Genomic DNA, 57,671 nt, shown 5'->3' with positions numbered 1-57,671 from the left:
TGATCGACGACATCCGTCACCCGGAGGACGACGCGACGACCGGGCACCGTCTGCGCATCGTCCGGTTCCCTCTCACCGAGCCCTGGTGGCAGAGCGTCGATCCCGGGGACGTCGCGCTCGCGGCTGTGGTCGTCTCGTCTTCGGGACGTGATCGCAAGCCGGCCGACCGGGCGCTGTCCCAGCTCGCGACCATCGGGTCGACCCGTCATCTGATCGTGCAGCGCACGGGAAAGCAGCCTCCCGCGCAAGTTCTGTCCACCACCAGCGCCGATCCGGTCTCCGGCGACCGCACCGAGGTCGAGAGTGCCGGGGACACAGCCGCATCGAGAGCCGAGGCCACCACACCCATGACACCGCAACCGCCGTCTGACGATCCGCGCGGCACGACCCTCGATTCCCACCGGTTCCGCACCGCGCCGGGAGATGTGGGCAGCAATGCCCGGTGACCGCGTCGCCGTCGTCCACGAACGACTCACGGAGATCGCCGGGTCCGAGCACGTCGTCGAACAACTCGCCGCGACGTGGCCACGCGTTGAGGTGCACGCGCCGATCGCGCGGCCCGCGGGTGTCCCGGCCGGGTTGGCCGAGCCGCCGATCACCTCGCCGCTCAATCGCGCCTACCGCCTGCTCGGCGAACGCAGCTATGCCCCGTTGCTCCCGCTGATGCCGCTGGCGTTCCGGCGGATGCCGCTGCGGGATGCCGACGCGGTCGTCACCAGCCATCACGCCTTCGCCACCCAGGCGGTGCACGCGACCGACGCCCCTGTCATCGCCTACGTACACAGTCCGGCCCGCTGGGCATGGGATCCGTCGCTGCGCGCGGGCGAGGGCGGCGGGGCAGCCGGCGCCGCGATCCTGTCGGCGCTGTCGGTGGTCGCCCGGCGCTGCGAAGTCGGCGCCGCGCCCCGTCTGCACACCGTCGTCGCGAACTCCTCGGCCGTCGCCGAGCGCATCCGCGAGCACTGGGGACGTGAGTCGGTCGTCGTGCACCCGCCGGTGGACCTCGACGGCTTCACACCGGATCCCGCGGTGCCCCGTGAGGACTTCTACCTCCTCGCCGGACGACTCGTCCCGTACAAGCGACCCGACCTCGCGATCGCGGCGGCCGCCCGCGCCGACGTCCGGCTCGTGGTCGCGGGAGACGGACGGGCCATGCCGCAGTGTCGCGAGCTCGCCGGCCCGAAGACGACGTTCCTCGGCCGCGTCCCCCACGACACCCTGCTGAACCTGCATCGCAGCGCCCGCGCGGTCCTGATGTCCGGGATCGAGGACTTCGGCATCGTGCCCGTCGAGGCGATGGCCACCGGCACGCCCGTCATCGCGCTCGGTGAAGGCGGCGCCCTCGACACCGTCGTACCCGGGTCGACCGGTCTGCTGATCGAACCGGGGACCGACGACGAGATCGTCGAGCGGCTGGCCGCGTCGTTGCGCGACTTCACCGTCGACGACTACGACCGATCCGAGATCCGCGCCTGGGCCGAGCGCTTCCGGCGCGAACGGTTCCGCGACGAGATGCGCGAGGTCGTCGATGCCGCGCTCTGACAACGCCGCAACCGCCGGGGCGCAGCGTGCCTCCGTCCTCGACCGTGCACTGGCCACGTCTCGCACGATCTCGGTGACCGGCCCGATGACGGCCCCGGATCTCGACCTCATCCGGGCTCGCCTGACCCGGGCGTGGACACCGACGTCGAGACTGAGTCTCGTCCCCGATCCGGCGTCGGCGAGCTGGGCCCACGACGTGGCGACCCTGCCGCGGGTCGTCGAGCGGCCCGACCTCGCCGACCTGCCGATCGGCGACATCATGACGCGCCTGCGGAACCGTCCCGAGCCGCTGCCCCGACTCGAGGTGCTCGTGTGTGGTCAGTGGCTGGTCATCGACCACACCCACGGCATGGGCGACGGCCGCCTCGGCATCGAGCAGATCGCCGGTCTGGCCAGCCACCACGAGTTCCCGATGACCGAGCGGTTCGAACGCTCGCTGCCGCCGGACGCCGCCTGGCAGGCGTTGCGTCGTCACGTCCTGCGACACCCCAGACGTCTGCGCGACATCATGCGCCTGCGCGCTGCGAACGTCTCGCCGCCGACCCACGGACCCACGCGCGTCATCGAGGACTGGCATGCCACCCGCTGCGCCCTCACCGCCGCGATGCGCCCGGGGCAGACCGACGAACTCAAGCGTGCGATCGCCGACACCGGTGTCCGGATGTCCTCGGCGGCGGTGACCGTCGCGCTGTGGCGCGCCGCCCTGTCCGCGCAGGGCGTTCCCCTCGACGAGCGCACGCAGATCCTCTTCGACTGCCGCCGCTATCTCGACGCCGGGCACGCCGAGGACCATGGCAACTTCGCCGTGGGCATACCACTGCGCTTTCCACGCGACGCGACGCCGATGGAGATCGGGGACCGCATCCGTGCGGTCGCCGAATCCGGTTGGCCCGCGGCCGTTCTGGCCGCGGGAGAACTCCGGGCGCGCCTGCGTCGATCGTCACCCGAGGAGCCGCCCGTCCCGCGCCGGGTCGAGGTGCCCGACCGGTTACGACTGTCGGTCAGCGACCTCGGGCGGATCGGGATCTTCGGTGATCTGCCGTGGGATCTGGCGGCGGCCTCGCATCACCTGTTCGCCTATGTCGAGCCCGATGGCCCGGATGCGGCGAGCATGCTCGTCAGCGAGATCGACGGTTCGCGCAGTTTCACCGCGACATTCTGCAGCGATTTCGTCGGTCGCCCGGTCATCGAAGCGGCCCTCGACCACCTCTGCGAAGATCCGGTGTCCCTGCTGGATCGGCTGCTCGCGCGCTCATGAGGACGGTGTCGCGGCGCGTCGGGCGCCCGCCTGCGACCGTGCTCGTGGCCGTCCTGCTCGTCACAGCACTGCTGACCGCCGCATGTTCGGCCTCCGCCGGCCCGGCGTCTGACGATGCATCGCAGAGCTTTTCGGCACCGCCAGGGGCGGCGGCCGGCGATCTGGTGGGATCACCCATACCGACCGACGCCTACATCTCCCTGCGGCGCATCGTCGACCGCGCCGTACGGCTCCGCTACCTGTCCACCGACCCGGTCAGCGGTGAGCTGGTTCCCGTCTCGGCCGCGGTGTTCGTGCCGCGCGGCCGGGCTCCGGCGGGCGGATGGCAGATCCTGGCGGTCGGTCACCCGACGACCGGCATCGCGGGCAACTGTGCCCCGTCGCTGTACGGCAACCTGCTGGGCACCGTCGGGCTCATCGCGTCGCTGCTCGAGCAGGGGTTCGTCGTCGTACAGACCGACTATCGAGGACTCGGCACACCAGGACCCCACCGGTATCTCGACCCCGCGCCCGCCGCGAACGACATCATCGACTCGGTGCGTGCGACGCGGATGATCGTCGACGGCACCAGCGATCAGTGGTGGGGCTTCGGGGTGTCACAGGGCGGACACGCGGTGTTCCACGCCAACGAGATCGCGGCGACCTACGGTCGCGATCTGCGACTGCGCGGGACGGTGAGCATGAGTCCCGCGCTCGACGTCGCGCCGCTGGCTGATGCGATGGATGCCGGCACCCTCACCCCGGAGCAGATCGCGTTTCTCCCGCTGGTCCTGACGGGATTGAAGGCGATCCATCCCGAACTCGTCATCGACGACTACGTGCACGGACCGCTGCGCGAGGCGTTCGGCGTGCTCCTGGAGTGCAACGACGCCGCGATGGTCCAGAAGCAGGCCATCGTCGAGGAGGTGCGACCGGAGGACTATCGCCCGGTCGACGACGCGGCCACCGACCGCCTCCGGACGTGGCTGCGCGAGGTGAGTCTGCCTCAGGGGCGGGCTTCGGCCCCGATGCTCGTCGCCTACAGCGACGCCGACGACGTCATCCCGGCCCCGTGGACCGCGGGAGCCATCGATCGGGGATGCCGGCTGGGTGATGCGATCACCGCGATCGAGGTCCGCGGTCAGCCGCACGGCATACTCGACATCGGCTCCGCGGCGACCGACTGGGTCCGGGCCGTGCGGTCAGGACAGCGTCCGCCGAACACCTGCGCGTGAGCTGTGTGCCGACCGGGTCGACCCGGCAGCGAGAGGAGTGACGATGAGTTCGAACACCGAGGACGGTGCGAACACCGCGAACCCCGTCGACGACCCCACTCCGGATGGCGAGGCGACCACGGACCCCGCCCAGCTCGCCGCACTCTTCGACACGTCACCCGAGGCCGGCGTACACGCCGTCCTCGAAGCGGTGCGCGGGCGCAACCCCGACATGGCCCGGTCGCTCCGCGCGATCCTGTCCGATCCGGAGCGGATGCGCGCGCTGAAGGACAGCGGCCTGCTCGACGACCCGCCGACCCACAGCCTCGACGAGACGATCCGGCTCACGATCGACGCCGTGGGCGTCCCGCACGTCGCCGTCAACCTCATCACACCGGACGAGCAGGCGACCGCCGCGATCGCCTTCCGGTCCGGGAGTCCCGACGGTCCCAGCACCCGGTCGCTGGTCAACTCCCTCTGCGTCCTCCCGGTGGTCAGCGGTTCACCCCTCATCATCGACGACATCGCCGACCACGCGCTCCTCGCCGACCACCCGACCGCCGTCAGCGGGGAGGTGACCGCCTACCTCGGCCTCCCGCTCGCCGACGACGACGGACATGTCATCGGCACGTTCTGCGCCTGGGACTCGGAGGCGCATCACTGGTCCACCGCGGAGGTCCAGCTCATGTCCGATCTCTCGATCCTGGTCCAGGAGCTCATCTTCGGGCGTTGACACGGGCGCGTGCCCTCGTGACCTGGCGGTGAGCATTCGGTACCCAACACGTGGCCGGTAGGCGCACGCGGGACCGCCGCGTACACCTACAATCGTCGGGACGGGGGGCTGTTCTTTCGGATGGAGTGGACTTGTCGACCCGTGTATCGCAGGCCGAGTTCCCGCAGACCACGAGGCGCACCCCGGTGTACTCGTCGCCCAACGGTCGGCGCACCTTTCACGAGCTGATCCGCGACGATCCCCTGAGCACGATCGTGACCGTGTCGATCGACGTGTTGTCCGCGACGATCGCGGTGGCCATGGGGATCTGGTGGGTGAACAGCGGCAGTGGAGCCAACCCGCCGTTGTGGACGCTCGTCCTCTTCGTGCCGATCCTCGTGATCGTCTTCTCCTTGCGCGGGGTCTACCGTCGGGGGCTCAATCGCCGGTTCCTCGACGAGGTCGGCCGGGTCATGACCGGATGCACGATCACCGCGATGATCCTGCTGTGTTCTCTGCTCCTCCCCTACTCCGACGACAGACCCGGCGCCGCGGTCACCAAGGTGTGGGTGTCGGCGCTGTTCTGGGTTCCGTTCGGTCGTCTCATCCGCGACATCATCCAGCGGAGCCTGCGCAAGAACGGTCATCTGCTGTCCCCCACGCTGATCATCGGCGACGGGCCGATCACCGCACAGGTCGTCGGCCGCATGGTGGCCGCGCCGGAGCACGGCCTCCGGCCGGTCGGCATCCTGGCCGCCGGCGCGCCACCCCGCGCCGATCGGGACGAGGGACCCACCAACGAGATCGCGCAGCTCGGCGGGGTGGACGAACTCGACGAGGCGATCCGGGCGACGAAGGCCGAGGTCCTGGTCGTGGCCTTCGCGGTCACCAATGTCGAAAGGCTCACCGCCGCCGTCCGTATCGCCCACCGGCATGGGGTGAAGGTGTGGATCGTGCCGCGCATGTTCGACGTCGTCGGACGCCGCAGCCGGGTCGACCACATCGGCGGGCTGCCCCTGATGTCGGTCCCGCACACCAACCCGCGCGGTTGGCAGTTCCGGACCAAACACATCGGGGACCGGGTGGTCGGAGCCCTGATCCTGGCGGCGATCTCACCGCTGTTCTTCACGCTCATGCTGCTGATTCGGTTGAGTTCGCCCGGGCCGATCTTCTTCGCCCAGCCGCGAGTGGGTCGCGACGCGCGGGTGTTCAACTGCCTGAAGTTTCGCTCGATGCGGCCCGAGGACCCCGCCGCGGAGAAGTTCCGGCCGACCGAGGGCAGCGCACCCGGCGGCGTCGAGGGCGTCGACCGCCGCACCAGGATCGGCAAGATCATGCGCTCGACGTCGATGGACGAACTACCCCAGCTGCTCAACGTGATCCGCGGGGACATGAGTCTCGTGGGTCCACGCCCGGAGCGTCCCGAGTACGTCTCGCTGTTCGAGGTGCAGATCCGGCGATACGGCGAACGCCACCGGGTGAAGGCCGGGGTCACCGGCTGGGCGCAGGTGCACGGCCTGCGCGGTCAGACCTCCATCGCCGACCGCGCCGAGTGGGACAACTACTACATCGAGAACTGGTCACTCTGGCTCGACGTCAAGATCCTGCTCCTGACCGTGCTCGCGGTGCTCAAACGGGCGGAGTAGCCGCGGCCACCCACCCGCGTCGTCACATCGTCGGACGTCGGGTGTCGTACGCGGGGCGATACGGCACCCGTCCCCGCTCGTCGCGGATGGTGACGATCAACGTGCGGGCGACGACGACGAGCAGGATGATGCCGCAGACGATCGCGAGGAGCAGTGCGGTCATGACGACCTCCTGACGCCGGAACATGGTGTGCCGGCATTCAATCGCCGATCACGACCTGGTGGTAGATGCCAACCGCGCATCCGTGGACTCAATTGCCCGCCCATGGTGACGCGACTCCGCCGGGCGGCGCCACTGATTTTCTCCCGCGGGCCGGTGCCGGGGTCCGGCGACGGCATCGCCGACGGACAACATCATTCGGCACACCGCCGAGAAGTGCGGTGCGGCAACGACACGCAGTCCGCGACGGTCGGTATCTCTCACGCCGGGCGCGTCAACGCGTCCGGTGCCCCCGGGCGATCAAGTGATGCCCATACGTCCCGCAACACGTCGACGCCGGCGGCGAGGTCGTCGGCATCCTCGGTGAACGGAACGCGGATGTAGCGTTCGTGCGCCCCGTCGACGCCGAACTTCGGTCCGGCGCTGATCCGCACACCTCGGTTCAGGGCGGCGGCCGCGAGCGCGGAACTCAGCGGCGCCCCGAGCCCGACCCACATCGCCAACCCACCGTTGACGTCGGGAATCTCCCACTCCGGCAGATGATTTCGTAGAAGTCCGGTGAGCGTGTCCCGGCCGATACGAAGCTGCGCGGAACGAACCGCGAGCAGGTCGTCGTAACCGGCCAAGACCTCGGCGGCGATCTGCTGGTCGATGATCGGCGAACCGAGGTCACCGGCGGGTCGCCGTCGGACGATCCGGTCGACGATGTCCTCGTCGGCACGAATCCATCCCACCCGCAATCCACTCCACACCGTCTTGCCCAGCGATCCGATCGTCACCACCGGCACCGAGGACCTCACCGGCGCATGCGCGGCGAACGGGAAATGGTCCGTCCGACGATCGATGTCGAGCTCGGCAGTCGTCTCGTCGACGAGCAGCGCGGTCCCGGCCCGGCGCGCCGCGTCGGCGAGTCGCTCTCGGTGGGCGGACGGCATCGAGGCGCCCGTCGGGTTCTGGAAATCCGGTATGCAATAAGCCATCTCGGGTCGCATCCGGTTGAGGATCTCGAGGAAGTGGTCCATGTCCCAACCGGCCGCGGTGACCGGCGTCGACACGAGCCGTCCGCCGGCCTCGGCGATCGCCTCGTAGGCGTGCGGATAGGTCGGGGTCTCGACGACCACCCGGTCGGCTCGTCGGAGCAGGGTCCGCGCGACGAGTGCGATGGCGTGTTGCCCACCGAGGGTCACCACGATCTGCGCCGGGGTCGTGGGCAGTCCGCGGTCGGTGTATCGATCGGCGATTCGTCGGCGTAGCAGCGGATCGCCCACCAGGTCGAGTCCGGGCCGGCGCAGCAGGTCGGGCACATTGCCCGTGACCCGCTCGATGATCGCCTCGAGACCGGGCACCGGTTCGGGAACGGCGTGCGCGAAGTCGATCTCGGCAACCGCGCCCGGACCCCTCCGCGGGAGCATCGCGACGGAGCCGGATCCCCGGACGCTGACCAGATAGCCGGCCTCGCGCAGCGCTCCGTACGCCGACACCACCGTGGTCCGACTCCGCCCGAGCGCATCGGCGAGGATTCGCTCGGCGGGCAACCGCGTGTATGTCGCGATCCGGCCGTCGTCGATGAGGAGTCGGATGCGGGCGGCGAGGGCCGCGTAGGCCGCGTCGCCGCTCTCCCACTCACCGAGCAGCGTGACAAGTTGCTTCACCCCGAGGTTCGAGCGAGCCACCGGCCGGCCGATGGCTCGCGGTGCACCCACAGAATCCTCCTCACCGGTCGCCAGGGTCCAACGACGCCCTGCGGCCGTCGACGTCCAGTCAAACGCAGTGCCCGCGGGCACCACAAGGTCCAATCCGCGGTCGGTGGACTGCCGTCGAGCGGTGGTGGCGGTCCACAGATCACCCGTGACCACCGGGCGGCTGTCGGGTTCGGGCGATATCGTCGGCGTCGATGAACATCCGCCCGTCAGCTCTCGACGCGGCCGTGCGTCCCGGGCACGTGCTACGTGTCGATGACGTCGACGGCCTCGCCCTGGCCGACCTCGTCGACTCGGTCTCGGCTGACCTACCGGTGTTCCTGGACCATCGCGGGCCCGGCGATCGCAACGCCCGGGAGGTCGTCCGGGAGGTCCTCGACGCGCTCGAGGACATCGTCGTCGCCCTCTTCCCGGTCTGGCTCCCGGGCCATGAGCCGGGCCGGCCGGTCGACGCCGACGACGCCGAGGCCACGGCGCGCCTGCTGTGCCGGGACGCCGGCTTCCCCTCGCCCGCCGTCATCCATCTGGCCCGTGCGGCCGCCGGCGCGCGACGTCCCGGCCCCGGCCCCGCCGACGACGCCCGGGCGGCCGCGCTGACATTCCTCCTGCGACGGGGATACGGACGGGGTTCCGTGGTCCTGGCCGTGCGCGCGGACACCACATTGGCCGAGCGGGCCCAGCACGCGGCCGCCGCCGCGTACGAATGGCTGGCCGACCACGCCGACATCACCGTGTGGCTCACCGCCGACGCCCTGCCCGCGGTCACCAGGGTGCCGGCCATCCGGATCGGGGTACCCGCGGGGCGGCGATTCCCGCCGTCCGGTCCGGTGGAGGCGCTGCCCGATCCGTCATCGGCCTCGGCGAGACCCGTCCTCGTCGCCTCCCGTCCGTCGGGGAGACCGGCACCGCACAGCGATGCCGAGCAAACCCTCGAACGCGCCCTCGCGCGTGCACCGTGGGCTCGCGACCGACAGTGGAACCGGAGTCCGCGCGACCTCGATCCGCTCCACCCCGCGGTGATCGTCGACCTGCTGTGGCCGAGTGAACGCGTGGTCGTGGAGGTCGACGGCGCGGATCATCGCGGCCCGGTAAAGTACGCGCGAGATCGACGTCGCGACAACATGCTTCAGCGTGCCGGGTACCTCGTTCTGCGTTACACGAACGACCACGTTCTCGACGACACGTCCCTTGTCGTCGCAGAGCTGGCCGCCGTGATCGCCGAGCGCTCCCGACACCCGGCATAGTCCCGACCGACGCCCGCCCGACCCCCTTCGACCCGCGAGGAGCATCCGTGGACCACGCCCAGCTGACGCCGATCCAGAGTGCGGCGCTGTTCGTCCTGCTGGCCGAGTCCCGAGAGCTCTCCAACCCAGAGTTGAAGGAGTTCGGTGCCGCGCTGGACAAGCCTGCTCGCAACCATCTCAACGCCCTCGGCCTCGTCGACTCTCGACTCGGCGCGCGCCGCGCGTACTTCCACACCCTGACCGACCGCGGGTGGGCCTGGTGCGCGGCCGAACTGACATCCGAGCCACCGAAGAGGTCGACCGCACCGACGAAGGCCATGTACGCGGTCCTCGCCGGCCTCGCCCGGTACCTCGACGACGAGGACCTCCGTCTCCACGAGGTGTTCGGCCGTCCCCGACGCCCCACCCACGAGGAGCCCGGGACCCCGATCGCAACGGCTACGTCCGACCCGGCGTCGTCCACCGTCGATCCCCGGGACCAGATCGCGGCCGCCTACCGCGCCCGGGCCGCCACAGCGGGCGACTTCGTCCTCGTCACCGATCTGCGCGCAGACCTGCCCGGGATGAGCGACGAGGTCTTCGACGCCACGATGGTGGAGTTCCAGCGCGCGCCGGGGGTCAGCCTCATCCCGCAGGAAGACCAGGCGTTGCTGACTCCGGCCGACCGGGCGGCCGCGGTGACGGTGGGCACGCAACCGTGCCATCTGTTCGCGATCGAGGAGAGCTGATCCGATGGACGCCGACGCCCGTCACGCACTGGAATCGATCCGCCTCAACTGGGCCGACACCCCCGACGACGTGTCGGGCACCGCCGACCCCTTCCACGTCGGGGGCCTGCACGAGGACACCATCGTCGACATCATCCGTTCGTTCGACGACGCCCGTCGTTCGCCGTCGGGGAGTCCGATCGGGGTCACGGTGCGCGGTCCGGCCGGATCCGGCAAGACCCATCTCCTGGGCCGGGTCCGGCATCGTGTCCAAGAGGAGGGCGGGTACTTCTTTCTCGTCAAACTGCTCGACGCCACCGACTTCTGGCGTTCGGTGCTCGTGGCGATCATCGAGGATCTCGGCCGACCGACGCCCCGCCACCGCTCGCAGCTGAATCAGCTCCTCCACCGCCTCGCGATCGACGCCGGGGTCTCGGACGGGACACGTGACGCCGTGACCGGCGGCGCGTCGCTGACACCCGCCGCTCTCGATGACTTCGTCCACGGCGTCTACACCCGCCATTCGCGGCACCGACGCCGGTCGCAGCACATCCTGCGTGCGCTCGTACTGCTGGAGTCCGACGACTTCGCGGCCAAAGACCTCGGCGAGGCGTTTCTGCACCTGGACATCGACGACGCGGAGGAACTCGCCGCCTGGGGCATCCGCAATGCCCGCCTCGGTTATCAGGAGATCGTCGAGAACATCTCGCGGATCATCGCGTTCGACGATGCGGCGGTTCTCGCGATCGACCAGATCGACACCCTGATCGAGGCCGGCAAGACCGCCGAGCCGGGCGAGGAATCACAGGTGGAGAAACTGGCGCACGGCCTGATGTCGGTGCGCGACACCATGAGTCGGACCACATGTGTGGTCTCCTCGATCACCGCCGCGTGGGAGTACCTCGCCGGACACGTCATGCGATCAGCGGTTGATCGGTTCCGGTTGCCACCCACCCTGCAACGGCCCGCGAGTGCGGACTTCGGCCGGCTCCTACTCGCCCGGCGTTTCGCGCCGGGTTTCGCCGGCGTCGGATTCACGCCGCCCCATCCCACCTGGCCGGTCACCGACACCGCACTGACGGCGGCCACCGATTACACCCCGCGCGAGCTGATGGTGACCGTGGACCGCCAGATCGCCGCGATGCTCCGCAGCGACACGTTCACCGAGATCACCGACCTCTCCGGCGCCACGTCCAAGACCTCCGCCGGCCAGGGCACACTCCCCCTGATCAACCAGTCCCGCACCACGACAGACGTTCCTGACACGGGGGCGTCCGCTCGGGGGCGCTCGTCGTCTGCTGAATCGTCGTCTGCAGGGTCGTCGTCTGCGGGGTCGTCGTCAACCGACTCGTCGTCGACGAGCACCTCGGACAATCCCGCGTTCGCGAAGCTCGACCAGCGGTACGCGGAGTTGATCCGGCGTGCGGACCCGCTACCCGCATTGGTACCCGACACCGAGGACCGGATCGTCCCCTCGCTCCTCCATGCGGGATTGGCGACGTGGATCCAGGCACTGTCCCGCGACGCCGACCGCTGGCAGCTCGATGCCCGGCCGGGACCGAAGAGTCCGTTGCACGGGCGGATCCGACAACTCGTCGACCCGAACCGGGACATCGAGCAGTCCTGGAGCTTCCGTGCGATCGCGGCATCGAACGCGCGTGCCGTCCAGACGCGCCTGTCGAGCGCGACGACGACCTCCGGTTTCACCCTCGGCGACATCGAACGCACCCTGGTGATCCTGCGGCGAGATCCCTGGCCGACGGGGCCCAAGACCCGGCAGATGGTCGAGGAACTGCACGATCGGGGCGGGCGGGTCGTCGCCTGGACCGAACAGGACATCAAACGGCTGAGCGCGCTGGCACAACTGCGGGCCGAACGGCCCTCGCATCTCCGGGAGTGGATCTCCGACCGCAACCCGGCTGCCGAGATCGCCTTGCTCACCGACATCCTGGGCTCCGCGCTCGAGGCGCCGGCGCCAGGCTCGCAGTCACCGGACTCACCCGCAACACCCTTGGAGACGCCTGCCGGACGACACGAGCCCGGCACCGCGGACGAGCGCTCGACCACGACGCCACCCCGCGAGCCGACGACGGACGAGTTCCGGTCCACCGACCCTCGGTCGGGGTCGGCGGGGTCCGACACCGCCGAGTCGTCGTCGCGAACCACACCCGCCGACGAACAGTCGATCACCCTCGGGCGAAGTGTCGCCACCGGCGAGGCGCTGACCGTCTCGCTGCTCGCCCTGCGCAAGCACGTGGCGCTGTTCGCCGGATCCGGTTCGGGGAAGACGGTGTTGATTCGGCGCATCGTCGAAGAGGCTGCCTTGCAGGGAGTTTCGTCGATCATCCTCGACGTGAACAACGACCTCGCACGCCTGGGGACACCGTGGCCGGACGCCGACCCGCGTCCGTGGACGTCCGACGACCGCGAGCGCGCCAAGCGCTACCTGCACGACACCGAGGTCGCGGTCTTCACCCCGGGTCGGGCATCGGGGCGGCCATTGAGTTTCCAGCCGCTACCCGACTTCAGCACGGTGGTCGGCAACCCCGACGAGTTCCGTGCCGCGGTCGACTCCGCCGTCGGCGCCCTGATCCCGCATGCCCGGGCCATCGGGACCAGCGCGAAAGCCTATCGGCAGCAAGCAGTCCTGCAACAGTCCATGGAGGCCTTCGGACGACGCGGCGGCGGCGCCCTGCAGGCTTACGTCGGACTGCTGACCGAACTGCCCGACGACGCGAGCACCCTCGCCGACGCCCCGAAGCTCGCCGCCGAACTCGCGGAGAACCTCAAGGCCTCGATGGCGATCGATCCCGTCTTCGGGGGTGACGCCGCCCCGGCCGACCCCGGGTACCTGCTCACTCCCTCACCGGGTTTCCGGGCCCGGGTGTCGGTCGTCAACCTCGCCGGCCTCGGCACCGACGACCGGCGGGCCGGTTTCGTCAATCAGCTCCAGATGGCCCTGTTCGCCTGGATCAAGAAGAATCCGGCCGCCGACCGGCCACTCGGCGGACTGCTCGTCATGGACGAGGCGCAGAACTTCGCCCCGTCCGTCCGGATGACCGCGGCGTCGAAGAGCACGAGCGCATTGGCGTCGCAGGCTCGCAAGTACGGCCTCGGGCTCATCTTCGCGACCCAGTCGCCCACCGGCATCGACAACAAGATCTCGGCCAACTCCTCGACCCAGATCTTCGGCCTGCTCAATCATCCGACGCAGATCGAACGCGCCAAAGAACTCGCCGCCAACAAGGGCAGCAGGATTCCCGACATCGGCAAGCTCCCGGCGGGGACGTTCTACATCGCGAGCGAGGGCGGGCGGTTCGCCAAGGCCGAGACGCCGCTCTGCCTCACCTACCACCCGTCGAGTCCGCCGACCGAGGACGAGGTCGTCGAGCTGGCGCGCTCCACGACACCGCGCCCACGGTGACGGCCGGGCCCGACTTCGCCGACGGCCGAAGACGATGGTTGGCACAATGGACACCGTGCTCACGCTGACCGCCGGAGAGAACCGTCCGCTGCCGTCGACGGCCGTGACCGTCTCGGTGCGCTCGGCATCTCCGGTCAACACCTCGGCGATCCTGCTCACCGATGCCGGTCGCGTACGCTCCGACGCGGACCTCATCTTCTACAACCAGCCCAGCGGCCCCGGCGTCGGATACCGTTCTGCCGGCTCGGCCGACATCATCTCGGTCGACACCGCCGCCCTCCCTCGGGAGATCGCGACGGTCGTCGTCGCGGCGAGCCTCGACGGGACCGGGCCCACGAGTTTCGCGACCGCCGGCGCCCTCAGCGCGACGCTGACCGGCGGCGGTACGGAACTCGTCTTCAGCCCCTCCGGTCTCACCAGCGAAGCGGCCGTCGTGTGCCTCGAGATCTACCGGCGCAACGACGTCTGGAAGGTTCGTGCCGTCGGCCAGGGATACGACGCCGGTCTGGCAGGCCTGGCCACCGCCTTCGGCATCGAGGTCGACGACGAGCCCGCGACGCCGCCTCCTGGTCGGCCTCCGCGAGTCACCGATCCGCAGCCCTGGCCGCCGGCCGCGTCGACGCCAACCGCGCCGCCGCCGACACCCGAACCACCGGCCCCGCAATGGAATACACCGTCCGCACCGCCGCCTCCGCCCCGGCCCCCGGTCACCGCCCAACCACAGGGAGTTCCCATGCACAGCGATCTGTTCGCGCCGTCCCACGCCGAGGTCACCGGGCAGGGCATCCAGAAGCAGGGCAGCAAGATGTGCCGGGTCGGCCTCGCCGGTGAGGTCATGGCCCGCACCGGCTCGATGGTGGCCTACCAGGGCAACCTGAAGTTCGAGGCGCTCGGCTCCGGAGGTCTCGGACGGATGATGCGTCAGGCGATGACCGGCGAGGGCGTCCCGCTGATGAAGGTCACCGGACAGGGCGACCTGTTCCTCGCCGATGCGGCATCGGACGTGCACCTCATCGACCTCGACGGTTCCGACGGCCTCACCATCAACGGCGCCAACGTGCTCGCCTTCGACTCCTCGCTGTCCTACGACATCGCCCGTGTGCAGGGTGCCGGCGCGATGAGCAACGCCGGACTGTTCAACTGCGTCTTCACCGGGCGCGGCCGGATCGCCATCACCACCGACGGCACCCCGGTCGTCCTCAACGTCGACGCCGCGACCTATGCCGACCCGCAGGCCGCGGTCGCGTGGTCGTCGAGCCTGCGCACCTCGGTGAAGTCCAACGACTCGTTCAACCTCGGCACCCTGATGGGACGCAGCACCGGCGAGCGGTTCACCCTCGAGTTCTCCGGCCGCGGGTTCGTCGTCGTGCAGCCGTCCGAACTCCCGCCCGGCGGGTTCGTCGGCGGGACCGGTGGCGGCGGGTCGGCCGGGTCAGGGGCCGGCGGCGTGTTGGGTGGCATCCTCGGTCGCTGACGAGGCGGAACTCGGACGTCTCCCGAGTTTGTCGGTGCCGACTGCTCTACTACGCTCCACCTTCGAACACCAGGAGCGAGCATGGCCCACCACTTCTCCGATCTGCGGGGTCTGCCTCGCTGGCACCCCGACCCGCTGGTACGCGAGACGCTCGACCGCATCCGGCGCTACGGTTGGGCGGTGACGGCCGTCAGTGACGAGTGCACGTGTCACTCTCCCGAATGCGAAGCACCTGACTGCTCTTTCGCGTACACCACCGGCCTGCGCTTGCACGACCTCCCCGAGTTGGCGGTGTACGGACTGGATGCACGAACGAGTGCATCGGTTCTCAACGAGCTGGGCAGCGTGTTTCACACCTACGACTGGCACTCGATCGTGTCGAATTCGGTTCTCATACAACTGGATTCGCTTGAGGTTCCGGTCACCGTCATCGAACTGGTGGACAAATCCGATCTCATCGTCACCAACGTCCTCTACCCCGACGCTCCGGTCTTGCAGGCGGTGTGGCCTGACGATCTGGGCAGCTATCCGTGGGAAGAGGGTTACACCCTTGCACCGGAACACCAATTCGTGATGGGCGTGCACGACCCGCGAGCGACCGGTGGCGACAGTCCGCGCGTCATCTACCCGCACCCCGGAATGAACCGGGCCCAGCGGCGCAAGGCGGCCCGACGCCGACGCCGACGCTGAGCAGGCGAGCGGCCAGGTGATCAGCCTGAGTTGCGGGGGCCATCGACCGTTCTCTCCTTGTCGGTGCCCCCGGATACAGTGAGTTCCTAGAGGCCACAGATGAAAGACGCACATCGGCGAGCGGTTACGCCGGTGTCGAACCAACGATGACGAGCAGCCCTACCTCCAGTTCTGTCCTGTGATGTGGAAGGTCCGTCATGACAACACTCTCCAGCATGCCGAGCCCAGAAACCGGACGTGTCGAACACCTCGACGGTGACGGTTATCTTGCTGTGCTCACCGCGATTCGCGAGTCGCTGTGGGATCTCGCACCTGGTGGCGCAGAGCCAACCGCTCGTCAAGCGCACACCGCGATGACCCTGCTGATCGAACTCCGCGCCATCGTGGACCACCATGCCGCCGTCGGCGCCGCCACTCTCGACCGCCTCGGAGTCGCCCGAGAATCGACCGGCAAGACATCCATCCTCTTGATCGCCATGGGCGCGGCCCCCACAATCGCACACCGCTGGTTACGGATTGGCAATTGCCACCCCCGGCTTACGCAGCTACCCGGCTACACCGCCGACGGCGCCATCCCCGGCGAACATGCCGACGCCATCGTCACCGGTATCGCGCACGTCGAGCGTCGAGCACCCGAGGGTGTCTGCATCGAGGAACGAGCAGAAGTCGAGCAGGCATTGATCGCCCAGGCGATGTCCGGAGCCACCCCTGCGCAGATCGCGAAGAGAGCCCGCGAACTGGGCAACGAGTATGCGGCCATCACCGGCGGGCTACCGCCTGGCGAAGACCGCACCATCAACGAGTTCACATTCACACCGACCGGCGACGGCAGGCTCCGCGTACGTGGCGACCTCGACACGGTCATCGCCGAAAAGCTGACCGCTGCAATCGAATCCCTGAACAGTCCGCGACCGGAGCCCGACGGATCCGACGATTCTCGGACGCCCGGCGCCCGAAACTCGGACGCCCTGGAACTCATCCTCGATGCCGCGGCCGTGGCCGACACCAGCCTCGCCACACCACCGAAGACCCACGTCAGCGTGCTGCTGCCGGCGACCGCTCCGGACAAGGCGAGCCTGTTGTGGATGGGCTCTATCAGTCTCACCACCGCGAGGTTGCTGGCGTGCGACTCCACGATCACCGATGTCGTGATCGACGGCGACAACGTCCCCTTGCAGATGGGCACCAGCAAGCGACTGTTTCCGGCGCACCTGCGGCGAGCGATCATCATCCGCGATCAAGGCTGCATCAAATGCGGGGCGCCGGCCGGGCGTACCCAGGTCCACCACATCGAGTTCTGGAGCAGGGGCGGACCCACAGACCTCGACAACGGGTGCCTGCTCTGCGCGTCCTGCCATGCCCACATCCATGCCGGCGAATGGGACATCGTCATGGGCACCGACCGCCACCCCTGGTTGATCCCACCCGCATCGATCGACCGGCTGCGAACGCCACTCCCGGCGTACAACCGCCGCACCATGACTCTCGATGACCGGGCCGCAGCCTGATCGATCCACCTCGGTGATCGATGACCGGCTCGCATACGCGAGCGGCCCGAGAAGACCCGGGCGTCAACACTGCTGAAGCCGAATCCCGACGAGGGCGACGCCCTGCTCGGCACCTTCGCGCACCGATCCGTCGGACCGCGCATGCCCTTTGAGAACTCCATAGTGTTCACGCCCGGCCTGTGGTGCGGGCGAAAAGCGTGAGGCCCCACCTCCTTGGTGGGAGGTGGGGCCTCACAGCGGCCGGGCTCGGCACCGGTGGTGTGCTGGGCGGGATCCTCGGGCGCTGTGGCCCACCGGGTCTCGTAGCGAAAAGCGATGTCATAGAACATACTTGGCTACCGAATCCGGCGGGCGGGTAACGTCGACGCCATGCCCGAAGCAAGTGCGACCATCCTCGTCCGACACCCCCTCACCACGGTGTGGGAGTACTGCCTCATCCCGGAGCACGTCGCGGCGCTGACGCCCGGCGTGATCGGCGTCGAGACCGTCACCGACGGGCCGGTCTCGGTCGGGACCGTCTGGCGCGGCCAGATGAAGGGGCTCGGCCGCGCCGTCGAGTGGACCGGCGAGTTCACGCGGGTGGATGCGCACACCGCCACCGAGTTCTCCTCCACGGAGTCACCGCTCGAGTTCGCCATCTCGGCCACGTTCGCGGAGGTTGGTCGCGGCGTCGAACTCACCTATCGCATCCGCAACGCCGGCGTCGGCGGGGCGGTCGGGAAGCTCGCCGACGCGCTGGCGATCCGCGCGTATCAGCGGTCGCTCGCCGCGAACGCGAAGAAGCTGCCGCGCCTGGTCGACGAATGGGCCGCCACCCGCTGACGACGACGCGGTCCGAGGAGTGCGATGTCGGCATCAGCCACGAGCGATCGATCTCCGACGGAGAAATCCATGAGGACGACGGTCATGAAAGTCTTTGTTAGACATACGAATCGGGGACAATTCGGACGTAGCCTTTCGCGGCCGACGGGGAGTACTCTGACCGGCGGATGCATCTCGTTCGGACCGTGCACCACCCGCCCCGAGACGGTGTGCGGGGTGGCTCCGGCCTGCCGACCCACAATCGTTCGCACACAAAGGGTTCCGTCATGCCCGAATCCAGCGCATCCGTCACAGTCCAGCAACCACTCGACATCGTCTGGGAGTACATGTCCGCTCCCGAACACACCACCGCCTACCTACCGGGAACCGTCGAGGTCACTCCGCTGTCCGATGGGCCACTCGCCGTCGGCTCACAGTGGAAGGGTAAGACGGCCGTCCTCGGTCGGACGGTGGACTGGCGGGGAGAGTTCACCCGCGTCGACACCTGTAAGGAGACGGAGTTCCAGACCGTCGAAGCGCCGTTCCCGTTCACCACGCACATCTCTTTGGAGGAGACCTCCGACGGCGTCCGGGTGACGTGTCGGATCACGTCCTCGACCGGTTTCGGCGGGGTGTTCGGCAAGATGGCCGATCCCATCGTCAACCGCATCTATCAGCGTTCGCTCACCGCGTCGATCGAGAGCGTCCCCGACCTCATCGAGGAGCGGCTCGCTCAGCAGTGACACGACAACGGCCCCACCTCGCCGAAGCGAGATGGGGCCGCTGGGGAATCGGTAGCACGAATGCGCTCCATGAGCGCATTCCTGCTACGAAATCCGTCGGGTGAAAATCACCAGCTAGACTTCTGCACGCCCGGCAGCTCGCCGGCGTGCGCCATGTCGCGCAGGCAGATACGGCACAGGCCGAACTTGCGGAACACCGAGTGCGGGCGGCCGCACTTGTTGCACCGGGTGTAGGCCCGCACGGCGAACTTGGGCTTCTTGTTGGCCTTGTTGACCAGAGCCTTCTTTGCCATGTCAGTTGTCCTTAACGTTGTTGTCCTTGAACGGGAAGCCCAGGGCACGCAGCAGCGCCCGGCCTTCGTCGTCCGTGGTGGCCGACGTCACGACGGTGATGTCCATACCGCGGGGCCGGTCGATGTTGTCGATGTTGATCTCGTGGAACATCGACTGCTCGTTCAGGCCGAACGTGTAGTTGCCGTTGCCGTCGAACTGACGGTCCGACAGGCCGCGGAAGTCGCGGATACGCGGGAGGGCGATGGACACGAGACGGTCCAGGAACTCCCACATGCGGTCGCCACGGAGGGTGACGCGCGCACCGATCGGCATGCCCTCGCGCAGCTTGAACTGTGCGATGGACTTGCGAGCGCGACGGATCTCCGGCTTCTGGCCGGTGATCTTGGCCAGATCCTCGACAGCGCCGTTGATCAGCTTCGCGTCACGGGCGGCGTCGCCGACGCCCATGTTCACGACAACCTTCACGACGCCCGGGATCAGCATCACGTTGGGGTATTCGAACTCTTTGTTCAGCGTGTCCTTGATCTCCTCGCGGTAGCGAGTCTTCAGGCGCGGCTGGATCTTGGGTTCAGTAGAGGTCATGTCAGATGTCCTTCCCGCTCTTGCGCGAGATCCGGACCTTCTTGCCCGTTTCCTCGTCGACGCGGTAGCCGACGCGAGTCGGGTTGCCGTCGGAGTCCACGACCATCACGTTCGAGACGTGGATCGAGGCTTCCTGGGTCACGATGCCGCCGGAGGAGGCACCGCGCTCGTTGGCCGACGCGGCGGTGTGCTTCTTGATTCGGTTGACGCCCTCGACGAGGACACGCTGGGTCTTCGGGAAGGCCTGGACGACCTTGCCCTTGGCGCCCTTGTCCTTGCCCGAGATGACGATCACGGTGTCACCCTTGTGGACCTTCATGTCAGATCACCTCCGGTGCCAGCGACACGATCTTCATGAACTTCTTCTCACGCAGCTCGCGGCCGACCGGGCCGAAGATGCGGGTGCCGCGGGGGTCGCTCTCACCCTTGAGGATGACGGCGGCGTTCTCGTCGAAGCGGATGTAGCTTCCGTCCGCACGACGGCGCTCCTTGGTGGTGCGCACGATGACGGCCTTGACGACCTCACCCTTCTTGACGTTGCCGCCCGGGATGGCGTCCTTGACAGTGGCGACGATGACGTCGCCAATGCCGGCGTAGCGCCGCGAGGAACCGCCGAGCACGCGGATGCACAAGATCTCCTTGGCACCGGTGTTGTCGGCGACTCGCAGGCGGGATTCCTGCTGAATCACTCGTTAGTCTCCTTGACCTGGCTTCTTATGTACGGCGGATTTCCGACCCGACGCACACGGTCTGTTGCCATCGAACACACGCCTGCCTGGGGTTTTGACCAGGTTGTGACACCCGGGCCGTCCGCCCCAGTGGGTTCGTGAGCCGATTCGCGACACAGCGGTGCCGCAGGCAACCCCACAAGTGTAGGGGAATGCCCAGGTCCCGGCCAAATCGACGGCCCCGGCGACCGCGCGGGGTTTCGGAGGGCACCGGGCCGGGAAAGTTTTCCGCGCACTGACCCATCTGGGGTGCACCGCCACGCGAAGCACCCATGAGACGAGATCGACCAGACACAAGCCCGTCCGGCGAGCGATCAGCGCGAGCCGGAAGGGAGCGAAACGCGGGGGGCGTGTCAGCGCCGGGGGTAATTCTCGGCTGCCGATTGTGAGCCGAACGGTCACCATGCTCCCCGGGCTCCGCAGTTCAGTCCGACAACCGCGGCCTGACGGCAAGTCCTCGACTCCGGGCCACCAGCCCCGTGAGCGATGACCGGAGTTCGAATCCCCCAGTCCGAGCCGGGTTCGACGCTGCCGTGCGGGCACGCACTCACAGGGGAGGCACGCGTGACCACAGACGACGCGGTCCGGAACACCGTTGCTACCGACATCGACACCGACCTGACGATCCCGATGACCGCCGCTCAGCGCGGCATCTTCTACGCCCAGCAGCTCGAGCCGGACGTGCCGATGACCATCGACGCGTACGTCGAATTCCGCGGCGACACATCGGGTCCGCAGGGCGAGAGCGACGACCCACTCGTCGACGTCGATCCGGACATCATGCAGCGTGCGGTCACCCTCACCGAGAGTGAGACCGAGGCCCCGCTGCTGCGGCTGATCCCGACCGACGACGGCGAACCGATGATGGTTCTCGACCGGTCGCAGCACGTGGTGCTGGGTCGACAGGACTTCTCTGACGCCGAGGACCCGCGCGCGGCCGCACTGGCCTGGATCGACCGCCGGCGAAGTGCCAGCTCAGACGTCTTCGAAGACCGCATCCTCGAGACACACCTGCTCAAAGTGGGTCCCGGACACTCGATCTGGTATTGCCACGGTCACCACATCGGCTTCGACGGCTATGCCGCGATGTACATGATGCTTCGTGTCGCCTCGCATTACACGGCGATCGTGAACGGAACGCCGCCGCCGATCGCGGACACCGCGTCGATGGTCGACATCGCCGAGTTCGACCGCGAGTACCGTGCCTCCGCCAAGTTCGCCGAGGACCGCGAGCACTGGGCGTCCCATCTGGCCGATATGCCCGAGATGACCACCCTCACCAGCCTTTCCGCTCCGGCCGCGCCGTTGTCGGTCGTCCGATCGGCGGTACTCGACGACACCCTTGTCGCCCGGATCCGCGAACTCGGACACAGCCACCGGGTCCGGCCGGCCTCGGTCATCACCGCTGCGGTCGCCGCTTACGTCGCGCGCTACACCGACCGCGACGAGGCCATGCTGAGCCTGCCGGTCGCGGCCCGCGACCGCGACGTGCTGCGCACCTCGGCAGGTCTCACCTCCAACGTCGTCCCGTTGCGCATCGCGCTCCACGACGATTCCGCCACCGTGACCGATCTGTTGAAATCGGTCAACTCGGAGATCAAGGTCGCCGTCCGGCACCAGAAGTTCCGGCACGAGGACATCACCTCCCAGATCCTCGGGGCAGCGGGGGCGCGGCGTGGCTTCTTCGGCCCGCTCGTCAACGTCATGCTGTTCTTCCAGCACATCGACTTCGGCCCGCTCAAGGGCGAATTGCACGTCCTGTCCACCGGGCCGATCGAGGATCTGTCGGTCAACGTGTACGACAGCCTCGACGGCGGGATGACCCTCGACCTCGAGGCGAATCCGAACATCTACCCGGACGACGACATCACCACCCACCACCGTCGTCTCGTCGACTTCGTGACCGCCTTCGTCGGTGCGCCCGGCGACACGAGGATGTCGGACCTGCACCTCCTGACCGATGCCGAACGCGATGCGCTACCCGAGCGCATGACCGGGGAGCAGGTCGAGCACGGCGACACCACCCTCGTCGACCTGCTCGACGACGCGGCCCGGGCCCACCCCGACGAGACCGCGATCACCGACGCACAGGACGGACACTCGCTCACCCACCGCGAGTTCGCCTGCGCCGCAACACAGATCGCATCCGCGCTCGCGCGTCGCGGGATCGGCCCGGAGAGCGTCGTCGGCGTTCAGCTACCCCGCAGCACGGACCAGATCCTGGCGCTGCACTCGGTGATCCGTGCCGGCGGCGCATTCCTGCCGATCGACCCGGCGGAGCCGGCGGACCGGCTCGGGCACATCCTCGAGGTGGCCGCCCCCGACCTCGTCATCACCGAGTCGGTGCTCGCCGAACTGCGCGCCGACGACGATTCCGACGTAGCCGCACCGACGCCCCCGAGCCCCGACACGGCCGCCTATGTGCTGTTCACCTCCGGTTCCACCGGCAAGCCGAAGGGCGTGGTCATCACCCACCGCGCCATCGTCAACCGCCTCGCGTGGATGCAGGCCCGCTACGAGCTCGCACCGGACGACCGGGTGCTGCAGAAGACCCCGTCCACCTTCGACGTGTCGGTCTGGGAGTTCTTCTGGCCGTTCACCACCGGCGCGGCACTGGTCGTACCGACTGCCGACGGTCATCGCGACCCCTGGTATCTGCGTGACGTGATCGCCGAACACCGCGTCACGACACTGCATTTCGTGCCCTCGATGCTCGCCGCCTTCACCGCGGCACTCGACGCCGACGATGCATCGGAGCTGACGAGCCTGCGCCGCATCTTCACCAGCGGTGAGGCTCTGACTCCCGCGACGGTCGGTGCCGCCGCGATGCTGACGTCCGCTCCGATCCACAACCTCTACGGCCCCACCGAGGCCGCGATCGACGTCACCCACCACGACCACTGCCGCGCCGACGTCCCGGTGATCCCGATCGGCTCCCCGGTGTGGAACACCGGTGTCCACGTGCTCGACCACCGCCTGCGGCCGCAACCGCCCGGCGCGATCGGCGAACTCTATCTCGGCGGCGTCCAGCTGGCCCGCGGCTACCGGTCGCGCGCGGACCTGACGGCATCGCGATTCGTCGCCTCGCCTGCGGCGCCGGGCGAACGGCTCTACCGCACCGGCGATCTCGTCCGTCAGAACGCCGCCGGCGAGCTGGAATACCTCGGTCGCACCGACTCACAGGTCAAGATCCGCGGCCAGCGGGTCGAACTCGGCGAGATCGAGTCGACCCTCAGCCGGCTGGACGGCGTGACCGCCGCCGGCGTGGTCATCCGGGACGATCTGGTCGCCGGTGAGCCCACGATCGTCGGTTACGTCACCGGCACCGGACTCACCGACAAGGACCTGCGAGCCGAACTCCGAACCGCGCTACCGGATCACATGATCCCCACCGCGATCATGGTCCTCGACGCACTGCCCACCACCGCCAACGGCAAGCTCGACCGCCGTGCGCTGCCGCGGCCCGACCTGCGGACCCACCGCGAGTTCGTCCCCGCGCGTACCGCGCTCGAACGCTTCGTCGTGGCGTCCGTCGCCGATGTGCTCGACCTGCGCGACGGCATGTCCGACGAGGTGGCGAACGAGGCTCCCGCCACGGCTCCGGCGTCGGTGTCGCTGAGCGACAACTTCTTCGAGATCGGCGGGACGTCACTGTCGGCGACACGGATGGCCTCGCGGCTGTCTCGCGCCACCGGCCATCGGATCGGGATCCGTACGGTGTTCGACGCCGACGACCTCGCCGGCCTAGTAGCGGCCCTCTCCGACCTGGGCGTCGACACTGATGAGCCGGCCGTCGGCTCCGCCTCGGTCCCCTCCGACGACACCGCCGGGCGGACCGTCTCCGGAGCCGTGCCGCTGTCCCCGGCCCAGCATCGGCTGTGGCTCGCGACACGGTTGGACTCCGCGTCCTCGGCGACCTACAACATGCCGTTCACCGTCCGCTTCGTCGGCGCACTCGACACCGACGCACTCCGGACGGCCCTGGTCGACGTCGTCCGCCGACACGAGCCGCTGCGCAGCGTCGTCGCCGAGATCGACGGTGTGGCATGCATCTCCGCGATCGACCCGGACGCGGTCGACGTCGACCTGCCGGTCCTCGCGACCGGTGACGTCGCCCAGTGCCCGGACCGCGACTTCGCCTCGCTCCCCTTCGATCTGGCCGCCGAGATCCCCGTCCGTGCGCGCCTCGTCCGTACCGCCGACGACGATCATCGACTCACGATGGTCGTCCATCACATCGCGGCCGACGGCTGGTCGCTGGCCCCCCTCGCCGGCGACCTGGCCACGGCCTACCGCGCCCGCCGCGACGGCATCGAGCCCGAATGGTCGCAGCTGCCGGTCTCCTACTCGCAGACCAGCGCCGCACGTCACGCATGGCTCGACGAGAGTCCGCATGCCGCGGCCGAACTCGAGTTCTGGCGGGACACCCTCGACGGGGCGCCGGGCGAGACCGAGCTGCCCCTGGACCGTCCCCGAGGCCGGGATTCGGAGGTGACCGGTCGGTCCGGATCGTCGGTGACCTCGACCATCGACCCCGACACCTACGGCGCGATCCGGACCATCGCGACCGAGGCCGACGCCACGGTCTTCATGGTGCTCCACGCCTCGGTGGCGCTCCTGCTCCGTTCCCTCGCGCAGTCCTCGGACGTCATCATCGGCACACCGGTGTCCGGACGCGGCGACGCCGACCTCGACGACCTCGTGGGCATGTTCGTCAACACGCTGGCGTTGCGCACCGTCGTCGACAAGGACCTGCCGTTCGCCGACCTGGTGGCACATGTCCGGGACACCGATCTGAACGCGTTCGACAACGCCGACATGCCGTTCGACCGACTGGTGACCGAACTGAACCCGGCCCGTTCGGGCAATGTCCACCCGTACTTCCAGGTGTCGATGGCCCTGGAGGACCGTTCCGCCATCCGGCTCGACTTCGCCGGGCTCTCGGCGACCGCATCCCGCGTGGACACCGGTCGCACCACCTTCGATCTGCAGTTCACGTTCACCGAGGTGCGCGGGGCGACCGGCGAGCCCGCCGGCCTCACCCTCGAGATCGGTTACGCCACCGCTCTCTTCGACCGGGACACGGTGGCCGGACTGGGTTCGCGCCTGGTCCGCATGCTGGAGGCGGCGACCGCGGACCCGAGCGCCCCGATCGGCGACCTGCCGGTGCTCGACCTGCACGAGCGTCTCGATCTCGTCCCGGCAGTCGGCGAAGGCCGCCGTCCGGTCGAACACCTCACCCGGCTGCTGTCGGCGGCCGCGGAGTCCTCGCCACACCGCGTCGCGGTCACCGACGGCACCCGGTCGCTGACCTACCGCGAACTCGACGCGGCGTCGAACCAGCTGGCGCGGGCGCTCATCGACGGTGGCGCCGGGCCTGAGAACCATGTGGCCGTGGCACTTCCGCGCAGTGTCGAGTGGATTGTCGCGATGTGGGCGATCGCCCGCACCGGAGCCGCCTGGCTCCCGGTCGATCCCGCGTATCCGTCCGGCCGCATCGAACACATGCTGACCGACTCGGGCGCACGACTGCTCGTCACCGATCGGTCGTCCGATCCCGGCGCCGGGCCCGCTCTGAGCACAGTCGTCCTCGACGACCCCGCGATCCGCGAATGGATCGAAGCCGAATCAACGGAGCCCATCGCGGACTCGGAGCGCCGAGGCGTCCTCGACGTCGACCAGCCCGCCTACCTGATCTACACATCGGGGACCACCGGCACGCCCAAGGGCGTCGTCGTCAGCCACCGCGGACTCGCCGACTTCGGCGCGCAACAGGTCACGCAGTACGGGATCACGCCCACCAGTCGGACGATGCACATGGCGTCGCCGAGTTTCGATGCGTCGGTACTCGAGATCCTGATGGCGATCTCCGCCGGGTCGACCATGCACATCGTGCCGCCGGGCATCGTCGGCGGCACCGAGCTCGCCGAGCTGATGCGCGATGCGCGGATCACGCATGCCTTCCTCACCCCGTCGGTACTGACCACCATGACGCCGGACGACGTCCCCGATCTCGAGGTTCTCGTCATCGGCGGCGAGCACCCGAACTCCGAGGTGGTCCGCACCTGGTCGACCGGCCCGAACCTGTTCAACGCCTACGGTCCCACCGAGACCACCGTGGTGGCCGCGGTGTCGGCGCCGATCAGCCCCGACTACACGACGCTGACCATCGGCCGGCCCATCCGCGGCATCTCCGCGCTGGTCCTGGACGAGCGCCTGCGTCCGGTCGCCCCCGGCGCGATCGGCGAGTTGTACATCGCCGGTGAGCATCTCGCCCGCGGGTACCACGGCGTCCGACCGCTGACATCCAAACGCTTCATCGCCAACCCCTATGGCGATCCCGGCGAGCGCATGTACCGAACCGGCGACCTCGTCCGGTGGACCTCCGATCACGAACTCGAGTTCCGCGGGCGGGCCGACCATCAGACCAAGATCCGCGGGCATCGCATCGAACTCGGTGAGATCGACGCCGCCCTGGTCGCCGACGAGTCGGTGCGGGCGGCGGTCACCACCACGCACGGCGAGGGCGACCGCGCCCATCTCGTGTCCTACGTGACCGTGACCGCGGGCGCCCACGGGCAGGCCGCTGCGGTGCGAGACCGATTGGCACAGCGCCTGCCGCGGCACATGATCCCGTCGACGATCATCGAGCTCGACGAGATCCCCACGACCCCGATCGGCAAGGTCGACCTCCGGGCACTGCCCGCGCCGGAGCCGGGATCGGTGGACGGCGACGTGGCGTTCGTCGCGCCGCGCAACCCCCTGGAGCAGGCGGTCGCCGATCTGATCGCCGAGCGTCTCGAGCTGGAACGCGGCACCATCGGCCGCGATCATGACTTCTTCGATCTCGGCGGCAACTCGTTGCTGGCGACCCAGATCGTCGGCGCACTCGAGAGTCTCACCGGGCGACGAATCCCCGTCCGCGAGGTCTTCGACCACTCGACCGTCGCCGGCATCGCCCGGCTCGGCGGCGCCGACGAGGGTGACACCGCCCTCGTCGAGGCGCGGACGCTCGCCGACCTCCGGCACGATCCGGACAGCCCGGCGCGACCGGGACCCGCGCAGCAGCAGCTCTGGTTCCTCAACCAGCTCGCGGGCGGTGCCGAGGCCGATCCGGGTCGAGCCGACTCCGACAACGGTTCGTCGACAGCCGATTACGCCATCGCCTTCGCGCTGGATCTGCGTGGCGATCTCGACGTGGACGCCCTCTCCGGCGCGCTCCGATACGCCGTCGACCGCCACGAGATGCTGCGCACCGTCTATCCCGAGCACGACGGGCGCCCCGACCTGGACGTACGTCCCACCGACGAGGTGCAGACCGAACTCACCGTCGTCGAGACGACTTCGGCGGAGTGGCCGGCCCAGGCGCAGGCGCTGGCGCGTCGTCCGTTCGACCTGACCGTCGACGTACCGCTGCGCGTCGCGCTGCACCGGATCGACAGTGACACCGCGCATCACAAGCTGACCCTCGTCATCCACCACATCGCGGCCGACGGTTGGTCGATGGTGCCGCTGCACCGCGACATCACCACCGCCTACGCCGAACTGCGGACGGCGGCCGAGAACGGTACCGAAGCCGCGGTCACCGCCGCTCCGCCGGCCCTGGACTATCGCGACTACCTGCGCTGGCAGGCCGATCACCTCGAGACCCGGACCGATCTGGCCGACCGGTGGCGACAGGACCTGGACGGGATCGATGTCGGTCCGGTCCTCGTGCCCGACGCGCCGAGCGGGTCCGCCCGCACCGCGGGCGTGGTCGAGGTCGACTTCGACGCCGAACTGCGCAGCCGCCTGTCCGCACTGGGCGGCGGCCGGGCGACCGAATTCATGTGCGTGCATGCGGTGTTCGCCGCGCTGCTGCATCGGCTGAACGCCGACCCGCAGGTTCATGTCGCCGGTTCGGCGTCGGACATCGTGATCGGCACCCCCGTCGCCGGACGCGCCGATCCCCGGCTCGCCGACATCGTCGGCATGTTCGTGAACTCGGTCGTCCTCCGGACCCCGGTCGACGGGAGCCAGGGGTTCGCGGCCCTGCTCGACTCCGTCCGCAGCCGCGATCTGGACGCGCTGGCGGGCGCCGACATGCCGTTCGAGCAGATCGTCTCGATGCTCAATCCGCCTCGCACGGACCGGCATCCGATATTCCAGATCGCGCTGGCGTTCGACGCCGGGGTCTCTGACACCCTCGAACCGGACCACACCAGGGTTGATCTGCCCGGCCTGCAGGTCGTCGCCGAGGAGATCGAGACCGCGGCCGCCCGGTTCGACCTCGAACTGCGAATCCGCAATGGGCGCGCGCGGTTCACTTATGCGACCGATGTCCACACGCGCGAGCGCGTCAGCGAACTGGCCCGGATGTTCGTCGATCTCGCACGCGCGGTCGCCGCGGATCCGTCGACACCTCTCGACGACCTGGCCGGGACGGCCGATCTCGTGGACACCGCCGGGACCGCCGATCTCGCGGACTCCGCCGATCCAGCTGTGCGCGACCACCGCTCGATCGAGCCGCGGCATCTCGCCGACATTCTCGCCGACACCGTCATCGACCATTCCGATCGCGTGGCGGTCGAGGACGGAGACCGCACGCTGACCTACGCCGAGATCGATCGGATCTCCGCGCGCTGGGCACTCACCCTGCGCGATCTCGGGGTCGGCACCGAGGACGTGGTCGCGATCGCCGTCGATCGCAGCCTGGAATCGGTGGTCGCCACATGGGCCGTGACGAAGGCGGGCGCGGCCGCATTGCCGGTCGACATGCGTTACCCGGCCGAGCGGATCGCCCACATGATCGCCGATTCGGGCGCCATCCTCGGCATCAGCAGCGCCGACCACCGTCGCGATGTGCCGCACGACATCTGGTGGCTGACCCCGGAGGATCTGCGCACCGGCGAGCGCGCGGGCTTCCGGCCCCCGGCCCGGCACCCGGATTCGATCGCCTACATCGTCTACACCTCCGGCTCCACCGGAAAACCGAAGGGCGTCAGCGTTTCCCATCGCGGCCTGGCCGCGTTCGCCCAGACCCAGCGGGAGCGGTACGAGGTCGGCCCCGGCGATCGCACCCTGCTGTTCGCCTCCCCCTCGTTCGACGCATCGATGCTGGAGTTCCTCCTCGCGGTCGAGTCCGGCGCGACGATGGTGGTGGCACCGACGACGATCTACGGTGGCGACGAACTCGTCGAGTTCCTCGACGAGCGCAAGGTGACCCACGCGTTCATCACGCCGTCGGCGCTCGCCGCCGCGGCACCCCATCCGCTCCCGCACCTGCGGACCCTCGGTGTGGGCGGCGAGGCCAGCACCCCGGAACTGGTGGCGCGCTGGGGAACCGGCCGTCGCTACATCAACTCCTACGGGCCGACCGAGACGACCATCGTCGCGACGATGTCGGCGCCGTTGCGCCCGGGTGAGCCGATCACCATCGGCACGCCGGTCCACGAGTGCACCGCACTCGTCCTCGACCACCGGTTGCGCCCGCTGCCCGACCACGTCCCCGGCGAGCTCTACCTCAGCGGGCCGGGAGTGGCACGGGGCTACCTGGGGCGCCGCAGTCTGACCGCCGGCCGGTTCGTGGCCTCCCCCGACGGAAACGGCGCCGTCATGTACCGCACCGGTGACATCGTGCACCGCGACGCCGACGGCGCGCTGACCTACCACGGTCGCAGTGACAACCAGGTGAAGGTCCGCGGTTTCCGCATCGAACTCGACGAGGTGAGTGCGGCACTGGCGGCCGTGGACGGAATCGACTTCGCCACCACCGTCGTCCGCGGCGAGAGCGCATCGGCCACCCTGGTCGGTTACGTGACGCGCTCCGCCGGGGCGGCCGGCGACCCCGAGTCCGCAGACGCCCCGGAAACAGTGGACACCGCAAAGGTGTTGGAGTCGGTCCGCAGCCGCCTGCCGCGCCACATGGTCCCGTCCGCGATCGTCGTGCTGGACGAGATCCCGCTGACCGGCAACGGCAAGCTCGACCATCGGGCACTGCCGGAGCCGTCGGCGAGCAGCATGTCGTCCGTCGGTCGCGCACCGCGCGGTGATGCCGAGACCGCGCTGGTCGGCATCGTCGCCGACGTCCTCGGCCTCGCTCGCGAGGAGATCGGTGCCACTGACGACTTCTTCCTGCTGGGTGGCACCTCGCTGCAGGCGACCACCCTGGTCAGTCGGATCAACCGGGTGTCGGCCGACGGCCGCCTCCGCGTCCGGGACGTCTTCGACCACCCGACCGCCGAAGCCCTCGCGGACCTGATCAGCCTGCCGGCCGACTGGGCACCGACCGCGGAGTCCGACGAGTCGTCGGGTCGCCCGGTCCGACGGGAGACCTTCCCGCTCGCGCCGGTCCAGCGCCGCCTGTGGTCGCTGGCGGCGGCCGACCCCGCGTCGACCGAGTACCTGATGCCCTTCGTCCTGCGACTGACCGGGGACATCGATCTCGCGGCCCTCCGCGGTGCACTCACCGATGTCGTCGCCCGGCACACCAGCCTGCGGACGGTCTTCGAGGCGGTCGACGGGACACCGACGGGCCGGGTGCTCGACGATCCCGCGGCCGTCGTCGGCTCGCTGACCCCCGTCGTCCCCGCGGACCCCGACGCGCTGATGAGCGAGATCGCGCGCCTCGCGTCGACGCCCATCGACCCGACCACCGAGGCGCCCTTGCGTGCCACGGTCGTCGCCGACCCCGGTGCGCGTGGCGAGACCGCGACGCACATCCTCCTGCTCGTCGTGCATCACATCGCCGCCGACGGCGCGTCGTTGCCGACCCTCGTCGGCGACCTGGCGCAGGCCTACCGAGAACGACGCGCCGGCCGCGCCGAGACCTGGGATGCGGCCGCTCTCGACTATCGCGACCACGCCGTCGAGAGTGCGACGGCGCCCGCGACGACCGACGAGCTGGGATTCTGGACCGATCACCTGGCAGGTGCGCCCGCCGAGAGCACGGTGGAACCGGTCGGCGGCGGCAGACGTGGTTCGGGTGCCCGGTCGGTGAGTCTGCCGCTCCCGGCACACACCCGGGCGGGCCTCACCGCCTTCGCCCGTGAACAGTCGACGACGCCGTTCTCCGTCCTGCACACCGCACTGGCGATCCTGCTGCACCGTCTGGGCGTCGGCGATGACCTGGTCATCGGCAGTCCGGTCGACAACCGCACCGGGATGACCGGCGTCGACCGCGACTACAGCGGCGTGGTCGGCATGTTCGTCAACATGGTGCCGCTGCGCAGCCACCTGCGCAGCGCGGAGACCGTCGCCGCACTGGTCCGCCGGACCCGCGACACCGACATCGACGCCCTCGATCACCGCGGGGTGCCCTTCGACGACATCGTGACAGCGCTCAATCCCGAACGCGCGCACGGTCGACACCCGCTCTTCCAGGTGGCGTTGTCGGTGCACGACTTCGCCGGTGGCGCGCCGACCCCGGTGGGCGGTGCTGATTCCCTCGCCGGGACCGCCGTTCCGATGGACGACGACCTGATGGCCGAGGTGGCCGAATTCGAGTCCCTCGCCGCCAAGTTCGACCTGCAATTCACCGTCACCGGCCTGGGCGCGACCGACTCCGACACCGACGCCGCCGTCCAGATCACCTACGACGCGGCGCGATACGGCCACGACGACGCCCAGATGCTGGGAACGCGGCTCATGCGCGTGTTGCGCGGCATGCTCGGCGACCCCGGACGCGCGATCGGCGACATCCGCATCACCGACCCCCTCGAGGTGGCCGAGCGCACCCCCGCTCTCGGACCGCGCGGCAACGCACCGACGACGCTGGACGTGCTGATCGCCGATGCGGTGCGGCGGCACCCCGACGGGCTCGCCGCGATCGGGCAGCCCACCGCGGACGGCGAGGGCCCCGAGACGCTCACCTACGCCGAACTCGACGCCCGCTCGAACCGGCTGGCCCGGGTCCTCCTGGGCCGCGGGGTGGGGGCCTACTCGCGCTCGGACGACGAGCCGGGGACCGAGGGTCCCGACGTCCGGTCGTCCCGCGAACCGGTGGTCGCGATGGCGATCAGCCGTTCCATCGACTCCCTGGTGGCGATCTGGGCGATCGTGAAGGCCGGCGCCGCATACGTTCCCATCGACCCCGAGTATCCCGCCGACCGCATCGCGCACATGCTCGACGACAGCGGCGCGCAGCTGGTCGTGACGACCTCGTCGTCGTGGGAACGCATCGCGGAGAGCTCGGCCGGGAGCGAGGTACCGACCCTCGTCCTGGACGCCGCGTCGACCCGGACCCGCATGAAGCACTCCTCGCCGGCGCCGATCACCGACGCCGAGCGGGCGTCGACGATCCGCCCGGATCAGTTGGCCTACATCATCTACACGTCGGGATCGACCGGTAAGCCCAAGGGCGTCCTGGTCCCGCACAGCGGGTTGCGCGCGGTGCACGACGAACTCGCGGAACGGATGACCCCCGGACCCACGTCCCGCGTGTTGCACTTCGCCTCACCGAGTTTCGACGCCTCCGTGCTGGAGATGCTGCTCGCGCTGGCCGGTTCGTCGGCACTGACCATCGTCGAACCCCACGTCTACGGCGGCACTGCGCTCAGCGACGTGATCAGGGCGCGCCAGGCGACGCATGCGTTCATCACCCCCGCCGCGGTCGCCAGCATGGACCCCGCCGCCGTGCCGTCACTGCGCGCACTCGCGGTCGGTGGCGAGGCCTACGGAACCGACCTCGTGCGGCGCTGGTCGCCCGGTCGCACGATGATCAACGTCTACGGACCCACCGAGACGACGATCATCACGACCGGCAGCCGGTCGCTGACCCCGAACACGCCGCTGACGATCGGCACGCCGAACAACGGCGTCGGCGCGCTCGTCCTCGACGATCGGCTGCATCCGGTGCCGCCCGGCGTCACCGGCGACCTGTACCTGACGGGCGTGCAGCTCACGCGCGGTTATCACCGTCGGCCCGGCCTCACCGCGGTCCGATTCGTCCCGGCTCCGATGGTCACCGGTCCCCGGTTCGCCGGCCAACGGATGTACCGTACCGGCGACCTGGTCCGCTGGACCGGCGACGGGCAGCTCCTCTACGTCGGCCGCAGCGATTCCCAGGTGCAGGTCCGCGGATTCCGCATCGAACTGGGTGAGATCGACGACGCGCTCGCCGCCGAACCCGACGTCGACTTCGCCGTGACACTTGTGGACGGCACCGGGGCCCAGGCGATCCTGCGCAGCTACGTGACCGCGACGCGCGGGCACGAACCCGATCCCGCCGACCTGCGGCGCCGGGTGGGACGACGGTTGCCGCGGCACATGGTGCCGGTGTCGGTCTCCGTGCTCGAGAACATTCCGCTGACCCCCACCGGCAAACTCGACCGCGCGGCGCTGCCGACCCCGGCCGTCTCCGCCTCGGGCCGGGCGCCGGCCCCCGGGACCGAGACGACCATCGCCCGCGTCTTCGCGGAGGTGCTCGAGGTCGACCTCGACGCCATCGGTGCCGACGACGGATTCTTCGACCTGGGTGGCAACTCGCTGATGGCCACCGCCGTGACCGGCAAGCTGAGCGAGCTCACCGGGCAGCACCTGGCGGCGCAGTCGCTGTTCGGGGCCCCGAGTCCCGCCGAACTCGCCGAGCTGCTCGACGGCGGGGCGCACTCCGACGGGGACACCGGACCGTCGGCCTCCGGTCTCGACACCCTCCTGCCGTTGCGCCGCATCAGCGACAACGTCGGAAACGATGCTCCCGCACCGCTCTTCGTGGTCCACCCGGCGATCGGACTGTCCTGGAGCTTCACCTCCCTGCTGCCCCACCTGCCTGCCGACCGCGCGGTCTACGGCCTACAGCACCCGGCGCTCGCCGGTGATCCGTGCCCGCAGACGATCGCCGACCTCGCCGAGGTGTACGTGGCGAAGCTGCGCACGGTGTCACCGGAGGGGCCGTACCACCTGCTCGGGTGGTCGCTGGGCGGGTTGATCGCCCACGAGATGGCCGTGCAACTCCAGGAGGCCGGCGAGACCGTCGAGCAACTCGTCGTGCTCGACAGTTACGTCGTCGCCGAACGGCCCGACCTCGACACCGAGGCGTCGATCGCAGAACTCATGCGCGAGTTCGGACTCGACGTCCCCGAGGGTGGCGAGGAGGGCACCGAGCCCTCGGTCGCGGACGCGTTCCGTGTCATCTCCGCGGCGGGCGGCGCGCTCGGCGGCTTGTCCGAGGAGACGCTCACGACCGTCCACGAGGTGTTCCGCCACGCCTCACCGCTGGCGCGGAACTGGCAACCCCGGGTCTTCGACGGCGACCTCACCTTCGTCACCGCGACCGTGGACGCGCATGACGGTCCGCCGGCGGTCGCCGACTGGCACAGCAAGGTCACCGGTCGCGTCGTCGAGGTCCAGGCGACCAGCACCCACGCACGCATGTTGCTGCCGGAGAACGTCTCCGAGTGGCTGACCGCAATCGAATCAGGCCCGATCGAACCAGACCCGGGCACACCGGGAATCGCAGCACAGGAGGAGGAATCATGACGAACCCGTTCGACGACACAGAGGGGACCTTCCGCGTCCTCGTCAACCACGAGAACCAGCATTCCTTGTGGCCGGACTTCGCCCCCGTCCCCGACGGTTGGACCGTCGTGTTCGGTCCGTCGGGTCACGACGAGTGCCTCGAGTATGTCGAAGAAAACTGGCGAGACATGCGGCCCGCCAGCCTGATCCGCGCGATGGAACGTTCGCAGAACAGTGAGAGGGAGGCCACACATGGGGCGGCACAGTATGGCTGACATGACGTCGGCCGAAACCACTCCGGCGACCAACTCGTCGCCGACCGGTCCGGCCACGGTTCCCGGCGAGACATCCACCGATGGCGTCGCCCCTGCCCGCAACGCCCTCGAGCTCCGCGGTCTGCGAAAGACCTTCCGCACCGGGCTGTTCGGCCGAGGTCGCCGCGTCCATGCCCTCAACGGCCTGGACCTGACCGTGCCCGCCGGCACCGTGCACGCGCTGCTCGGCCCCAACGGAGCCGGCAAGACCACCACCGTCCGCGCAGTCGCGACGCTGATGAAGCCCGACGAGGGCAGCGTCGTGGTCGACGGCGTCGACGCGCTCGCCGATCCCGGCGCAGCCCGCAAGATCATCGGCGTGTCCGGGCAATACGCCGCCGTCGACGGGAACCTGACCGGTTTCGAGAACCTGCGGATGGTCGGTCAGCTGTACGGACTCTCCCGGGGCGAGGCCTCGGCACGGGCGCGCGAACTGATCGCCGACCTCGCCCTGCAGGACGCCGCCGACCGCCCGATGCGTACCTACTCCGGCGGCATGCGCCGCCGGCTCGATCTCGCCGGCGCCCTGATCAACCGACCGTCCTTGGTCATCCTCGACGAACCGACGACGGGACTGGATCCCCGCGGGCGACGCCAGATGTGGGAGGTCATCACCGAACAGGTCGCGAACGGCGCAACGGTCCTGCTCACGACGCAGTATCTGGAAGAGGCCGACGCTCTGGCCGACGAGATCACCGTCATCGACCACGGGACGATCCGGGCCCAGGGCAGTGCCGCCGACCTCAAGGCCTCCACCGGTGCGTCGATCCTCACCATCGAGGTGCGTTCCGACGGGACCGCTCACGACGAACTGGTCGCCACGACCCTCGCCGAGGTCGGACTCGGCATGCCCGAACGACTCGACGAGTCGGATCGCTCCGACCGCGAACCCGGCCCGGCACACAGCGACAACACACGGTGGTCCCTGCCGGTCAGCGACGGGAGCCGTAGCGCGGTCGCCGCCGTCCGGGCGCTCGACGCCGCCGGAATCGTCGTCGTCGACGCCACCGTCGCCACGCCGACCCTCGACGATGTGTTCCTGGCCCTCACCGAGCGGGACACGCCAGGAAGCGATGGCGGCAGTGACCCCGGTGGCGACACACCGACCACAGCCGATGCCGAGACCACCGTCATCCCGAGGGTGGCCGACGCCGATCCCGACCTGTCCCACGCCCCGACCCGAACGGACCGACTCCATGCTCACTGACACCGCAGTGCTGGTCGAGCGGAACCTGCTCACCGTCAAGCGAATTCCCACCCTGCTCATCAGTGCCACCATCCAGCCGCTGATGTTCGTCTTCCTGTTCGCGTACGTCTTCGGCGCGACCTTCGGCGGGGGTTCCTACCGGGAATTCCTGATGGCCGGCATCTTCACGCAGACCGTCGTCTTCAACGCCGCCTTCACCACGGTCGGCCTGGCCAACGACACCTCCGACGGCATCGTCGACCGGCTGCGGTCGCTACCGATGTCCCGGTTGGGCGTCATCAGCGGCCGTGTCACCTCGGACATGCTCCTGGGCGTCGTCGGCCTCGCGGTGATGGTCGCGTGCGGGCTCGCGATCGGCTGGCGGGTCCAGGGCAGTGCCGGCGACGCCGCCCTCGCCTTCGGCATCATCGGACTGTTCGCGCTCGCCATGGCGTGGGTGGGTGCGGTGACCGGTCTCGCCGCGCCGAATGTCGAAGCCGCACAGAGCATCGGGTTCTTGTGGATGTTCCCGGTCACGTTCCTGTCGAGCGCGTTCATCTCCGCCCAGAGCCTGCCGGGTCCGCTGCGCGCGATCGCCGAGTGGAATCCGGTGACGGCAGTGGCGACCGCGTCCCGGCAGCTCTTCGGCAACGAGGCACCGCCGACCTTCCCCGAGGCCACCGGATGGGTCGCCGACCACGCGGTCGGATACTCGGTGGGATCGGCACTGGTCATACTGGCGGTGTGCATACCCGCCTCGCTCATCCTGTACCGCCGCGCCGCCAACCGGTGATCTGCAGGTCAGTGATCCATGGATTCGCGATCGGTAGCCCCGGGATCGACGATCACCCGAGAAATCCCTACGTCTTCGTTACCGTGGAACCGTGACACCGGACGATGGCAGCGCGGCCACCGACGCGCACCACGGACGCGGGGGCGAAGCACAGATGCTGCGGGAGTTGCTGGCCGCAGCCGCGACAGGCGATCGGACCGCGTTCTCCACGCTGTACGACCGCACGAGTTCACGGATCTACGGACTCGCGTTCCGCGTCGTGCGGGACCGTCAGTACGCGGAGGAGATCGTCCAGGAGGCGTACCTGCAGTACTGGCAGAAGGCCGGCGAGTACCAGCCCGGGCGCGGTTCGGTCATCACATGGATGATGACCATCGCCCACCGGCGGGCCGTCGACCGCGTCCGATCCGAGGAGCTGCAGCAACAGCGCATGTCGCAGTACGGCGCGGTCTCGGTGGAGACACCGCGGAACATACCGCTCGAGGTCGTTGTGCAGACCGACGAGGCGCGTACGCTACGAACATGTCTCGGCACGCTCACGGAACTGCAACGGAGCTGCATCGAGATGTCGTATTTCGGGGGCCTGACCTATCCCGAGGTCGCCCGGCACACCGATACCCCCTTGCCCACCATCAAATCTCGGATTCGAGATGGCCTGCGTCGGTTGAGAACCTGCCTGAAGACGCACGAGGACGCCTGATCCCACAATGACCACATCCGATACGACCGGGGACCGCGGGGCCACCTGGCTCGACGACCACGTCGAATTGTTCGCCGTCGGCGCGCTGACCCCCGACGAGACCAGACGCGTCGAGTCAGAACTCGCCGCACTTCCACCCCACGAGCGGGCGGAACACGACGCCCAGATCGCCGACATCCAGGCGGCCATGGCGGGTTTCGCGACGACGTATGCGCTCGACGCACCGCCCGAACTCCGGGACCGGGTGCTGCAGCACGTCTTCGAGGGTGCGGCGCTGACCCCGGAGGCCTACGTACCCTCGGGCATCGATCCGGGCCCGCAGAACCCGGCCGCCGCGGTCGATCCCGTCCCGCCGGTCGCACCCGCGGGAACGGGCCGATCCGGCGAGAGCGACCTCGCGCCGCCGCCGCCGGTCGAATTGCGGCCCCGCGACTCGCGCCACGGACAGCATCGATCGGGTGGAACCGCGCGGCGCCCGGCACGCGCAACGGCGATCCTGGCGGCCGCGGCGGTGACCGTGGCCGTGGCGCTGGGGGCAGGCGTGCTCATCGGTCGCACCACCGCCCCCGAGTCGTCCACCTCGTCGACGGCGCTCAGCGACTCCCAGCGTGAGGTGCTCGGGGTACTCACGGCCGCGGACGCGTCCGTGAGCGTCGAGCCATTGGCCGACGACCGGGGCACCATCGCGGTGGTGACGTCCGAATCGGCCGACCAGGCGGTCGCGCTCCTGCGGGACCTGCGCACGCCCATCCCGGCCGACAGCACGTATCAGTTGTGGCTGGTGGGCGGTGCACCGCAGCCGGTGCCGGCCGGGCTGATCCCCGGAGACGACACCGCCCCGGTGGTGGTGGACGACGTGCGCGGGTCGAGCGTGCTCGCGGTCACCATCGAACCGGCCGGCGGTTCGCCGCAGCCGACGACACCGATCCTCGCCCAGGTCGCCCTCTAGGCCGGCGAGAATTCGATCCTTCGGGTGACAGCCCTGGCGATCTCCGCTCGTATCGTTCTTCTGTGTGCGGGCGATCCATAGACTGTGGGGCCGGCACGTCGGCGCGTCCGATCCGACGGGATCTCGAGAACGAGTAGGTGCGATGTGAACGGAATCGGTCGTCGGGAACAGCGGCAGCGACATCTCGGCGGGTGGCGAGTCCTCGCCGGGTTGCTGACGGTGGGTGCGGTCATCGCCGGCCTCGCGACCGCTCCCGGGGCGCCGGCGGCCGCCACCCCGTCGTCCCCCGACGGTTCCCGCGTCGTCGACTCCTACACCGATGACCCGCAGCAGGTGACGCTGCTCGTCCACTCCGCCTCGATGAACCGCACGGTCCCGGTCACGGTGCTCACGCCACGGGATCGGACCCGGCCGGCACCCACCCTGTACCTACTCAACGGCGCCGGTGGCGGGGAGGACTCCGCGACCTGGGACGCACGGACCACCTACAAGCGGTACTTCGCCGACCGGCACGCTTATGTCGTCACCCCGATCGGTGGCGCCTACTCGTACTACACCGACTGGCAGCGCGACGATCCCGCTCTCGGCCGCAACAAATGGCAGACCTTCCTCACGAAGGAACTGCCGCCCCTGATCGACGACGAGTTCGACACCACCGGCGTCAACGCGATCGCGGGGATCTCGATGGCGGGGACCTCGGTGCTCAATCTCGCCATCGCCGCCCCAGGGTTGTACCGATCCGTCGCCGCCTTCAGCGGGTGCGCTCGGACCAGCGACCCGGCCGGCCAGCAGTACATCCGATTGGTCGTCGAGGACCGCGGTCAAGCGGACATGACCAACATGTGGGGCCCGCTCGACGGTCCCGGCTGGCGAGCCAACGATCCGTACCTGAACGCGGCGAAACTGCGCGGCAGCAAGGTCTACATGACGACCGGGACGGGAGCACCGGGTGTCCACGAGCAGCTGACCGACCCGAGTATCGCGGGCGACGGTTTCACGCTGGCGAACCAGGCGATCGTGGGCGGCGGGATCGAGGTCGCCATCGACATCTGCACCCGGCAGATGGTCGAGCGTATGCGTGCGCTCGACGTCCCGGTCGAGGTGAACTTCCGCCCGACCGGCACCCACTCATGGGGTTACTGGCAGGACGACCTGTACCGGACCTGGCCGCGTATCGAACGCGACCTGCGCTGAGCGCTCAGTATTCGAGGGCCAGGCCTCACCACTGGTCGAGACCGGTGTAACCGTCCTGGAGTGCTCGCGCGAAAAGGTGGGTTTTCGTCGGCGCACTTCGCCCGACCGCGGTGTACTTCGCCCGGATGCGCGCAAGGTGCGTGCTCACCGTGGACGCCGAGATGAAGAGTCGTGCGGCGGCATCTTCTTTGGACTCGGCGGCTAGCCAGGCGAGCAGAACCTCGACCTCCCGGTCCGACAGACTCGGACGTGTCACTGCCGCTGAGCGCTCGACGGGAACCAGGTAATCAACCGGCTTGGAACGTTGCCGTGGCACGACTCCGTGCCGCGGTGCGGCCGCCGTCCTGGCTCGGAAGATATCTGAAGTGACCGTCATTGTTCCCATCCCCTGTTCAGACCGGCGCTATCTCGTGTGTCCCCGACGCCCCAAATCAATCTGTTCCAACGTTAAGACGGCGTAGTAACTGTCGGTAGACCCAGAAATGGGGACTCGACTCCCGCTGCCATGCCGTCAGCCATGTTTCGTTCGCCCCCAGGCCCCGTCAGGTGTTGACCGTCCCTCGTGCCGGTACCGCTGCGGCACCGGGAGCCATCCGTCTTCGACGGCACGCTTGAAGAGATCCACCTTGGTGCGCGTCGGCCGCCCGGCGTCCGCATATTTCTGGCGAATTCGCTTGAGGTACTCGTTGACCGTCTCCGCGGAGACCCCGAGAGCAGCCCCGACTCGGGCCGACGTCTCGCCGGACGCGTACAGCGCCAACACTTTCTGCAACTGAGGCGACAGGTCGACAGTCGCCAGTTCGGGGTCGCCGTCTATGGCGGCAGCCCATTCTGTGGTGAGGACCGCCCGGCCGTCGGCGGCCGCCCGGATGGCGTCGATGATGACCGACTCGTCCGCCGACTTGAGCACCACGCCGAGCGCTCCGGCGCGCGCCGCCGATCTCAATAGCGCCGGATGCTCTCCAGAGGTGTACACGACGGTGGCCACTCCGGCCGCCGACAATGCGTTGACGTTCTCGCGAGGCGTGGTGCCGTCGTCGAGACGGAGGTCCAGCAGGACCACGTCGAGCTGCATGACACTGAGCACGCCGGCAACCGTCGTCGCCGAGCAGACCAACGAGATGTCCGAAACCGGGTCCAACACTCGTTCGATTCCCCAGATCGGGGACCGATGGTCGTCGACCATTCCAACCCGGATCGCTGCATGACCCTCCGACGAATCCTCGTCGATCAAGGTCGTCTGCTCGTCGTTCACCAACACCCCCACGAGGCACATGCGAGACTCTCAGCCTTTACTCAGCTTCACGTTACTGAAACCTCGACCAAAGCTACGTGCCGAGTCGGACATATCACCCGTCGGAGCGCGAAACTACATCAACTGGTCCCGATCTGACCGCTGGCGTGTCCACATTCTTGGGGACACCACCCGGATGGGTCCCGCCGGGAGCGAAGGCATGCAAGACTAGAACATGTTCTAAAAAGAGTGACCGTGCCGGCGCCAGCCGGCGACAAACCGACCAGCCCCCCCCGACCAGACCCGACCCGACACGCAGGAGCAGAAAAGGTGAGCGCACCTTCGACGCACGATGTACTCGGCACCCCGGTGACCATGCCGGTCGAGATCCGGCACGCACGGTGCTTCGTCGCCGGTTTCACCGCCGACACCCGGGCCGTGGCACGGGCCATCGACGCCGAATCGGCACAGCCCGGGACGCTTCGCCCGTTGCGCATCCGACCGGGTCGCACCATGTGCATGCTCGTGTTCGTCGACTACGTCGACGGCGACCTCGGACCGTACAACGAGTTCGGCGTGTGCTTCCTCGTCGAGGATCCGACCACCCCACCCGCCTCACCGATCCGGGCATTGCGCTCCCTGCTGAAGGGGGACGCGCGTGCGCTGGTGCACCGGCTCCCCGTCGACGGCGACTTCACCCTGGCCGCCGGGCGCGGCATCTGGGGATTCCCGAAGACACTCGCCGAGTTCGAGGTCGATCACTCCTCCGCCACCAGACGCGGCCGCCTCGTGTCCGACGGCGCACTCGTGGCCGACCTGAGTGTGAAGCCGGGACTCAAGGTCCCGGACTCGACCGCCGACACCGTGCTGCACGCCTATTCGCAGCTCGACGGGATCACGCGGATGACACCGTGGCGGCTCACCTCGACCACCGGGACCCGCACCCGCATCGGTGGCGCGCGCCTGACCCTCGGCGACCACCCCATCGCCGACGAACTCCGATCCCTGCAGTTGGGGCGGCACGCCCTGATGTCGAGCTCGGTCGATCGGATCACGATGCGTTTCGAGAACCCCACGCTGGTCTGACCGCGATCTCCGCCGGGTTCGCGGACGTCCGTGCCGCGGTCGCGGACAATGGTTCCATGAGCAATCTCGAGACGGACCCGGTCGAGGTCGAGTGCCATGCCGATGCCGGCGTCGCCGCAGGTTCGGGCCTCCTCCACATGGACGTCCTGACCGCGCGCGACGTACCGCTCGGCGGCCCACGCGCGATGACGGTGCACCGGACCCTCCCGCAGCGGTCACGTTCGCTGATCGGAGCCTGGTGTTTCATCGACCACTACGGCCCCGATGACGTCGCGAGCAGCGGCGGGATGGACGTGCCTCCACACCCGCACACCGGACTCCAGACGGTCAGCTGGCTGTTCACCGGCGAGGTCGAGCACCGGGACACGATGGGCAACCACGCGATGGTCCGCCCCGGCGAGATCAACCTCATGACCGCCGGGCACGGCATCGCACACACCGAGGTCTCCACACCCGACACCACCACCCTGCACGGGGTACAGCTGTGGGTCGCGCTGCCGGCCGAGAATGCCGACACCGCACGCGACTTCGCACACCACCGGCCCGATGCTCTCGACCTCGGCGGGGTCACCGCCAGGGTCTTTCTCGGCGAACTGTTCGGCACCCGCTCGCCGGTGCACACGTTCACGCCGCTGACCGGCGCCCAGCTCGACTTCGCACCCGGCGCCGCCGTCGACATCGACGTCGACCCCGAACACGAGCACGGCATTCTCGTCGACACCGGAAGCGTCGAGGTCGCCGTCGCCGACGCCGCACCGCTGGCCCGCACCGAGCTGGGCTACATCGGGTTGGGCGCAAGGCGGATTACGCTCACCAACGTCGCCGAGACCGACGCCCGGGTGATCTTCCTCGGCGGCGCACCGCTGGCGGAGGACATCGTCATGTGGTGGAACTTCATCGGGCGCACACACGACGACATCGTCGGCTTCCGGGACCAGTGGGAGGCGCGCAGCGAACGCTTCGGGCAGGTGCAGGGTTACGTCGGTTCGACGCAGCACCTGCCCGCGCCGCCGCTGCCGCACTCACGGCTGCGCGCCCGGGCCAACACCCCGGGGCGCGCCGACCCCGGGTGAGGGCGCATCACGCCGTTCCGAGCAACCTCGCGAAGTTCGCGATCCCCGCGGCCTCGACCGCCTGCTGCCTGCCGTCGGCCACGGCCGCGCGCGGCGGTTCCCCGTCGGCGGCATTCCCCGGCCCTGTGCCACCCCTCGGTCCGAGGAGCGAGACGAGTTCGGCTGCGGCACGGCCGATCCGGTCGTTCAACGATGCGGTGTCCCCACCGGCGCCCGCCCAGTCCGCCGACGCGGCGTAGACGCCGGTCGGCAGGACGACGGCACGTAGGTAGGCGAACAACGGTCGCAGCGCGTGGTCGAGCACCATCGAGTGGCGCGGGCTGCCGCCGGTCGCCCCGATCAGCACCGGTTTGCCCGACATGGCGTCGATGTCGACGAGATCGAAGAACATCTTGAACAGGCCGCTGTACGACGCGTTGAAGATCGGGGTCGCCACGATCAGGGCATCGGCCCCCTCGACCGCGTCGAGTGCCGCGCGTGCCCGGCCCGAGGCGAAGCCGACCGTCATCGCCTGTCCCAGGTCGGCGGCGAGGTCACGCAGGTCGACGATCTCGACGTCCGAGCGGCCCGCCCCGAGTCCTTCGGTGACGGCGGCGACCATCCGGTCGACGAGCAGTCGCGTCGACGACGGTTCGGAGAGACCGGCATTCACCGCGACGATCCGCAGGGCGGTCACGAGGACACCTCCACATCCTGATCGGCTTCCTGGCGGGCGGCGACGAGCGACGCGTGCGTCGGCGCGTCGGGAACGTCGTCGGGACGTCCCTCCGCAAACCCGGCGCGCAGGTCCGGTAGCACCTCGCCCAGCAGGTCGAGCTGCTCCAGCACGGTCTTGAGCGGCAGTCCCGCATGATCGACGAGGAACAGCTGACGCTGGTAGTCGCCGAAGGTCTCCCGGAAGGTCAGCGTCTTGTCGACGAACTCGGCCGGGCTGCCGACGGTCAGCGGCGTCTGCGAGGTGAAGTCCTCGAGCGACGGACCGTGTCCGTACACCGGCGCGTTGTCGAAGTACGGGCGGAACTCGCGCACCGCGTCCTGCGACTTCGGCCGGATGAAGAACTGTCCGCCGAGCCCGACGATGGCCTGGTGGGCCTTGCCGTGGCCGTAGTGCTCGTACCGTTCGCGATAGAAGTTGATCAGCCGCTGGAAGTGCTCGTTGGGCCAGAAGATGTTGTTCGCGAAGAACCCGTCCCCGTAGTAGGCCGCCTGCTCGGCGATCTCGGGACTGCGGATCGAACCGTGCCAGACGAACGGTGCCACGCCGTCGAGCGGGCGCGGCGTCGAGGTGAAGGACGTCAGCGGGGTCCGGAACTGTCCTTCCCAATCCACCACATGCTCGGTCCACAACCTATGCAGGAGGTGGTAGTTCTCGATCGCCAGCGGGATCCCCTGGCGGATGTCCTGGCCGAACCACGGATAGACCGGACCGGTGTTGCCGCGCCCGAGCATCAGGTCGACACGCCCGTCCGCCAGATGCTGCAGCATCGCGAAGTCCTCGGCGATCTTGACCGGGTCGTTGGTCGTGATCAGCGTGGTCGCGGTACTCAGCTGCAGGCGCTCGGTCTGCGCCGCGATGTAGGCCAGGGTCGTGGTGGGCGACGACGAGAAGAAGGGCTCGTTGTGGTGCTCACCGAGCGCGAACACGTCGAGCCCGATGTCCTCGGCCTTCTTGGCGATCTGCACGATTGCCTTGATCCGCTCGTGTTCTGTGGGCGTCGTGCCCGTGGTCGGGTCGGTGGTGATGTCACTGACGCTGAAGAGTCCGAACTGCATGTCGCGCCTCCTTGTGATGGTTACACCGAGCATAACCGGACCGCGGTCCGATTAATTCCAATGGCCGGTGAGTTAGTGTTGGCTCACTGCGGGAAAGCGCCGCGGATAGACAACTGCATCGAGGAGAGTCGCATGAAGATCCGGAAGTCCGTCGCTGCCGTCACCCTCGCCGGGGCCGCTTTGTTCGTCGCCACCGGTTGTTCGGAGTCCACCGACACCGTCGACGAGGCGACGAGCGCGGTGTCCACCGCCGTCGAGTCCGCGGCGAGCCAGGTCGAGACCGCCGCCAGCGACGCGGTCGACGAGGTCACCGGGCTCAGCAACGACGACGCACAGGAAACCCTGCGCCAGGCCATCGACCCGAACACCTCCTCCGAGGAGCTCGACCAGGTCATCGACGTCACCAACCCCGCGACCAAGCCGGCCGCGATGGCTTTCGCCAAGGGCGCCTCCGCCGCGGGATACACCCCGGACGCGTTCTCGGTGAAAGAGGTCACCGAGGACGGCGACAAGGCCACCGCGACCGTCGCGGTGAAGAGCCCGCATTCTTCGACGCCGGTCGACATCCAACTCGGCTTCGTCAAGGTCGACGGCGACTGGAAGCTCAGTGGTGACGCCATTCAGCAGCTGATCAGCATGGGCAGCGGCCAGCAAGAGGGCAACTAGACCCACGGCGTACGTCGCCTCCTCGCCTACACTCGGACAGGTGCGGTTCCGACCCGGAGCCGGGCGGCGAGGAGGTGTACGTGCGTACCGATCATCCCACCCAACCGTTCGCTCCGCCGGTGACCCAGCGGCAGGCGCGGTGGCCGCTTGTCAATGATCTCGACGACACCGAGTTGCCGGCTGCGGCCGAACCGACCGGCACGCGGGTCGACGTGCATGTTGCGGTACCCGCGTCGCCGAAGCTGCCGACCAGGGTCGAGCCCGCGGCGGAATCGTCACCGCGGATGGTGACGCGCAACGCCGGCCGGCTGCCGGCACGGGAACATGCCGCATTGCCGCCGGTGGGCGACTTCTGGGACCTGGAGAACGCCCGCCGGGCACCCCTTGCCGCGATGCCGCTGCCCGCGCGGACCTTTCCGGCGCGCTCGGCGCCGTACCTGACCCGGCCCGTCGGCGGCCGTTCCGTCGCACCGGCTGCCTCGCTGGCGCTGACCTCCGGGCTGATCTCCATACCCCTGACCCTCCTGCTGGGACTGGGCGCGATCTCCGGACTGATCGCCGTCGTCGCCGGCGCGGTCGGAGTCAGGCAGGTTCGACGCGCCCCCGCGGAGCGCAAGGGCACCGGGCGCGCGATCACGGGCATCGTGACCGGCGCCGGCAGTGTGATCGTCGGCGGCCCGATCCTCTTCCTCGTTCTGCTCCTCGCCGGGCTGTAGCCGCAGGCGCACTGTTCGAGGCCTGTCGCCGCCACGCTTGTCGCCGCCACAGTCGCACGACCGCAGAAACAACGAGACCCGCCTGTCGGCGGGTCTCGTCGGGTATGTCGGTGCGGGCCTCTAGCTGACCGCGCGGAGTCGGGGCCGGACCGAGGCGACCTCGCCGCGCTCGCGGCCGAGCCAGGCCTGGATCTCGCCGATGACCTGCAACCGGGAATCAACCGGGTCGATGTCCACGAGAGACGGCATGCAGTGCATCAGTGCGGCGTAGAACGCCGAGGTCGGCGACATCCCGTACTCGGCCAGCACGCTGCCGTAGTCCTCGACGCGATCGGCGAGTTCACCGTAGGTGAGAGCGTCATCGCCCAGCCGAACAGCGGTCAGGTGGGGCGTGATCGCCCCTCGTGTCTGGATGTCATCCAGTAGTAGCTGGTCCATGATTACTGCCTTCCCGCCCGTGGAGCGTCGATCGCTGTGTCCCCGCCTCCCCTGACGTTGGTACTCATGCGATCCTTCAACCAAGTGTGCCCTACCTCATTCAACTAGTAGAACACTGACTCAACATGTGTGGGATATTCCACAACAATTTCGGTAACTGTGCTGCAATCCGATGTTACGGCTGTGACTGCAGTTGCGACAGGTCACCACTGGGTTGATTCTTTACCTGTTATCCACGTGCAACTGTCCCGATATTCGAGCACGACCGACTTTCGCAATCGCGAGTGTCGGGGCCCGTCACCGACTCAGGCGTCGCCGCTCTTGTCCGCCTCCATCGCCTCGATGAGGCTCTTGGGCCGGAGGTCGGTCCAGTTCTGCTCCACGTACTCCAGGCACGCGGCGCGGCTGTCCTCGCCGAAGACCTTGGTCCACCCGGCGGGGATGTCGGCGAACGTCGGCCACAGCGAGTGCTGGTTCTCGTCGTTCACGAGCACGTAGAAGCGGCCGTCCTCGTCGTCGAATGGGTTCGTCATGGGTGTCCTTTCTCCATCGGCACGGCGACTGTCGTCACCCGCCTGCTTTGTTGTTGTCGAACGTAGTGGCTCGCCGCCCGGATTCACGCGAGGTCAGGTCGATGATGTCACGCAAATCCCCTCATTCCGGTGTCCGCTCGCCGAGGCCGTCGACCTGCGACAGCTGGGCATCGAGCGCGGGGCCGACGACCGCGAGCGCGTCGGCGTTCGCCATCCCGAGGTGGTGGGTGGCCACATCGACGTTGTCGACGGCGCCGGTGACGAACGGCCGCCAGGCCGCGGCCAGGGTCGACGGGTCGTCCTTGTCCTCGGTCGCGGTGAACACGTGTACGTCGCCGGCGAAGACATCGGGCCGGTAGTCGAGGACCACCTGGGTCGAGGACTCGAAGCTGTCCATGATGCGTTCCACCTGATCCTCCGCGAGCAGGCCCATGCCGGAGATCTGCTGCCGGATGATCGCGGTGACCTCCTCGGAGGTGGACGCCTGCACGTCGTCGCCGAGATCGAAGAGATCCCGCCAGCCGCCGAGGACGTCGACCACGGTGGACGCGTCCGGCTCGATCGCCGGCCCGGGCTCCGCCGCGGCCGCCTCGACCGGCTCCCCGTGCTGGGGGACGTCGTGGACGATCACCGGTTCGTCCTCCGGGCGGGAGTCCATGATCCCCAGGTAGGCGACCTGCTGCCCGAGTTCCACGAGGTGTACGGCCATCGCGTGGGCGATCACGCCGCCGACCGACCAGCCGAGCAGATGGTAGGGGCCATGCGGCTGGACCCGCCGGATCTCCTCGACATAGCGCCGGGCCAGCACCCGCGCGTCGGTCACGCTCGGCTCTCCGGTCACTACATGCGGGTCCTGCAGTCCGTAGATGGGCCGATCCCGCAGGTGCGGTGCCAGCCCGCCGTAGAACCACGCCAGGCCGCCGGCCGGGTGCACGCAGAACAGCGGCGGCCGCGAACCCTCGCCGCGGAGGCTGATCACCACGTCGTTGCTCACCGCGTTGTCCTCGGCCAGTCGGCGGGCCAGGCCACGCACCGTCGGATCGCTGAACAACCACGCGAGTTCGATGTCGAAGCCGTTGCGGTCGCGCAGCGCCGCCGCGACCCGGGTGGCCGAGAGGGAGTTGCCGCCGAGGTCGAAGAAGCTGTCGGTGGCACCGATCTGTTCGACGCCGAGGACCTCGGCGTAGGCATCGGCGATCGCCTGCTCGACCGGGGTGGCCGGGGCGACGAATTCGACGGAAGCCACCTCGGGAGCCGGCAGCGCCGCTCGGTCCAGCTTGCCGACAGGGGTCAGCGGGAACTCGTCGAGCACCGTGATCGAGGCAGGCACCATGTGCCCGGGCAGCTGCGCGGCCAGCAGACCACGAAGAGCGTCCACCTCTACACCGTCACCGACGACATAGGCGGCGAGGCTCGACGCCACCGAACTCGGGGTCCCCGACGAGCCGATGCCGACGACGACCGCGGAACGCACCTCGGGCGCCGAGCGCAGCACCGCCTCGATCTCGCCGAGTTCGATGCGCAGGCCGCGGAGCTTCACCTGATCGTCGCTACGACCGGAGTACTCGAGGGTGAGGTCGCCCGACGGTGACTCGCGCCAGCGCACGACGTCGCCGGTCCGGTACATGCGGCGTCCGGCCCCGGCGAGGGGACTGGCGACGAAACGCGCGGCGGTCAGGCCGGGCTGGTCGAGATAGCCGCGCGAGAGTGCGGGGCCGAGGACGTAGAGCTCGCCGGCCACACCGACCGGCACCGGACGCAGGTGGGCGTCGAGCACGAGGAACTCGAGGCCGGGCAGCGGACCACCGAGGCGGACCGGGTCGCCGGGCGCCGCCGCTTCGGAGACCGCGACCATGATCGTGGTCTCCGTCGGGCCGTATCCGTTGTGGATGCGGGTGTGTGGCGCCCAGGCGTCCATCACCGACTGCGGCACGGCCTCGCCGCCGACGGAGACCGCCTGCAGGCTGGGCAGCGCGGCCGGGTCGAGCGTCGACAGCACCGACGGCGTGAGGAAGGTCGTGGCGACCTCGTGTCGCTGCATGAACTCCTGCAGCTCCGCACCGCCGACCGCGGTCGACGGCCGGTAGACGAGCGTGCCGCCGTTGACCGTCGCGAGGAGGTACTCGAGCACCGAGGCGTCGAAGCTCGGCGACGCGAATCCCAGGACCACCGCCCCGTCCTCGGTTCCCAGCGCCCTCGACTTCGCCACGGCGAAGTTGCGCAGTCCCGAATGCGACACCGCGACGCCCTTGGGGCGTCCCGTCGACCCCGAGGTGTAGATGACGTAGGCGACGTTGTCGGTTCTGACCGGACCGGTCTGCTCGGCCGGGTCCACCGGGGCATCCGACGTGGCGTCGAGTTCGGCGGCCACCGCGGCGTCGTCGAGGCGGAGCCACTCGAAGCCCTCGTCCGGCAACGCGCCGACGGCGTGGACCGACAGCCCCATCCGGGCGCCGGAGTCCTCCACCATCGTCGCGACCCGTTCGGCAGGGTAATCCGGATCGATGGGAACGTAACCGCCGCCGGTCTTCGCGACCGCCCAGATCGCGACCAACAGGTCGACGGACCGGGGAATCGCAAGCGCCACCAGTGTTTCCGCACCGACGCCGCGACCGATCAGCCAGCGCGCCAGGCGGTTGGACCGGGCGTGCAGCGCGGAGTACGACAGGGTGGCGCCCGAGGCGTCGACCACCGCGGTACGACGCCGGTACCGCGTGCCGGCCTCGGTGAACAGCTCGCCCAGCAACACGGCCTCGGCGGCCTGGCCGCCGTGTACCGGCACCAGCGACTCGGCCTCACCGGCCAGCAGGATGGGCGCCGCGGCGACCGGGGCGCTCGGGGTCGCGGTGAGCGCGCCGAGCAGGTTGACGAATCGGGCCGTGAAGCCGGTGGCGGTGGATTCCGCGAACAGATCGGTGGCGTATTGCAGTGCCGCCGACCAGGTCTCGCCCGCCTCCGCCTTCGCGATCGAGAACAGCAGATCGACCTTCGCCGGCACCTCGCCCGCGTCGAGCGGGCTGACCGAGATGTCGCCGAGATCGGCCGACAGCGACTGTCCGGCGAGCTCGGGGACCACCGCCTGGTCCAGGGTCAGCCACACCTGGGTGAGCGGGGCGAACGCCTCGGAACGAACCGGGTTGAGCCGGTCGACGAGGGTCTCGAACGGCAGATCGGCATGGGCGAAGGCATCGAGGTCGGTGCGTCGGACGCGACCGAGGACGTCGACGAACGTGTCACCGGCCGCGTGGGCGGTACGCAGCACGAGCGTGTTCACGAACATGCCGACCAGCGGATCTAGTACCGCGGCACCACGTCCGGCGATCGGCGTGCCGATCGCCACGTCGTCGGTTCCCGACAGGTCGGCGAGCAGGACCGCCAGCGCCGCGTGCAGCACCATGAACGGGGTGACCCCGAACTCGTCGGCGACGGTGTCGATCCGGGCGGTGACGTCCGCCGGGATCGTGAAGGACACGCGCGAGCCACGCTGCGACGCGACCGCCGGGCGAGGCCGATCGGTCGGGAGTTCCAGGAGATCGGGCATCCCGGCCAGGTGCGCGCTCCAGTACTCCAGCTGGGCACCCATCACCGACGCCGCGTCGTCGACATCGCCGAGGGCGCGGCGCTGCCAGATGGCGTAATCGGCGTACTGGACGGGCAGTGGCTCGAACGACGGCTCTGTACCGGCGGCCCGTGCCAGGTAGGCGGCGGTGAGATCGGTGACCAGCGGCCCGAGGGATTCGCCGTCGGACGCCACGTGGTGCAGGACCACCGCGAGAATGTACTCGGATGTCCCGGAACCGGTTCCGATCTCGATCAGCCTGGTCCGCACCGGCCAGTCGACGGCGAGGTCGAATCCCGTTGTGACCGCGGCCAGTACGACCTCTCCCCCGTCGCGCCCGGCTGCGGTCGGCACGAACTCGTGGTCGAGCCGGGTCGCGATGTCGGCCACCGGGGCGATCAGCTGTACCGGCTGACCGCCGGTCTCGGGATAGGTGGTGCGGAGGATGTCGTGGCGCGCGACGACGTCGGCGATCGCGGCGCCGAGCGCGGCCGGATCGAGATCACCGGTCAGGCGCATCACCGCCGGGATGTTGTAGGCCGCCAGCGTCGGATCGAAACGGTTGATGAACCACATCCGCTGCTGGGCGTACGACAACGGGATCCGGTCGGGACGAGGCGTCACCGCGACGATGGGCGGGAGTCCGCCGGTACGGTCGCCGAGGCGTTCGGCCAGCAGGCGCGGCGTCGGCGCCTCGAAGACGTCACGCACCGTCACATCGACATCGAGGGCGTCTCCGAGCCGGGCCGCCGCCCGCATCGCCGACAGCGAATTGCCACCGATGTCGAAGAAGTTCGTGGTGGCGCCGACGTTCTCCGGCGACATCGACAGCAGCTCGGCGAAGACCGACGCCGCCGCCGCTTCCCGCGGGCCGGCGACCGGCACGATCGCGGCGGTGTCGACGGTCGGCGCGGGCAACTGCTGTCGCACGATCTTGCCCGCGCTACTCAGCGGCATCTCGTCGAGCAGCATCCACATCCCGGGACGCATGAACTCAGGGAGCGCTTGCGCCACGGAGTGTTTGACCGCGTCCAGGTCCACCGACGACGGCGTCAGGTAGGCCACGAGTTGCTGCCCGGCCGGGGTCTCGACGACGGCCGCCGCCGCGTACACGACGCCCGGCGCCGACGTGAGGGCCGACTCGATCTCGCCGAGCTCGATCCGCTGGCCACGCAGCTTCACCTGGAAGTCCGTGCGGCCCTGATATTCCAGCTCACCGTCGGCTCGCCAGCGGACCAGGTCACCGGTCCGGTACAGGCGAGACCCCGGCGCGCCGTAGGGGTTCGGCACGAAGCGTTCGGCCGTGAGCGCGGGTCGCGAGGTGTATCCGCGTGCCAACTGGATGCCGCCGAGGTACAGCTCGCCGGTGAATCCCGGTGCCACCGGGCGCAATCGATGGTCGAGCACCAGCGCGGTGGTGTTCGCGACGGGCCGTCCAATGGAGACCGAGTCTCCCGCGACCCGCGCGACGGTCGCGTAGATGGTCGCCTCGGTCGGTCCGTACTGGTTGCTGACGGGGGCATGCGGGATGAGCTCGCGCACGGTCTCGGCGACGCTCTGCGGGAGCGCCTCGCCGCCCGTGTGCAGGTAGCGCAGCCGTGAGAGACCGCGCAGCTGTTCGGGATCGGCGACCTCGGTGAGCACGGCGAGCATCGAGGGCACCAGCGTCGCCGACGTCACGCCGAAGTCCGCGAGGTAGCGCAGGACGGCGACCGGGTCACGATGCGCACCCGGCTCCATGACCACCAGGCGGCCACCCGAGAGCGGCGGGCGGAGGATCTCGCCGACCGACGGATCGAAGGTGAGCTCCAACACCTGCAGGAAGACGTCGTCGGGGCCGAAATCGTAGGCGCCGCGGTCGTAGTCGAGATGGGCGCGCAGGGTTTGGTGACTCACCGTGACGCCCTTGGGACGACCGGTCGAACCCGACGTGAAGATGGTGTAGGCCGGATTCGCGCCGACGACTGCCGACGAACGCTCCGCCGGCGCGAAGAGCGACGCCGGCTCACCGGCGTCCGAGTCGTCGTCGACGGCCACGACGGTCACACCGGGGTCGAGGGCCTCGATGCCCGCCGGGACCAGTCCCGGGCCGATCAGCACCGCCGCGACATCGGCGGTGCGCGCCAGATAGTCGATGCGATCGGCCGGCGCGGCCGGGTCCATCGGCACGAATTGCCCACCGGCGGCGAGAATCGCGTGGACGGCGACGATCATCTCCGTCGACCGCGGGATGCACACGCCGACCGCGACCTCCGGTCCGACCCCCAGACCCACCAGCCGCCGGGCGAGAACGCTCACCCTGCTTCCCAATTCGGCATAGGTCGAATGCGCGCGGGTCGAGGCCCCGGCCGGACTCTCCACCGCGATCGCGTCGGGCGACGCGGCGACGCGCTCGAGCAGGAGATCGGCGACATGGGTGCCGGACGGGATCAGCTCCGGGCCGGCCGACCATGTGTCGAGGCGGGTCTCGTCGACCTCCGACATCGGCGGGATGTCGGCGATCAGAGTCCGTGCGTCGCTCGCGATGGTCCACAGGATGCGTTCGAGGGACCGTGCGAAGACGGCGATCTCGTCGTCGGCGAAGGCGTCGGGGAGATAGGTCAACCGGACCGCGATGCCCGACGCGGTCGGCGAGGTCGCGAGGTTGAGCGGGTAGTGCGTGGCGTCGGAGACCTCGACGTCCCGGATCGACAGTCCCACTGCGGCACTGGCGGCACCGCCGGCGAGTGAGTCATTGTCGACGGGATAGGACTCGTGCACGGTCAGGGTGTCGAACAGCTGCGGCCGCCCGACGGCGGTGAGGATCTCTGGCAGGCCGATGTGCTGATGATCGAGGACGGCGGTCTTGTCCGACTGCAACCGGCCGAGCACCTCGGCGATCGTCGCGTCCGGGTCGACGTCGACGACGGCGGGCAGCGTGTTGATGAACAGGCCGACCATCGACTCGACGCCGTCGAGTCCGGCGGGACGCCCGGACACGGTCTCGCCGAAGGTGACCACCCGGTTGTCGGTCAGCCGGGACAGCAGCACAGCCCAGGCGAGCTGCAACACCGTGGCCGTCGTCGAACCGGATTGCCGCGCCGTGCGCTCGAGACCCGAGACCAGGTCGGGTTCGAGGACCCAGCGATGCTCGCGCGGCAGATGTTCTGTCGCGGAGTCGTTCTCGGCATCCTCGACGGAGTGGCCGGTGAGTCCGGGGGCGACCAGGGTCGGCTCCTCGACCGGTTCGAGGACTCGTCGCCACGCCGCGAGACCGGCGTCGAGGTCGGTGTCGGCGATGCGGGCCAGGTAGTCGGCGAAGTCGGTGCGTTCGGTCGTTCCCTGACCGGTGAACGGGGTCCCGGTCGCGTAGAGCGCCAGCAGGTCGGCCAACACCAGCGGCCCGGACCAGCCGTCGAACAGGATGTGATGGTTGGTGATGACCACGCTCGTGCCCTGTGCGTGGCGCACGACCACCGCTCGCAGCAGCGGCGGGTCGGCGAGGTCGAACGGTTCGGTGCGCTCGGCCGCCGACACCTCGTCGACGGCAGCCCGGACATCCACCTCGGCGGTGGTCGGCACGTCGAGCACGCGCCAGCGCAGCGGCACCGTCTCGGGCACGACGGTGACCACGTGCCCGCTGGGCACCCGGACGAACCCCGACTTGAGGGTGCGGTGGTGATCGAGCAGTGCGACCACCGCGGTGCGCAGCCGCTCGAGGTCGACCTCACCCTCGAGGTGCAGAACCGCTTGCGTCACATACACATCGAGTTCATCGGCGCCCGCGAGTTGGGACTGGAAGTACAGCCCGCGTTGCAGCGGCGACAGGGCCCAGACCTGCGCGCCGGGGAACCGCTGCGCCACGACGTCCAAGTCATGCTGGGTCACCTCGGCGCCCGGGACATCCGACGGCGAGCGGCCGACGTCGACGCCGTCCGTGACGAGGCGGACGACGTCGGCGAGTTCCGCGGTCCACCGTCGTGCGATGTCGCGGACATCCTCCGGCGACAGGATCGCCGCCGGGAACTGCAGATCGGCCGAGAGCACACGCCCCTTCGAGGACGCACCGGTGCTCGCGTTGACCGTCAGCACGCTCATGGCCGCCACCCCGTCGGACACCGTGGCCGGCAGGAACGGCGCGTCGGGTGCGGGCAGGAAGCCCGCACCGGCCGGTGCTGCGGTGTCGGACGACGGGGCGACCGACGACAGGGGGTCGGCCCCGTCCGGGGTCGTCGGGTCCTCGCTCTGACCGGTCGTACCGCGGGTCCCGAGATAGTTGAACGCGATCGTCGGCAGCGGACGCGAATGCAGTTGCGCGGCCGGGTCGCCGGGGCCGCGGCCGTCGGCGGCGTAACGCAGCAGGCCGAACCCGATCCCGGAGTCGGGCATGCCGAGGCGTTCTTCCTTGGCCGCCTTGACCGCGTGGACGACGTCGTCGGCCGGATCGAGGGCGAGCGGGGCGATCGAGGTGAACCAGCCGACCGTGCGCGACAGGTCGGCGCGACGCGGGTCCGGGCCGGTGAGCAGGACGTCCTCGTATCGGCCGTGCCCCTCGGTGAGCACGGTGACGGGAGCGGCGTCGGCGATGCCGCGATCATGTTGCCAGGAGCGGACCGCGCGCGCGAGGGTGCCGAGCAGGACGTCGACGACGGACGCCGAGAACGCCTCGCACACAGTCGTCGTCAACGGGTCGACGATGGCCGGGTCGACGCGGTGGACGATCGAGGTCAGGGTGCCGTATCGGTCGCGGTCGGGGTCGAGCGGCGCACCGAAGTCGGTCGGGACGGCCGGGGAGCGCTCGAGCCAGTACCCGGCTTCGCCACGACGGGCGTCGAGCTGCGCGGTGAGTGCCCGCTGCCACGCACGTTGCGAGGTCTCCTCGGCGCGGACCGTCACGGGTTGCCCGGAAACCAGCTGGGCGTGGACCGTGAGCAGATCCTCGATCAGGATCGGCCAGGACACCGCGTCGACGGCGAGGTGGTGCAGTACCAGCACGATTCGTGCGGGTCGGTCGGCCTCGTCGGGAGATTCCCCGGGTGCGGCGCCGCTGACCACCGTCGCGGCGACCAGCCGCCCGGCGGCCGGGTCGAGGCGGCGCGCCGCCTGCGCATGCGCGTCGACCAGCGCATCGGCGAACCCGGCCTCGCCGGGTACGGTGTCCGTCGCCACCGACACGATCGAGGCGCCGGGATCGAAAGGTGTTCCGGTGGTGAGGGTCCAAGTGTCACCGGTCTGGGTGCCCCCGGTCTGGGCGTCCCCGACGGACTCCAGGCGCGCACCCAGCATCGGATGCGCGTCGACGACCGCGCCGAGCACCGCGCCGAGGTGGGCGACGGTGAGTCCGGCCGGTGCCGTGAGCACCATCGACTGGTTGAAGTCGGCGAGGTCGGCCGGCGTCCGCGCGGCGTCGACGAGCCAGGACACGATCGGCGGGAGATCGACCCGTCCGGCCGCATCGTCGGTGGGCTCCGCGAGCATCGGGGCCCGGTCCCCACCTGCCGACGCCACCCGCGCCATCGCGCGAATGGTCTTCTGCTCGAAGATCTCTCGCGGCGACAGCGACAACCCGGCGGCCTTCGCGGCGGACGCGAGCTGGATGGACATGATCGAGTCGCCGCCGAGCGCGAAGAAGGACTCGGTGACCGAGACGGTGTCGAGACCCAGCAGCCCCGCGACGATCGCCGCGAGGGTCTCTTCGGCGGTCGTCGCCGGTGCGACGTATCCGTCGGCGGGCGTGGTGAACTCGGGCACCGGCAGTGCGCGCCGGTCGAGCTTGCCGCCCGGGGTCACGGGCAGCTCGTCGAGCACCATCGCCGAGTGCGGGATCATGTGTCCGGCAAGCCGATCCGCCGCCCCGGCCAGGACGGCGTCGGCGTCGAGGCGGTCGCCGGCGGTGTCGTCGCCCACGAGGTAGGCGACGAGCCGGGTGCGACCGTGGTCGTCGTCGACACCGGTCACGACGACCGAGCCGACGCCCGGCTGGTCACCGAGAACGGATTCGATCTCGCCGAGTTCGACTCGCTGGCCGTTGATCTTGACCTGGTGGTCGGCGCGCCCGGCGAACTCGATCTCGCCGGTCGCGGTGATCCGCACCAGGTCGCCGGTGGCATACATGCGGTGGCCCGCCTCGCGGGCGAACGGGTCGGCCACGAACGACGACGCGGTGAGGCCGGGGCGGCCGAGGTATCCGCGCGCCAGCGAGTCGCCGCTCGACAGGTAGAGCTCACCCACCACGCCCTGGGGTACCGGGTGCAGACGGCCGTCGAGCACGTAGGCGGCGAAGCCGCGGACCGGTCGTCCGATGGTCACGGGCGCACCGGGCTCGGATCGTCCGGTGGTCGCCCAGACGGTGGCCTCCGACGGGCCGTAGAAGTTGAACATCCGGCGGCCGGATTCCGGTGTGGCCCACCGCGCGATCAGCTCGGGTGGGCAGGCCTCGCCACCGGTGACGAGGTTGCGGACGGTGCGGCCCCGGCGCGGATCGACGGTCGCCAGCACCGTGGGGGTGATGAGGGTGTCGGTGACCCGATCGCGCTCGAGGATGCGGCCCAGTGCGTCGCCGGCGTACTCCGACGCGGGCGCTACGACGAGGGTGTGCCCGACCGCGATCGACCACATCATCTCCAGCACCGAGGC

The 57,671-nt window shown here is 69.3% G+C and carries 38 protein-coding genes (2 of these 38 cut by a window edge); 25 read left to right on the top strand and 13 right to left on the bottom strand.

What is annotated here, in order from left to right; translation table 11 throughout:
- The 6 genes from FFS52_RS09905 to FFS52_RS09880 form a co-directional block, all read left to right on the top strand.
- Window positions 1–446, top strand: partial view of a hypothetical protein gene (locus FFS52_RS09905; protein ID WP_137809574.1) — the 3' end only. The gene continues 949 nt to the left of window position 1, outside the view; 446 of the gene's 1,395 nt are visible here — the last part of the coding sequence; its start codon lies beyond the left edge, outside the window; its stop codon occupies window positions 444–446.
- Entirely contained in the window at window positions 436–1,542 is a 1,107-nt protein-coding gene (locus tag FFS52_RS09900; protein WP_137809573.1) for a glycosyltransferase, read from the top strand. The genes FFS52_RS09905 and FFS52_RS09900 overlap by 11 nt, the downstream gene beginning before the upstream one ends.
- The gene (locus FFS52_RS09895; protein ID WP_171011598.1) at window positions 1,529–2,800 is read left to right on the top strand and encodes a hypothetical protein; all 1,272 of its coding nucleotides are present in this window, start codon (window positions 1,529–1,531) and stop codon (window positions 2,798–2,800) included. The genes FFS52_RS09900 and FFS52_RS09895 overlap by 14 nt, the downstream gene beginning before the upstream one ends.
- Window positions 2,797–4,014: a lipase family protein gene (locus FFS52_RS09890; RefSeq protein WP_137809572.1), complete on the top strand. Its 1,218-nt coding sequence runs from the start codon at window positions 2,797–2,799 to the stop codon at window positions 4,012–4,014. Before FFS52_RS09895 ends, FFS52_RS09890 begins: the two co-directional genes overlap by 4 nt.
- A gap of 43 nt (window positions 4,015–4,057) precedes the next feature.
- On the top strand, window positions 4,058–4,726 hold the full coding sequence (locus tag FFS52_RS09885; RefSeq protein WP_137809571.1) for a GAF domain-containing protein: 669 nt from the start codon (window positions 4,058–4,060) through the stop codon (window positions 4,724–4,726).
- 131 nt (window positions 4,727–4,857) lie between these two features.
- Window positions 4,858–6,351: a sugar transferase gene (locus FFS52_RS09880; RefSeq protein ID WP_137809570.1), complete on the top strand. Its 1,494-nt coding sequence runs from the start codon at window positions 4,858–4,860 to the stop codon at window positions 6,349–6,351.
- 22 nt (window positions 6,352–6,373) lie between these two features.
- On the opposite strand, the gene FFS52_RS23670 is transcribed toward FFS52_RS09880, so the two are convergent.
- Together FFS52_RS23670 and FFS52_RS09875 are read right to left on the bottom strand one after the other, a co-directional pair.
- Window positions 6,374–6,514 (bottom strand): hypothetical protein, encoded by a 141-nt coding sequence (locus FFS52_RS23670; protein ID WP_171011597.1) that lies wholly within the window; start codon window positions 6,512–6,514, stop codon window positions 6,374–6,376.
- 257 nt (window positions 6,515–6,771) lie between these two features.
- Window positions 6,772–8,214 carry a PLP-dependent aminotransferase family protein gene (locus tag FFS52_RS09875; RefSeq protein WP_249356183.1) on the bottom strand — a complete coding sequence of 481 codons (1,443 nt, stop codon included), beginning with the start codon at window positions 8,212–8,214 and terminating at the stop codon, window positions 6,772–6,774.
- Window positions 8,215–8,405: 191 nt separating this feature from the next.
- Here FFS52_RS09875 and FFS52_RS09870 point away from each other — a divergent pair, with 191 nt between their 5' ends.
- From FFS52_RS09870 to FFS52_RS09835, 8 genes are all read left to right on the top strand, one after another.
- Window positions 8,406–9,455 carry a DUF559 domain-containing protein gene (locus FFS52_RS09870; protein ID WP_137811400.1) on the top strand — a complete coding sequence of 350 codons (1,050 nt, stop codon included), beginning with the start codon at window positions 8,406–8,408 and terminating at the stop codon, window positions 9,453–9,455.
- A 47-nt stretch (window positions 9,456–9,502) separates the two neighbouring features.
- Window positions 9,503–10,183, top strand: a complete 681-nt coding sequence (locus FFS52_RS09865) for a MarR family transcriptional regulator (protein WP_078113090.1) — start codon at window positions 9,503–9,505, stop codon at window positions 10,181–10,183.
- Window positions 10,184–10,187: 4 nt separating this feature from the next.
- Window positions 10,188–13,586, top strand: a complete 3,399-nt coding sequence (locus tag FFS52_RS09860) for a DUF87 domain-containing protein (protein WP_137809569.1) — start codon at window positions 10,188–10,190, stop codon at window positions 13,584–13,586.
- A gap of 46 nt (window positions 13,587–13,632) precedes the next feature.
- Complete coding sequence (locus FFS52_RS09855; protein WP_137809568.1) at window positions 13,633–15,060, top strand: AIM24 family protein; 1,428 nt, start codon at window positions 13,633–13,635, stop codon at window positions 15,058–15,060.
- A gap of 81 nt (window positions 15,061–15,141) precedes the next feature.
- Complete coding sequence (locus FFS52_RS09850) at window positions 15,142–15,750, top strand: DUF4262 domain-containing protein (protein WP_137809567.1); 609 nt, start codon at window positions 15,142–15,144, stop codon at window positions 15,748–15,750.
- A 215-nt stretch (window positions 15,751–15,965) separates the two neighbouring features.
- Entirely contained in the window at window positions 15,966–17,258 is a 1,293-nt protein-coding gene (locus FFS52_RS09845) for an HNH endonuclease signature motif containing protein (RefSeq protein WP_137809566.1), read from the top strand.
- A gap of 369 nt (window positions 17,259–17,627) precedes the next feature.
- The gene (locus FFS52_RS09840; protein ID WP_137809565.1) at window positions 17,628–18,080 is read left to right on the top strand and encodes an SRPBCC family protein; all 453 of its coding nucleotides are present in this window, start codon (window positions 17,628–17,630) and stop codon (window positions 18,078–18,080) included.
- Between the two features lie 266 nt (window positions 18,081–18,346).
- Window positions 18,347–18,802, top strand: a complete 456-nt coding sequence (locus FFS52_RS09835) for an SRPBCC family protein (RefSeq protein ID WP_137809564.1) — start codon at window positions 18,347–18,349, stop codon at window positions 18,800–18,802.
- A 107-nt stretch (window positions 18,803–18,909) separates the two neighbouring features.
- On the opposite strand, the gene FFS52_RS09830 is transcribed toward FFS52_RS09835, so the two are convergent.
- Genes FFS52_RS09830 through rplN form a run of 4 tightly spaced genes read right to left on the bottom strand, consistent with a single transcriptional unit; the run spans window position 18,910 to window position 20,367 of the window.
- On the bottom strand, window positions 18,910–19,095 hold the full coding sequence (locus tag FFS52_RS09830) for a type Z 30S ribosomal protein S14 (RefSeq protein ID WP_004019490.1): 186 nt from the start codon (window positions 19,093–19,095) through the stop codon (window positions 18,910–18,912).
- 1 nt (window position 19,096) lies between these two features.
- On the bottom strand, window positions 19,097–19,678 hold the full coding sequence (rplE, locus tag FFS52_RS09825) for a 50S ribosomal protein L5 (RefSeq protein ID WP_055475154.1): 582 nt from the start codon (window positions 19,676–19,678) through the stop codon (window positions 19,097–19,099).
- Window position 19,679: 1 nt separating this feature from the next.
- Window positions 19,680–19,997, bottom strand: a complete 318-nt coding sequence (rplX, locus tag FFS52_RS09820) for a 50S ribosomal protein L24 (RefSeq protein ID WP_137809563.1) — start codon at window positions 19,995–19,997, stop codon at window positions 19,680–19,682.
- A 1-nt stretch (window position 19,998) separates the two neighbouring features.
- The gene (rplN, locus tag FFS52_RS09815; RefSeq protein WP_004019493.1) at window positions 19,999–20,367 is read right to left on the bottom strand and encodes a 50S ribosomal protein L14; all 369 of its coding nucleotides are present in this window, start codon (window positions 20,365–20,367) and stop codon (window positions 19,999–20,001) included.
- Window positions 20,368–20,970: 603 nt separating this feature from the next.
- Between rplN and FFS52_RS09810 the strand changes: the two genes are divergently transcribed.
- From FFS52_RS09810 to FFS52_RS09780, 7 genes are all read left to right on the top strand, one after another.
- Window positions 20,971–34,863, top strand: coding sequence for a non-ribosomal peptide synthetase (locus FFS52_RS09810; RefSeq protein WP_137809562.1), 13,893 nt, complete (start codon window positions 20,971–20,973; stop codon window positions 34,861–34,863).
- A complete protein-coding gene (locus tag FFS52_RS09805) occupies window positions 34,860–35,117 on the top strand; it encodes an MbtH family protein (RefSeq protein ID WP_137809561.1) in 258 nt (85 codons plus the stop codon). The genes FFS52_RS09810 and FFS52_RS09805 overlap by 4 nt, the downstream gene beginning before the upstream one ends.
- Complete coding sequence (locus tag FFS52_RS09800) at window positions 35,110–36,363, top strand: ATP-binding cassette domain-containing protein (protein WP_240860251.1); 1,254 nt, start codon at window positions 35,110–35,112, stop codon at window positions 36,361–36,363. Before FFS52_RS09805 ends, FFS52_RS09800 begins: the two co-directional genes overlap by 8 nt.
- Window positions 36,353–37,135, top strand: coding sequence for an ABC transporter permease (locus tag FFS52_RS09795; protein WP_058252001.1), 783 nt, complete (start codon window positions 36,353–36,355; stop codon window positions 37,133–37,135). The genes FFS52_RS09800 and FFS52_RS09795 overlap by 11 nt, the downstream gene beginning before the upstream one ends.
- 91 nt (window positions 37,136–37,226) lie before the next feature.
- Complete coding sequence (gene sigK, locus FFS52_RS09790; protein ID WP_068972012.1) at window positions 37,227–37,835, top strand: ECF RNA polymerase sigma factor SigK; 609 nt, start codon at window positions 37,227–37,229, stop codon at window positions 37,833–37,835.
- Window positions 37,836–37,842: 7 nt separating this feature from the next.
- Complete coding sequence (locus FFS52_RS09785) at window positions 37,843–38,784, top strand: anti-sigma factor (protein ID WP_137809559.1); 942 nt, start codon at window positions 37,843–37,845, stop codon at window positions 38,782–38,784.
- A gap of 231 nt (window positions 38,785–39,015) precedes the next feature.
- The gene (locus FFS52_RS09780) at window positions 39,016–39,978 is read left to right on the top strand and encodes an alpha/beta hydrolase family protein (protein ID WP_240860253.1); all 963 of its coding nucleotides are present in this window, start codon (window positions 39,016–39,018) and stop codon (window positions 39,976–39,978) included.
- 25 nt (window positions 39,979–40,003) lie between these two features.
- On the opposite strand, the gene FFS52_RS09775 is transcribed toward FFS52_RS09780, so the two are convergent.
- On the bottom strand, window positions 40,004–40,363 hold the full coding sequence (locus tag FFS52_RS09775) for a LuxR C-terminal-related transcriptional regulator (protein ID WP_091344374.1): 360 nt from the start codon (window positions 40,361–40,363) through the stop codon (window positions 40,004–40,006).
- Window positions 40,364–40,489: 126 nt separating this feature from the next.
- Complete coding sequence (locus FFS52_RS09770; RefSeq protein WP_065631886.1) at window positions 40,490–41,164, bottom strand: LuxR C-terminal-related transcriptional regulator; 675 nt, start codon at window positions 41,162–41,164, stop codon at window positions 40,490–40,492.
- A 378-nt stretch (window positions 41,165–41,542) separates the two neighbouring features.
- Here FFS52_RS09770 and FFS52_RS09765 point away from each other — a divergent pair, with 378 nt between their 5' ends.
- Window positions 41,543–42,298 (top strand): acetoacetate decarboxylase family protein, encoded by a 756-nt coding sequence (locus tag FFS52_RS09765; RefSeq protein ID WP_058252004.1) that lies wholly within the window; start codon window positions 41,543–41,545, stop codon window positions 42,296–42,298.
- A gap of 56 nt (window positions 42,299–42,354) precedes the next feature.
- Window positions 42,355–43,371 carry a pirin family protein gene (locus FFS52_RS09760; RefSeq protein WP_137809558.1) on the top strand — a complete coding sequence of 339 codons (1,017 nt, stop codon included), beginning with the start codon at window positions 42,355–42,357 and terminating at the stop codon, window positions 43,369–43,371.
- Between the two features lie 7 nt (window positions 43,372–43,378).
- On the opposite strand, the gene FFS52_RS09755 is transcribed toward FFS52_RS09760, so the two are convergent.
- Both FFS52_RS09755 and FFS52_RS09750 read right to left on the bottom strand, forming a co-directional pair.
- Window positions 43,379–44,047, bottom strand: a complete 669-nt coding sequence (locus FFS52_RS09755; protein WP_137809557.1) for a CE1759 family FMN reductase — start codon at window positions 44,045–44,047, stop codon at window positions 43,379–43,381.
- Complete coding sequence (locus tag FFS52_RS09750; RefSeq protein ID WP_078113102.1) at window positions 44,044–45,144, bottom strand: LLM class flavin-dependent oxidoreductase; 1,101 nt, start codon at window positions 45,142–45,144, stop codon at window positions 44,044–44,046. The genes FFS52_RS09755 and FFS52_RS09750 overlap by 4 nt, the downstream gene beginning before the upstream one ends.
- A 132-nt stretch (window positions 45,145–45,276) precedes the next feature.
- On the opposite strand from FFS52_RS09750, the gene FFS52_RS09745 reads away from it, so the two are divergent.
- Window positions 45,277–45,810 carry a DUF4878 domain-containing protein gene (locus FFS52_RS09745; protein WP_006360231.1) on the top strand — a complete coding sequence of 178 codons (534 nt, stop codon included), beginning with the start codon at window positions 45,277–45,279 and terminating at the stop codon, window positions 45,808–45,810.
- 80 nt (window positions 45,811–45,890) lie between these two features.
- Complete coding sequence (locus FFS52_RS09740; protein WP_068972028.1) at window positions 45,891–46,526, top strand: DUF4190 domain-containing protein; 636 nt, start codon at window positions 45,891–45,893, stop codon at window positions 46,524–46,526.
- 120 nt (window positions 46,527–46,646) lie between these two features.
- Here the strand turns inward: FFS52_RS09740 and FFS52_RS09735 are convergent, their stop codons facing one another.
- The 3 genes from FFS52_RS09735 to FFS52_RS09725 all read right to left on the bottom strand — a co-directional run.
- Window positions 46,647–46,964: a hypothetical protein gene (locus FFS52_RS09735; RefSeq protein ID WP_006360233.1), complete on the bottom strand. Its 318-nt coding sequence runs from the start codon at window positions 46,962–46,964 to the stop codon at window positions 46,647–46,649.
- A 305-nt stretch (window positions 46,965–47,269) separates the two neighbouring features.
- A complete protein-coding gene (locus tag FFS52_RS09730; RefSeq protein ID WP_006360234.1) occupies window positions 47,270–47,497 on the bottom strand; it encodes an MbtH family protein in 228 nt (75 codons plus the stop codon).
- A gap of 121 nt (window positions 47,498–47,618) precedes the next feature.
- Window positions 47,619–57,671: the 3' portion of a non-ribosomal peptide synthetase gene (locus tag FFS52_RS09725; RefSeq protein WP_137809556.1), read on the bottom strand. It continues 3,825 nt past the right edge of the window; 10,053 of the gene's 13,878 nt are visible here — the last part of the coding sequence; its start codon lies beyond the right edge, outside the window — the gene reads right to left on this strand; its stop codon occupies window positions 47,619–47,621.

The sequence above is a fragment of the Gordonia sp. ALPHA1B1 genome, from assembly GCF_005502615.1.
In the GTDB taxonomy this organism is placed as follows: Bacteria; Actinomycetota; Actinomycetes; order Mycobacteriales; family Mycobacteriaceae; genus Gordonia; species Gordonia hongkongensis.
Note: the sequence above shows the minus strand (reverse complement) of the source record. Positions and strands in the feature narration are given on the sequence as shown.

Coding starts and splice junctions, on each gene's coding strand:
- FFS52_RS09900 (WP_137809573.1), top strand. CDS start 436: ATGCCCGGTGACCGCGTCGCCGTCGTCCACGAACGACTCACGGAGATC.
- FFS52_RS09895 (WP_171011598.1), top strand. CDS start 1,529: ATGCCGCGCTCTGACAACGCCGCAACCGCCGGGGCGCAGCGTGCCTCC.
- FFS52_RS09890 (WP_137809572.1), top strand. CDS start 2,797: ATGAGGACGGTGTCGCGGCGCGTCGGGCGCCCGCCTGCGACCGTGCTC.
- FFS52_RS09885 (WP_137809571.1), top strand. CDS start 4,058: ATGAGTTCGAACACCGAGGACGGTGCGAACACCGCGAACCCCGTCGAC.
- FFS52_RS23670 (WP_171011597.1), bottom strand. CDS start 6,514: ATGACCGCACTGCTCCTCGCGATCGTCTGCGGCATCATCCTGCTCGTC.
- FFS52_RS09870 (WP_137811400.1), top strand. CDS start 8,406: ATGAACATCCGCCCGTCAGCTCTCGACGCGGCCGTGCGTCCCGGGCAC.
- FFS52_RS09860 (WP_137809569.1), top strand. CDS start 10,188: ATGGACGCCGACGCCCGTCACGCACTGGAATCGATCCGCCTCAACTGG.
- FFS52_RS09855 (WP_137809568.1), top strand. CDS start 13,633: ATGGACACCGTGCTCACGCTGACCGCCGGAGAGAACCGTCCGCTGCCG.
- FFS52_RS09850 (WP_137809567.1), top strand. CDS start 15,142: ATGGCCCACCACTTCTCCGATCTGCGGGGTCTGCCTCGCTGGCACCCC.
- FFS52_RS09845 (WP_137809566.1), top strand. CDS start 15,966: ATGCCGAGCCCAGAAACCGGACGTGTCGAACACCTCGACGGTGACGGT.
- FFS52_RS09840 (WP_137809565.1), top strand. CDS start 17,628: ATGCCCGAAGCAAGTGCGACCATCCTCGTCCGACACCCCCTCACCACG.
- FFS52_RS09835 (WP_137809564.1), top strand. CDS start 18,347: ATGCCCGAATCCAGCGCATCCGTCACAGTCCAGCAACCACTCGACATC.
- FFS52_RS09830 (WP_004019490.1), bottom strand. CDS start 19,095: ATGGCAAAGAAGGCTCTGGTCAACAAGGCCAACAAGAAGCCCAAGTTC.
- rplE (WP_055475154.1), bottom strand. CDS start 19,678: ATGACCTCTACTGAACCCAAGATCCAGCCGCGCCTGAAGACTCGCTAC.
- rplX (WP_137809563.1), bottom strand. CDS start 19,997: ATGAAGGTCCACAAGGGTGACACCGTGATCGTCATCTCGGGCAAGGAC.
- FFS52_RS09805 (WP_137809561.1), top strand. CDS start 34,860: ATGACGAACCCGTTCGACGACACAGAGGGGACCTTCCGCGTCCTCGTC.
- FFS52_RS09800 (WP_240860251.1), top strand. CDS start 35,110: ATGGCTGACATGACGTCGGCCGAAACCACTCCGGCGACCAACTCGTCG.
- FFS52_RS09795 (WP_058252001.1), top strand. CDS start 36,353: ATGCTCACTGACACCGCAGTGCTGGTCGAGCGGAACCTGCTCACCGTC.
- FFS52_RS09785 (WP_137809559.1), top strand. CDS start 37,843: ATGACCACATCCGATACGACCGGGGACCGCGGGGCCACCTGGCTCGAC.
- FFS52_RS09775 (WP_091344374.1), bottom strand. CDS start 40,363: ATGGGAACAATGACGGTCACTTCAGATATCTTCCGAGCCAGGACGGCG.
- FFS52_RS09770 (WP_065631886.1), bottom strand. CDS start 41,164: ATGGTCGACGACCATCGGTCCCCGATCTGGGGAATCGAACGAGTGTTG.
- FFS52_RS09760 (WP_137809558.1), top strand. CDS start 42,355: ATGAGCAATCTCGAGACGGACCCGGTCGAGGTCGAGTGCCATGCCGAT.
- FFS52_RS09750 (WP_078113102.1), bottom strand. CDS start 45,144: ATGCAGTTCGGACTCTTCAGCGTCAGTGACATCACCACCGACCCGACC.
- FFS52_RS09745 (WP_006360231.1), top strand. CDS start 45,277: ATGAAGATCCGGAAGTCCGTCGCTGCCGTCACCCTCGCCGGGGCCGCT.
- FFS52_RS09735 (WP_006360233.1), bottom strand. CDS start 46,964: ATGGACCAGCTACTACTGGATGACATCCAGACACGAGGGGCGATCACG.
- FFS52_RS09730 (WP_006360234.1), bottom strand. CDS start 47,497: ATGACGAACCCATTCGACGACGAGGACGGCCGCTTCTACGTGCTCGTG.